At 70.0% G+C, this 57671-nt stretch carries 47 protein-coding genes, 1 tRNA gene and 2 pseudogenes (2 of these 50 cut by a window edge); 40 read left to right on the plus strand and 10 right to left on the minus strand.

Annotation, left to right across the window (positions count from 1 at the left end):
- A protein-coding gene (locus J8M50_RS32415) for a pPIWI_RE module domain-containing protein (RefSeq protein ID WP_075662304.1) crosses the window boundary here: on the plus strand, positions 1 to 982 show its 3' end. Its footprint begins 1733 nt before the window's first position; only the last 982 of its 2715 coding nucleotides appear in the window; its start codon lies beyond the left edge, outside the window; it ends in the stop codon at positions 980 to 982.
- Positions 983 to 1093: 111 nt separating this feature from the next.
- Here J8M50_RS32415 and J8M50_RS32420 read toward each other — a convergent pair.
- Positions 1094 to 1165 (minus strand) — tRNA-Arg (locus J8M50_RS32420).
- Positions 1166 to 1268: 103 nt separating this feature from the next.
- Between J8M50_RS32420 and J8M50_RS32425 the strand changes: the two are divergent.
- The 25 genes and pseudogenes from J8M50_RS32425 to J8M50_RS32550 form a co-directional block, all read left to right on the plus strand.
- Positions 1269 to 1688 (plus strand): annotated as a pseudogene (locus J8M50_RS32425) (response regulator); the annotation flags it as partial.
- A gap of 615 nt (positions 1689 to 2303) precedes the next feature.
- Positions 2304 to 3611 carry an ArgS-related anticodon-binding protein NrtL gene (nrtL, locus tag J8M50_RS32435; RefSeq protein WP_010358201.1) on the plus strand — a complete coding sequence of 436 codons (1308 nt, stop codon included), beginning with the start codon at positions 2304 to 2306 and terminating at the stop codon, positions 3609 to 3611.
- 30 nt (positions 3612 to 3641) lie between these two features.
- Positions 3642 to 5033: a diaminopimelate decarboxylase gene (gene lysA / locus J8M50_RS32440; protein ID WP_010358199.1), complete on the plus strand. Its 1392-nt coding sequence runs from the start codon at positions 3642 to 3644 to the stop codon at positions 5031 to 5033.
- Between the two features lie 137 nt (positions 5034 to 5170).
- Positions 5171 to 6469: a homoserine dehydrogenase gene (locus tag J8M50_RS32445; protein WP_010358197.1), complete on the plus strand. Its 1299-nt coding sequence runs from the start codon at positions 5171 to 5173 to the stop codon at positions 6467 to 6469.
- Positions 6470 to 6475: 6 nt separating this feature from the next.
- Positions 6476 to 7534 carry a threonine synthase gene (gene thrC / locus J8M50_RS32450; RefSeq protein ID WP_010358196.1) on the plus strand — a complete coding sequence of 353 codons (1059 nt, stop codon included), beginning with the start codon at positions 6476 to 6478 and terminating at the stop codon, positions 7532 to 7534.
- A 254-nt stretch (positions 7535 to 7788) separates the two neighbouring features.
- On the plus strand, positions 7789 to 8724 hold the full coding sequence (gene thrB / locus J8M50_RS32455) for a homoserine kinase (RefSeq protein ID WP_010358195.1): 936 nt from the start codon (positions 7789 to 7791) through the stop codon (positions 8722 to 8724).
- Between the two features lie 428 nt (positions 8725 to 9152).
- Entirely contained in the window at positions 9153 to 11225 is a 2073-nt protein-coding gene (gene rho / locus J8M50_RS32460) for a transcription termination factor Rho (protein ID WP_223786363.1), read from the plus strand.
- A 166-nt stretch (positions 11226 to 11391) separates the two neighbouring features.
- On the plus strand, positions 11392 to 12483 hold the full coding sequence (locus J8M50_RS32465; protein ID WP_010357464.1) for an LCP family protein: 1092 nt from the start codon (positions 11392 to 11394) through the stop codon (positions 12481 to 12483).
- 304 nt (positions 12484 to 12787) lie between these two features.
- Positions 12788 to 13012: a 50S ribosomal protein L31 gene (rpmE, locus tag J8M50_RS32470; protein WP_010357465.1), complete on the plus strand. Its 225-nt coding sequence runs from the start codon at positions 12788 to 12790 to the stop codon at positions 13010 to 13012.
- Between the two features lie 110 nt (positions 13013 to 13122).
- Positions 13123 to 14199, plus strand: coding sequence for a peptide chain release factor 1 (gene prfA, locus J8M50_RS32475; RefSeq protein WP_010357467.1), 1077 nt, complete (start codon positions 13123 to 13125; stop codon positions 14197 to 14199).
- 26 nt (positions 14200 to 14225) lie between these two features.
- Entirely contained in the window at positions 14226 to 15071 is an 846-nt protein-coding gene (prmC, locus tag J8M50_RS32480) for a peptide chain release factor N(5)-glutamine methyltransferase (RefSeq protein WP_010357469.1), read from the plus strand.
- A gap of 76 nt (positions 15072 to 15147) precedes the next feature.
- A complete protein-coding gene (locus J8M50_RS32485) occupies positions 15148 to 15795 on the plus strand; it encodes an L-threonylcarbamoyladenylate synthase (protein ID WP_010357470.1) in 648 nt (215 codons plus the stop codon).
- A gap of 46 nt (positions 15796 to 15841) precedes the next feature.
- Entirely contained in the window at positions 15842 to 16501 is a 660-nt protein-coding gene (locus J8M50_RS32490) for an arsenate reductase/protein-tyrosine-phosphatase family protein (protein ID WP_010357471.1), read from the plus strand.
- Between the two features lie 123 nt (positions 16502 to 16624).
- Entirely contained in the window at positions 16625 to 17866 is a 1242-nt protein-coding gene (gene glyA, locus J8M50_RS32495) for a serine hydroxymethyltransferase (protein WP_010357472.1), read from the plus strand.
- A gap of 139 nt (positions 17867 to 18005) precedes the next feature.
- Complete coding sequence (locus J8M50_RS32500) at positions 18006 to 19307, plus strand: MraY family glycosyltransferase (protein WP_010357473.1); 1302 nt, start codon at positions 18006 to 18008, stop codon at positions 19305 to 19307.
- 335 nt (positions 19308 to 19642) lie between these two features.
- Entirely contained in the window at positions 19643 to 20056 is a 414-nt protein-coding gene (locus tag J8M50_RS32505; RefSeq protein WP_010357475.1) for a Cg1360 family ATP-synthase-associated protein, read from the plus strand.
- 225 nt (positions 20057 to 20281) lie between these two features.
- Complete coding sequence (atpB, locus tag J8M50_RS32510) at positions 20282 to 21109, plus strand: F0F1 ATP synthase subunit A (RefSeq protein WP_010357476.1); 828 nt, start codon at positions 20282 to 20284, stop codon at positions 21107 to 21109.
- A gap of 79 nt (positions 21110 to 21188) precedes the next feature.
- The gene (locus J8M50_RS32515) at positions 21189 to 21437 is read left to right on the plus strand and encodes an ATP synthase subunit C-like protein (protein ID WP_010357477.1); all 249 of its coding nucleotides are present in this window, start codon (positions 21189 to 21191) and stop codon (positions 21435 to 21437) included.
- Between the two features lie 41 nt (positions 21438 to 21478).
- Positions 21479 to 22024: a F0F1 ATP synthase subunit B gene (locus tag J8M50_RS32520; protein WP_029184339.1), complete on the plus strand. Its 546-nt coding sequence runs from the start codon at positions 21479 to 21481 to the stop codon at positions 22022 to 22024.
- Complete coding sequence (locus J8M50_RS32525) at positions 22021 to 22836, plus strand: F0F1 ATP synthase subunit delta (protein ID WP_010357479.1); 816 nt, start codon at positions 22021 to 22023, stop codon at positions 22834 to 22836. The genes J8M50_RS32520 and J8M50_RS32525 overlap by 4 nt, the downstream gene beginning before the upstream one ends.
- A 133-nt stretch (positions 22837 to 22969) precedes the next feature.
- Positions 22970 to 24553 (plus strand): F0F1 ATP synthase subunit alpha, encoded by a 1584-nt coding sequence (gene atpA, locus J8M50_RS32530; RefSeq protein ID WP_010357480.1) that lies wholly within the window; start codon positions 22970 to 22972, stop codon positions 24551 to 24553.
- 21 nt (positions 24554 to 24574) lie between these two features.
- On the plus strand, positions 24575 to 25492 hold the full coding sequence (locus J8M50_RS32535) for a F0F1 ATP synthase subunit gamma (protein WP_010357481.1): 918 nt from the start codon (positions 24575 to 24577) through the stop codon (positions 25490 to 25492).
- A complete protein-coding gene (gene atpD / locus J8M50_RS32540; RefSeq protein WP_010357482.1) occupies positions 25492 to 26928 on the plus strand; it encodes a F0F1 ATP synthase subunit beta in 1437 nt (478 codons plus the stop codon). The genes J8M50_RS32535 and atpD overlap by 1 nt, the downstream gene beginning before the upstream one ends.
- Before the next feature lie 134 nt (positions 26929 to 27062).
- Positions 27063 to 27437, plus strand: a complete 375-nt coding sequence (locus J8M50_RS32545; RefSeq protein WP_010357483.1) for a F0F1 ATP synthase subunit epsilon — start codon at positions 27063 to 27065, stop codon at positions 27435 to 27437.
- Positions 27438 to 27591: 154 nt separating this feature from the next.
- Entirely contained in the window at positions 27592 to 28038 is a 447-nt protein-coding gene (locus tag J8M50_RS32550) for a DUF2550 domain-containing protein (RefSeq protein WP_029184340.1), read from the plus strand.
- A 9-nt stretch (positions 28039 to 28047) separates the two neighbouring features.
- On the opposite strand, the gene J8M50_RS32555 is transcribed toward J8M50_RS32550, so the two are convergent.
- The 4 genes and pseudogenes from J8M50_RS32555 to J8M50_RS32570 form a co-directional block, all read right to left on the minus strand.
- On the minus strand, positions 28048 to 28236 hold the full coding sequence (locus tag J8M50_RS32555; RefSeq protein WP_010357486.1) for a hypothetical protein: 189 nt from the start codon (positions 28234 to 28236) through the stop codon (positions 28048 to 28050).
- A gap of 117 nt (positions 28237 to 28353) precedes the next feature.
- Positions 28354 to 29463 (minus strand): annotated as a pseudogene (locus J8M50_RS32560) (glycoside hydrolase family 18 protein); the annotation flags it as partial.
- Between the two features lie 245 nt (positions 29464 to 29708).
- Entirely contained in the window at positions 29709 to 30350 is a 642-nt protein-coding gene (locus J8M50_RS32565) for a response regulator (protein WP_010357488.1), read from the minus strand.
- Positions 30347 to 31519 carry a sensor histidine kinase gene (locus J8M50_RS32570; RefSeq protein ID WP_029184341.1) on the minus strand — a complete coding sequence of 391 codons (1173 nt, stop codon included), beginning with the start codon at positions 31517 to 31519 and terminating at the stop codon, positions 30347 to 30349. Before J8M50_RS32570 ends, J8M50_RS32565 begins: the two co-directional genes overlap by 4 nt.
- Before the next feature lie 152 nt (positions 31520 to 31671).
- On the opposite strand from J8M50_RS32570, the gene J8M50_RS32575 reads away from it, so the two are divergent.
- Positions 31672 to 32247, plus strand: coding sequence for a hypothetical protein (locus J8M50_RS32575; RefSeq protein WP_010357490.1), 576 nt, complete (start codon positions 31672 to 31674; stop codon positions 32245 to 32247).
- 7 nt (positions 32248 to 32254) lie between these two features.
- Here the strand turns inward: J8M50_RS32575 and J8M50_RS32580 are convergent, their stop codons facing one another.
- Positions 32255 to 32827, minus strand: a complete 573-nt coding sequence (locus tag J8M50_RS32580; RefSeq protein ID WP_010357491.1) for a cob(I)yrinic acid a,c-diamide adenosyltransferase — start codon at positions 32825 to 32827, stop codon at positions 32255 to 32257.
- Between the two features lie 342 nt (positions 32828 to 33169).
- Between J8M50_RS32580 and J8M50_RS32585 the strand changes: the two genes are divergently transcribed.
- The 6 genes from J8M50_RS32585 (at position 33170) to J8M50_RS32610 (ending at position 41107) form a co-directional block, all read left to right on the plus strand.
- Positions 33170 to 33493: an STAS domain-containing protein gene (locus J8M50_RS32585; RefSeq protein ID WP_010357492.1), complete on the plus strand. Its 324-nt coding sequence runs from the start codon at positions 33170 to 33172 to the stop codon at positions 33491 to 33493.
- Between the two features lie 210 nt (positions 33494 to 33703).
- Positions 33704 to 36190 carry an ATP-binding protein gene (locus J8M50_RS32590; protein ID WP_010357493.1) on the plus strand — a complete coding sequence of 829 codons (2487 nt, stop codon included), beginning with the start codon at positions 33704 to 33706 and terminating at the stop codon, positions 36188 to 36190.
- A gap of 922 nt (positions 36191 to 37112) precedes the next feature.
- Positions 37113 to 38063 carry an ABC transporter ATP-binding protein gene (locus J8M50_RS32595; RefSeq protein WP_029184548.1) on the plus strand — a complete coding sequence of 317 codons (951 nt, stop codon included), beginning with the start codon at positions 37113 to 37115 and terminating at the stop codon, positions 38061 to 38063.
- Between the two features lies 1 nt (position 38064).
- Positions 38065 to 38844 carry an ABC transporter permease gene (locus J8M50_RS32600; RefSeq protein WP_010359433.1) on the plus strand — a complete coding sequence of 260 codons (780 nt, stop codon included), beginning with the start codon at positions 38065 to 38067 and terminating at the stop codon, positions 38842 to 38844.
- Between the two features lie 104 nt (positions 38845 to 38948).
- Positions 38949 to 40265 (plus strand): ABC transporter ATP-binding protein, encoded by a 1317-nt coding sequence (locus tag J8M50_RS32605; protein ID WP_010359436.1) that lies wholly within the window; start codon positions 38949 to 38951, stop codon positions 40263 to 40265.
- Positions 40262 to 41107, plus strand: a complete 846-nt coding sequence (locus tag J8M50_RS32610) for an ABC transporter permease (RefSeq protein WP_050987394.1) — start codon at positions 40262 to 40264, stop codon at positions 41105 to 41107. The genes J8M50_RS32605 and J8M50_RS32610 overlap by 4 nt, the downstream gene beginning before the upstream one ends.
- Before the next feature lie 7 nt (positions 41108 to 41114).
- Here the strand turns inward: J8M50_RS32610 and J8M50_RS32615 are convergent, their stop codons facing one another.
- Positions 41115 to 41447 (minus strand): Rv1322 family protein, encoded by a 333-nt coding sequence (locus J8M50_RS32615; protein WP_010359438.1) that lies wholly within the window; start codon positions 41445 to 41447, stop codon positions 41115 to 41117.
- Positions 41448 to 41691: 244 nt separating this feature from the next.
- Between J8M50_RS32615 and J8M50_RS32620 the strand changes: the two genes are divergently transcribed.
- A complete protein-coding gene (locus J8M50_RS32620) occupies positions 41692 to 42720 on the plus strand; it encodes an LLM class flavin-dependent oxidoreductase (RefSeq protein WP_010359439.1) in 1029 nt (342 codons plus the stop codon).
- A 471-nt stretch (positions 42721 to 43191) separates the two neighbouring features.
- Here J8M50_RS32620 and J8M50_RS32625 read toward each other — a convergent pair whose 3' ends face one another.
- The gene (locus tag J8M50_RS32625; protein ID WP_010359440.1) at positions 43192 to 43584 is read right to left on the minus strand and encodes an SCO5389 family protein; all 393 of its coding nucleotides are present in this window, start codon (positions 43582 to 43584) and stop codon (positions 43192 to 43194) included.
- Between the two features lie 346 nt (positions 43585 to 43930).
- On the opposite strand from J8M50_RS32625, the gene nucS reads away from it, so the two are divergent.
- Positions 43931 to 44602, plus strand: a complete 672-nt coding sequence (gene nucS / locus J8M50_RS32630) for an endonuclease NucS (RefSeq protein WP_010359441.1) — start codon at positions 43931 to 43933, stop codon at positions 44600 to 44602.
- 690 nt (positions 44603 to 45292) lie between these two features.
- On the opposite strand, the gene J8M50_RS32635 is transcribed toward nucS, so the two are convergent.
- Positions 45293 to 46675 (minus strand): COG1470 family protein, encoded by a 1383-nt coding sequence (locus J8M50_RS32635; protein ID WP_223786364.1) that lies wholly within the window; start codon positions 46673 to 46675, stop codon positions 45293 to 45295.
- A 222-nt stretch (positions 46676 to 46897) separates the two neighbouring features.
- On the opposite strand from J8M50_RS32635, the gene J8M50_RS32640 reads away from it, so the two are divergent.
- The 4 genes from J8M50_RS32640 (at position 46898) to J8M50_RS32655 (ending at position 53776) form a co-directional block, all read left to right on the plus strand.
- A complete protein-coding gene (locus J8M50_RS32640; protein ID WP_050371069.1) occupies positions 46898 to 47563 on the plus strand; it encodes a helix-turn-helix transcriptional regulator in 666 nt (221 codons plus the stop codon).
- Between the two features lie 164 nt (positions 47564 to 47727).
- Positions 47728 to 50883: a DUF11 domain-containing protein gene (locus J8M50_RS32645; RefSeq protein ID WP_040838349.1), complete on the plus strand. Its 3156-nt coding sequence runs from the start codon at positions 47728 to 47730 to the stop codon at positions 50881 to 50883.
- A complete protein-coding gene (locus J8M50_RS32650; RefSeq protein WP_010359445.1) occupies positions 50880 to 51584 on the plus strand; it encodes a Pvc16 family protein in 705 nt (234 codons plus the stop codon). Before J8M50_RS32645 ends, J8M50_RS32650 begins: the two co-directional genes overlap by 4 nt.
- Positions 51581 to 53776, plus strand: a complete 2196-nt coding sequence (locus tag J8M50_RS32655; protein ID WP_050987395.1) for an ATP-binding protein — start codon at positions 51581 to 51583, stop codon at positions 53774 to 53776. The genes J8M50_RS32650 and J8M50_RS32655 overlap by 4 nt, the downstream gene beginning before the upstream one ends.
- Before the next feature lie 2 nt (positions 53777 to 53778).
- On the opposite strand, the gene J8M50_RS49815 is transcribed toward J8M50_RS32655, so the two are convergent.
- Positions 53779 to 55941 carry an eCIS core domain-containing protein gene (locus J8M50_RS49815; RefSeq protein ID WP_308010573.1) on the minus strand — a complete coding sequence of 721 codons (2163 nt, stop codon included), beginning with the start codon at positions 55939 to 55941 and terminating at the stop codon, positions 53779 to 53781.
- A gap of 244 nt (positions 55942 to 56185) precedes the next feature.
- On the opposite strand from J8M50_RS49815, the gene J8M50_RS32665 reads away from it, so the two are divergent.
- Positions 56186 to 57671, plus strand: the 5' portion of a protein-coding gene (locus tag J8M50_RS32665; RefSeq protein ID WP_010353297.1) for a phage tail sheath family protein. 56 nt of this gene lie beyond the right edge of the window; 1486 of the gene's 1542 nt are visible here — the first part of the coding sequence; the start codon lies at positions 56186 to 56188; the stop codon falls past the right edge of the window.

A 57671-nucleotide genomic window follows, 5' to 3' on the forward strand; every position in this document is an offset into this window, starting at 1 on the left:
CGACGGGATACGCCAACTCGGTGCTGTCGTCCCACCAGAGCATCAACTGGACGGCGAACTCGCGGACGATCTCCAGTATCTGGCGCTCTGGCATGTCCGCCGACAGGCCAACGGATCGACCCGGCGGGCCGCACAGCACCTCGTTGCTCTGCGGATCCGGCCGGATGATCCGGTGCACCCTGTACGAGGCTGGGACGATGCCCGGAAGGAGTGGGTGCCCTACCCCCAACTGCTGCTCACTCTCGCTGCGGAAGGCGCGGATACCGAAACTTTGCCGCACCGAGCCGCCCAGACCCCTGATGGGCGGCGGCACGAGGTCGAGCGCCAGATCCGGTCGCTGCTCTATCAGGTACGTGACCGGCCGACCCTGCTTCTGGCCAACAGCGGCAACCTCCGTGAGTCGTGGCCCGGATTGAGCAATGGCGAGCTCATCAAGGACATGGTCGTCTTCCAGGGCGAGCCTCCCATTCCGCTGGCACTTCACGGGAGGGACCTCGGGATGGTGCTGCTCCGAGATGCCAACAGCCGAGGTGAGACCCCGCAGTGGTACGCACCCGCCACAAGCGACGACGAGCCGCCCGGCTTTTCGGCGGGGCTATGGACGGCACCTGGTGCGGACGCGGACAACCGGGTATTCCTGAGCACTGTCGGGAAACCGGTGAGTGCCAGCAAGGTACGACGTGACCTGCGCAAGCTGGTGCCTGACAAGGACTGGCCGCATGCTCCTGCGGCTACGGCATGGAATCCAAGGGCGCTGGAATTCACCGTTCTGGGTTGTCTGCCGGAGACGGCTACCGGCCGCACCGACACACCTGCGGATCGGCCGGCTGCCATAGCGGCAGCTGTACACCAACTGCGCTTTCACGACGAGTACGACCCACTCTCCCGGCCACTCCCCCTGCACCTCGCGAAGCTGGCGGAAGAGTACGTCCTCCCGCTCGCGCCGCCTCCCGCCCCAGCTGCGGAGAAAAGCTCCGAATAGCTGCCTGGTCGACGCAGGTCCATAGGCGAGAGCCGACCGATATGAAGAGGGCGGGAGTCAGTTTTACTGACTCCCGCCCTCTTCATATCGGCATCCGCTGCAATCAGCGAGTGCCCCCGGCAGGATTCGAACCTGCGCACACGGCTCCGGAGGCCGTTGCTCTATCCCCTGAGCTACGGGGGCTTTGTCGGCGGAGTGTTGCTCGCGGCGACGGACAGAACACTACCAGCCCGGGTGGGGTGATCCCGAACGGGTTTGGGGAGGGGGTCGCGCGTAGGGGGCGGAAGTGGGGAAAAGCCGGACGCGGTGGCCGGTGCGGACCTACTCTCAAGGGGTGCCAGGCGCGTCGGGGCGGGTGCTTGTTGTGGACGACAACAAGGTCATCCGGCAGCTGATCAGGGTCAATCTCGAGCTGGAGGGGTTCGAGGTCGTGACCGCGTGCGACGGTGCCGAGTGTCTGGAAGTCGTGCACGAGGTACGGCCCGACGCGGTCACCCTCGACGTCGTCATGCCTCGGCTGGACGGGCTGCGTACGGCCGCGCAGCTCCGTGCGGATCCCCGTACCCGTGATCTTCCGCTGGCTATCGTGAGCGCGTGCACCCCCGACGAGGTCTATGCCGGGCTCGATGCCGGGGTCGACGTGTTCCTGCCGAAACCGTTCGAGCCGGCCGACCTCGTCGACATCGTCCGGAAGCTCGTACGGCAGGGGCAGGACCGGGAGTACGACGGTCCCGAGGCGGCCCCCGTTCCCGCCGGGCCGGACACATCCGGGCAGACCACAGGTACGGCGGACTCCGGCGAACCCGACGACACCCACGACCACGACACGGCCACCCCCGACGAACCGGCCGCCCTCAACGCCCCCGGCAAGCAGGGCGCCCACAACACCCCCGGCCGACCGACGGCTCTCAACAACTCCGGCGAGCAGACCGCCCCCGACAGCCCCGGCGAGTTGGGGATCCACAGCGACCCCGTTGACCTGGCGACGCCCCACACGGCCGCCACCCCTGGCGACTCAGCCACCGCCCACGAGCTGGCCAACCCCCACCACGGCGACGAAAAACGCCCCGCCCAGAGCGGCAGCTGACCCTCGTTCCCGCTGAACCCGGCGACGAAATCCACGCCGCCCACCGCAGCCTCCGCCCCCCGACCGAACCCCGCGACGACAATCCCGCCGCCCACTCCAGACACCGCCCCCACCCCCGCACAAACCCGCCGACGAATCTCCCCCCACCCCCGAACCCCCACCCCCCTGTCCACATCCCGAAACCCCACCGAACCGACTCGCCTCCCCACCCCCCTCCTCGCCTACGCTTGCCCCGTGACCCCCCTGGAGCTCTCCCACACCGTCCTGCGTGCCGTCCGGCGCGCGGTGGATGCCGGGGAGTTGTGGGTCGAGATTCCCGTGCGGGCCCCCGTGACACCCCCGGGCCCCGGCGGCTGTGGCGACTACGCGACGCCCATCGCCCTGAAGCTGGCCCGCCCCGCCGGCCACCCCCCGCTGAAGGTCGCCGAGATCCTCCGCCCCCACCTCGCGCACGAAGCGGGCATCAGGGACGTGGTCATCACACCCCCCGGCTTCCTGAACATCACCCTCCAGGAAACCTCCCTGATCCAGGAGATCCTGGCGAGGGGCACGAGGTACGGACACGCGGACACCCCCACCGCCCTCCTCACCCACCTCCACGCCCCCAACGAGGCCCGAGCCCTGGTCGTCATGGACACCCTGGCCCGAGTACTCCGCTCCCAGGGCACCCCCGTCCACACCTCGTGCGACACCCGCCCCACCCCGGAACTGACCTCGACCCTGGGCATCGAGATCGACACGTACGGCACCCCGGCGGCGGCGCACGCGCTGACCATCCGCCCGGTCCCCGCCCCCCTCCCCGACACCCCGCCCTTCTTCCCCCTGGGCAGAGACGCCACCCGCTGGGCCCTCCTCCACCCGGCACCGCACGACCACCCCCACCTCACCGGCGCCCACCTGACCCAACGCGAAACGAACCCCCTGTTCCGAGTCCGCTACGCGTACGCCCGCACCCGAGCCCTCACACGCAACGCGGCGGCACTGGGCTTCACATCGATGGCACCGACACTCGCACCGGAACCCGGCGTGAGGGCAAGGCCCACCGACACCGCAGCGCCCTCCGGCACCGGCGACACCCCCCGCACCCCAACAGTCGCCCCCGCGACCGCCGCCTCTCCCCCCGCGCGCCCCACCGCCCACGGAGAACCCACCGCGACCGCCCCCGCCGCTGCCCACCAGGCAGCCGCGACCGGCCCGGCCGCTGCCCACCAGGCACCCACGACCGACCCCGCCGCTCCCCACCAGGCACCCACCCCCACCGCCGCCCACCCCACAGCCCCCCCCACCCCCCTCCACCTCCTCCTAGCAGACCACCCCCGCATCCTCACCACCACAGCCACCCACCACACCCCCCACCGCCTGACCCACCACCTCGTGGCAATCGCCGACACCCTCCTCCCCCTCCTCCCCGAGGTCCTCCCCCAAGGCGACGAGAAACCCGAGGCCGCCCACCGCACCCGGCTCGCGCTCGCCGAAGCCGCCGGGACGGTGCTGGCCGGTGGCCTGTCCCTGCTCGGCATCGAAGCTCCAGAGCATCTGTAGAACGCCCCGATAAGAAAGCCCAGAACGAAGATGAGCCGTTCCGCACACCCCGCCGGCCCCCGCCACGCAGATGTCCTGCCGGAGGGCCACTACAGCGCCCCGCCCGCCGACCTGAACACGCTGGACAAGAAGGTGTGGGCGCAGACGGTGGAGAGGGACGAGGACGGAGTCCTCACCGTCGGCGGCATCCCCGCGACGCGCCTCGCCGAGGAGTTCGGCACCCCGGCATACATCCTGGACGAGGCGGACTTCCGCGCCAGGGCGAGGGCCTGGCGCACCGCGTTCGGCCCGGACGCGGACGTCTTCTACGCCGGCAAGGCGTTCCTGTCGAGGGCGATCGTGCGCTGGCTGCACGAGGAGGGCCTGAACCTCGACGTCTGTTCGGGCGGCGAACTGGCGACGGCCCTGTCCGCCGGGATGCCCGCGGAGCGCATCGCGCTGCACGGCAACAACAAGTCGACGACGGAGATCCGCAGGGCGATCGAGGCCGGCGTAGGACGGATCGTGCTGGACTCCTTCCAGGAGATCGTCCGCGTAGCGCACATCGCGAGGGACCTCGGCAAGCGCCAGCAGGTCCAGATCAGGATCACGGTCGGCGTCGAGGCGCACACGCACGAGTTCATCGCGACCGCCCACGAGGACCAGAAGTTCGGCATCCCGCTGGCCGGCGGCCAGGCCGCGGAAGCCGTACGCCGCGCGCTCCAGCTCGACAGCCTGGAGCTGATCGGCGTACACAGCCACATCGGCTCGCAGATCTTCGACATGTCCGGCTTCGAGGTCGCGGCGCGCCGGGTCGTCGGTCTCCTGAAGGAGATCCGCGACGAACACGGCGTACAGCTCCCGGAGATCGACCTCGGCGGCGGCCTCGGCATCGCGTACACCAGCGACGACGACCCCCGCGAGCCGCACGAGATCGCGAAGGCGCTGCACGAGATCGTCACCCGCGAGTGCGAGGCGGCGGCGCTCAGCACCCCCCGTATCTCGGTCGAGCCGGGCCGGGCGATCGTCGGCCCGACGGCGTTCACGCTGTACGAGGTCGGCACGCTGAAGCCGCTGGACGGCCTGCGGACGTACGTCTCCGTCGACGGCGGCATGTCGGACAACATCCGCACCGCGCTGTACGACGCCGAGTACAGCGTCGCCCTCGTCTCGCGGACCAGCGACGCCGAGCCCATGCTGTCCCGCGTCGTCGGCAAGCACTGCGAGAGCGGGGACATCGTCGTCAAGGACGCGTTCCTGCCGGCCGACCTGGCACCGGGTGACCTCATCGCCGTACCAGCGACGGGCGCGTACTGCCGGTCGATGGCGAGCAACTACAACCACGTACCGAGGCCCCCGGTGGTGGCCGTCCGGGACGGACAGGCGAGGGTGATCGTGCGGCGGGAGACCGAGGACGATCTGCTGCGGCTCGACGTCGGCTGAGCCGCACGGGAGAATCTCCTGTCGGAACCGCTCGGGGAAATGAAATAGACGTCTCACGATCCGGACCCGGGGCAGAAACCGCGGTCCGGTGGGTGAGACTGGTCGAATCAGACCGTATGAGGAAACGAGGTCGCATGATGCGTACGCGTCCGCTGAAGGTGGCGCTGCTGGGCTGTGGAGTCGTCGGCTCAGAGGTGGCCCGCATCATGACGACGCACGCCGACGACCTCGCCGCGAGGATCGGCGCCCCCGTGGAACTCGCGGGCGTGGCGGTCCGCCGCCCGTCCCGGGTCCGTGACGGCATCGACCCGGCCCTCGTCACGACGGACGCGACCGCGCTGGTCAAACGCGGGGACATCGACGTCGTCGTCGAGGTCATCGGCGGCATCGAACCGGCCCGCACCCTCATCACGACCGCCTTCGAGCACGGCGCCTCGGTCGTCTCGGCGAACAAGGCGCTCCTCGCGCAGGACGGCGCGGCGCTGCACGCGGCGGCGCAGGAGCACGGCCGGGACCTGTACTACGAGGCGGCCGTCGCCGGCGCGATCCCCCTGATCCGCCCGCTGCGCGAGTCGCTGGCCGGCGACAAGGTCAACCGCGTCCTCGGCATCGTCAACGGCACGACGAACTTCATCCTCGACAAGATGGACTCGACCGGCGCCGGCTACCAGGAAGCGCTCGACGAGGCCACCGCCCTCGGGTACGCGGAAGCCGACCCGACCGCCGACGTCGAGGGCTTCGACGCCGCCGCCAAGGCCGCGATCCTCGCCGGGATCGCCTTCCACACCCGCGTGCGCCTCGACGACGTCTACCGCGAGGGCATGTCCGAGGTGACCGCCGCGGACTTCGCCTCGGCGCGGAACATGAACTGCACCATCAAGCTGCTGGCGATCTGCGAGCGCGCCGCCGACGGCGGCTCGGTCACCGCGCGCGTCCACCCCGCGATGATCCCGCTCTCCCACCCGCTCGCCTCCGTGCGCGGCGCCTACAACGCCGTCTTCGTCGAGTCCGACGCGGCCGGCCAGCTCATGTTCTACGGCCCCGGCGCGGGCGGCGCGCCCACCGCCTCGGCCGTGCTCGGCGACCTCGTCGCCGTGTGCCGCAACCGGCTCAGCGGGGCGACGGGGCCCGGCGAGTCGGCGTACGCGGCCCTGCCGGTGTCGCCCATGGGCGACGTCGTGACGCGGTACCACATCAGCCTCGACGTCGCGGACAAACCGGGTGTACTGGCCCAGGTCGCGACCGTGTTCGCCGAGCACGGGGTGTCGATCGATACCGTGCGTCAGCAGGGGCGACAAGACAGCGCCGGCGAGGCCTCCCTCGTCGTCGTCACCCACCGCGCATCCGACGCCGCACTCAGCGGGACCGTCGAGGCGCTGCGCAAGCTCGACACCGTCCGCGGTGTCGCCAGCATCATGCGGGTTGAAGGAGAGTAACCAGCAATGACCCACCAGTGGCGCGGAATCATCGAGGAGTACCGGGACCGGCTGCCCGTCTCCGCCAGCACGCCGGTCGTGACGCTCCGCGAGGGCGGTACGCCGCTCGTGCCCGCGCAGGTGCTCTCCGAGCGCACCGGCTGCGAGGTCCACCTCAAGGTCGAGGGCGCGAACCCGACGGGGTCCTTCAAGGACCGCGGCATGACCATGGCCATCTCCAAGGCCAAGGAGGAGGGCGCGCAGGCCGTCATCTGCGCCTCCACCGGCAACACGTCGGCCTCCGCCGCCGCGTACGGCGTCCGCGCGGGCATGGTCTCCGCCGTGCTCGTGCCGCGCGGCAAGATCGCGCTCGGCAAGATGGGCCAGGCCCTCGTGCACGGCGCGAAGATCCTCCAGGTCGACGGCAACTTCGACGACTGCCTCGACCTCGCCCGCGCCCTGAGCGACAACTACCCTGTCGCGCTGGTCAATTCGGTCAACCCGGTGCGCATCGAGGGCCAGAAGACGGCCGCCTTCGAGATCGTCGACATGCTCGGCGACGCCCCCGACATCCACGTCCTCCCGGTCGGCAACGCGGGCAACATCACCGCGTACTGGAAGGGCTACAAGGAGTACGCCGTCGACGGCATCGCCGCGAAGACGCCCCGCATGTGGGGCTTCCAGGCGTCCGGCTCCGCGCCGATCGTGCGCGGCGAGATCGTCAAGGACCCCTCGACGATCGCGACGGCGATCCGCATCGGCAACCCGGCCTCCTGGGAGTACGCGATCGCCGCCCGCGACGAGTCCGGCGGGCTCATCGACGAGGTGACCGACCGCGAGATCCTGCGCGCCTACCGCCTGCTGGCCGCACAGGAGGGCGTCTTCGTCGAGCCCGCCTCCGCCGCCTCCGTCGCCGGCCTCCTCAAGGCCGCCGAACAGGGCAAGGTCGACCCCGGCCAGCGCATCGTCTGCACGGTCACCGGCAACGGCCTCAAGGACCCCGACTGGGCGGTCGCGGGCGCCCCGCAGCCGGTCACGGTCCCGGTCGACGCCGCCGCCGCCGCGCAGAACCTCGGTCTCGTCTAGGGGTTCCCCCGTCAGGGGTGCACAGGGGGCTTACGACACGCATCGTGCGCCTCCTGTGCGCCCTATGTCGCCACAGAACCTTCCTTCGATAGGCTGTAGCGAACCCGCCCGCTGCATATGCACCGTGGATGCCGGGCTGCCGCGATGTCGCCGCAGCCCCCGGCGGGTCTCACCGCACGTCAGTCACCGAACGTCGACGTCGCCGCACGACAATGACAATCGACAGTTCCGCAGCTCAAGGAGTTCATCGAGCGATGGCCGGTCCAGCCTTCCGCGCCGCCGCCGTCCGGGTGCGCGTCCCCGCCACCAGCGCCAACCTCGGACCCGGCTTCGACGCCTTCGGCCTCGCGCTGGGGCTCTACGACGATGTCGTCGTCCGGGTGGCCGACTCCGGGCTGCACATCGACATCGCCGGAGAGGGCGGTGAAACCCTCCCGCGCGACGAGAGCCACCTCCTCGTACGGTCCATGCGCACCGCCTTCGACGCCCTCGGCGGACAGCCGCGCGGCCTCGAGATCGTCTGCGCCAACCGCATCCCGCACGGCCGCGGCCTCGGCTCCTCGTCCGCCGCGATCTGCGCCGGCATCGTCGCCGCGCGCGCCGTGACCATAGGCGGCGAATCGCGGCTCGACAACGCCGCGCTCCTCGAACTCGCCACCGAGATCGAGGGCCACCCCGACAACGTCGCGGCCTGCCTGCTCGGCGGGTTCACCATTTCCTGGATGGACGGCGGCGCCGCCCGCGCGATCCGCACCGAGCCCGCCGGTTCCATCGTTCCGGTGGTTTTCGTGCCCGGGAAACCGCTCCTCACCGAGACCGCGCGCGGACTGCTCCCGCGCTCCGTCCCGCACGTCGACGCCGCCGCCAACGCGGGCCGTGCCGCCCTGCTCGTCGAGGCCCTCACCCGGCGCCCCGAGCTGCTGCTGCCCGCCACCGAGGACCGACTCCACCAGGAGTACCGCGCCCCCGCGATGCCGGAGAGCGCGGCGCTCGTGGAGCGGCTGCGCGCCGACGGGATCCCCGCGGTGATCTCCGGCGCGGGACCCACCGTGATGGCGCTGGCCGACGCGGAATCGGCCGACAAGGTCGAGGCGTCGGCGGGCTCGGACTGGGCCGCCAACCGGCTGGACCTGGACCTTAGGGGTGCGAGCGTGCTGCCGCTCGCACCTCCCGGCGACCTTCAGGCATAGGCATCGCGTGAATCGTCGCCGGATTTCGAGAGGGGGAATGTTTGTTGGATCCGGTAGTGTTAACCTCAAGTCTGCACCCGACCCCACCATGGCGAGGTGCTTCACGTCCCCGTCCGGGACAGACATTCTTCCGGGAGCTCCCCAAGCCGCACCGCGTTCCGTATCGCGTACCTGGGCAGTGCGCTGTACATCGACGCTGAGTGGCCCACAGGGCACGCTCCGGAACAGGTGCGACCCCGCCACGTGACACTGACACCGGGTGCCACGGATCGACTGATCTGTCGGGAGAGCGCCATCACCAGAAACCTCATCCGCCGCTCCGGCGGATTACCGCCCCGGCTCCGTCCATACCAAAAGGACGAGAACCGGACAGCACAACCGGTCGCCGAGCCAGACAGGCCGACGTCCGCTCCAGGGAAGGACCCTTCGTGAGCGACACCACCGATCTGATGGGCGCACGTGTCGAGGAGACCGCTGCCGCGCCCGCCACGGACGCCTCCGCGCCTGCCACCGGTGCCGGCTCCCGGCGGCGCCGCGGTACCGGCCTCGAAGGCATGGTGCTGGCAGAGCTTCAGCAGGTCGCATCCGGCCTCGGTATCAAGGGCACCGCGCGGATGCGCAAGAGCCAGCTGATCGACGTCATCAAGGAGGCGCAGGGCGGGGGCGGCGCCGCCGCTCCGCAGGCCGAGGCGCCCGCCGAGAAGCCCAAGCGCCGCGCCACCTCCCGCGCCCGTACGGCCGACGAGACACCTCAGGCCGAGGCGCCCGCCGCCGAGCCGTCCGCGGCCCAGCAGCAGATCGACATCCCCGGCCAGCCGGCCGGTGACGCGCCCGTCGAGCGCCGTGGCCGCCGCCGCGCCACCTCCGAGGCCGGCGCCCCCGTGGCCGCCGCGCCCGTCGAGACGGTCGTCGTCGAGGCGAAGGCGGAGCCCAGGGCCGAGACGCCCGTCGCCGCGCAGCCGCAGGCCGACGCGGGTGACGGCGAGGGCCGCCGCCAGGGCCGCCGCGAGCGCGGTCGCGACCGCGGTGAGCGGGGCGAGCGCGGGGACCGTACCGAGCGCGCCGACCGCAGCGAGCGGGGCGACCGCACCGACCGCGGTGACCGGGGCGACCGTCGTGGCAAGAGCGACGACCAGCAGGGCCAGGGCCGTCAGGAGCGCCAGCCGCGTCAGGACCGGCAGGACCGGCAGGAGCAGGGTGGCCGCCAGGACCGCCAGCAGCGCGACAACGGTCCGCGTCTCGACGAGGACGACGAGTTCGGCGACGGCCGCCGTGGCCGCCGCGGCCGTTACCGGGACCGCCGTGGCCGCCGTGGCCGCGACGAACTCGGCGCCCCCGAGCCGCAGTTGGCCGACGACGACGTCCTGATCCCGGTCGCGGGCATCCTCGACATCCTCGACAACTACGCCTTCATCCGGACCTCGGGCTACCTGCCGGGCCCCAACGACGTGTACGTCTCGCTCGCCCAGGTCCGCAAGAACGGCCTGCGCAAGGGCGACCATGTCACCGGCGCGGTCCGCCAGCCCAAGGACGGCGAGCGGCGCGAGAAGTTCAACGCGCTCGTGCGGCTCGACTCCACCAACGGCATGGCGCCCGAACACGGCCGTGGCCGCCCGGAGTTCAACAAGCTGACGCCGCTGTACCCGCAGGACCGGCTCCGCCTGGAGACCGACCCGGGTGTGCTGACCACGCGGATCATCGACCTCGTGTCGCCGATCGGCAAGGGCCAGCGCGGTCTGATCGTGGCCCCGCCGAAGACCGGCAAGACCATGATCATGCAGGCCATCGCCAACGCGATCACGCACAACAACCCCGAGTGCCACCTGATGGTCGTCCTCGTCGACGAACGTCCGGAAGAGGTCACCGACATGCAGCGGTCGGTGAAGGGCGAGGTCATCTCCTCGACCTTCGACCGGCCCGCCGAGGACCACACGACCGTCGCCGAGCTCGCCATCGAGCGCGCCAAGCGGCTGGTCGAGCTGGGCCACGACGTCGTCGTCCTGCTCGACTCCATCACGCGTCTGGGCCGTGCCTACAACCTCGCGGCGCCGGCCTCCGGGCGCATCCTGTCCGGTGGTGTCGACTCGACCGCCCTCTACCCCCCGAAGCGCTTCTTCGGCGCCGCGCGCAACATCGAGGACGGCGGCTCGCTGACCATCCTCGCGACCGCGCTCGTCGACACCGGGTCCCGCATGGACGAGGTGATCTTCGAGGAGTTCAAGGGCACCGGCAACATGGAGCTCAAGCTCGACCGGAAGCTCGCCGACAAGCGGATCTTCCCGGCCGTCGACGTCGACGCGTCCGGTACCCGTAAGGAAGAGATCCTGCTCGGCGCCGACGAGCTGGGCATCGTCTGGAAGCTGCGCCGGGTGCTGCACGCGCTCGACCAGCAGCAGGCGATCGAGCTGCTCCTCGACAAGATGAAGCAGACGAAGTCCAACGCCGAGTTCCTGATGCAGATCCAGAAGACGACGCCGACGTCCGGCGGCAACGGCGACTGACCTCAGGTCTGAGCGGTTCCTGGAAACGGTCATCCCCTGTTCACGGGGGGTGACCGTTTTTCTGTGTTTTTGATCGGGTCTGGCGACTTGTGCAACCCTGTCCGGAGTTTCCCCGTCTGGTCTGGCGGAGTGATGATGAGACGAGGCAGAAGAGAGCCGAGGAGACATGTCCGCCGAGAGCACGCCTGACATACCGGGGAACAGCCACCGCAAGCCGAAGAGGCGGCGGGGGCTGGTGGTCGCGGCGTGGGTCGCCGGGGGGATCCTCGTCCTCGGGGGGACCGGGGCGGGATACCTCTACGTCAAGCTCAACGGCAACATCAAGAGCGTCGACATCGACCAGGCACTCGGTACGGACCGGCCCGCCAAGGTCGACAACGGGTCCGAGAACATCCTCGTGCTCGGGTCCGACTCGCGGTCCGGGGCCAACAAGAAGCTCGGCGGGGGGACCGACGACGGCAGTGCCCGCTCGGACACGGCGATGATCGTCCACGTCTACCAGGGGCACAAGAAGGCCAGCGTCGTCTCCATACCCCGCGACACGCTCGTCGACCGGCCCGCCTGTACGGATGCCGGCGGGGTCACGCACGACGCCGCGGGCGGGGTGATGTTCAACACCGCGTACACCACCGGTGGGGCGGCCTGTGCGGTCAAGACCGTCGAGGCGATCACGAATCTGCGGATGGACCACTACCTCGAAGTCGACTTCTCCGGGTTCCAGAAGCTGATCGACGAGCTGGGCGGGGTGCGGGTCACGACCACCAAGGCGATCAGCGACAAGGACAGCCACCTGCACCTGGCGGCGGGCACGCACACGCTGAACGGGCAGCAGGCGCTGGGCCTGGTCCGTACGCGCCACGGCGTCGGCGACGGCTCCGACCTCGGCCGCATCCAGCTCCAGCAGGCGTTCATCAAGGCCCTGGTCAACCAGGTCAAGTCGATCGGCCTCTTCACGAGCCCCACGAAGCTGTACGACCTCGCGGACACGGCGACGAAGGCGGTCACGACAGACTCCGACCTGGGCTCGGTGAACTCCCTGATGTCCTTCGCGAACGGCCTCAAGAGCATCAGCTCCTCCAACATGACGATGGTCACGATGCCGGTCCAGTACGACCCGGCGAACCCGAACCGGGTGGTCGTGTCGGAGACGAAGGCGGCGCAGGTGTGGACGGCACTGCAAGCGGACCAGCCGATCCCGAGGACGGCAACGGAGGGGACGGCGACGGGGGAGGCGAACGGGGTGGTGACTTCCTCGTGAGTGGCGACTGCGGGCCGGATGTGGTTGCTCGCGCAGTTCCCCGCGCCCCTGAAAAGCCGGCGCAAGCGCCGAGCTTTTCAGGGGCGTGAGCAACCACGACGAATCCGCAGCCGTCGTTTTTTAGGGGCGCGGGGAACTGCGCGAACGGCCACGACGCACCCGCACCCGCCCCCCGGGAATAGAACCCCCCACCCCCCGGTTTGGGCGTATGGCTCCAGTCCTGGCAGACTGGTACGTCGGCCCCGGTTCACGCCCCGCGCCGCGGAAGCGACCCGGTGCCCTCCCGTAAATCTAGGAGAATCCCTTGAAGCGCGACATCCACCCCACGTACGTCGAGACGCAGGTCAGCTGCACCTGCGGCGCGTCGTTCACGACTCGCAGCACCATCGAGTCCGGCGCCATCCGCGCCGACGTGTGCTCCGAGTGCCACCCGTTCTACACGGGCAAGCAGAAGATCCTCGACACCGGTGGCCGCGTGGCCCGCTTCGAGGCCCGCTTCGGCAAGGCCGCCGCAGGCTCCAAGAAGTAGCGAGCCCCTCTTCGCCGGTCCACGGCAGCGCTCCCGCGAGGGGGTGCTCCCGGGACCGGCGTTTTTGGTCGCCGCCCACTTCACCGCCGTAGGAACCACAGGAGCCCAAGATGTTCGAGGCCGTCGAGGAACTGGTCACGGAACACGCCGCGCTGGAGACGACGCTCGCCGACCCGGCGGTCTTCGCCGACCAGGCGAACGCGCGCAAGCTGAACAAGCGCTACGCCGAGCTGACCCCGATCGTCGCGACGTACCGCTCCTGGAAGCAGACCGGCGACGACATCGTGACGGCGAAGGAGTTCGCCGCCGACGACCCGGACTTCGCGGCCGAGGTCAAGGAGCTGGAGAAGCAGCGCGAGGAGCTGACGGAGAAGCTGCGCCTGCTGCTCGTCCCGAGGGACCCGTCGGACGACAAGGACGTCATCCTGGAGATCAAGGCGGGCGCGGGCGGCGACGAGTCGGCCCTGTTCGCCGGCGACCTGCTGCGGATGTACCTGCGGTACGCGGAGCGCGTCGGCTGGAAGACTGAGATCATCGACGCCACCGAGTCGGAGCTGGGCGGCTACAAGGACGTCCAGGTCGCCGTGAAGACCAAGGGCGGCAACGGCGCCACCGAGCCCGGCCAGGGCGTCTGGGCGCGGCTGAAGTACGAGGGCGGCGTGCACCGCGTACAGCGCGTGCCGGCCACCGAGTCGCAGGGCCGGATCCACACCTCCGCCGCCGGTGTCCTCGTGACGCCCGAGGCCGAGGAGGTCGAGGTCGAGATCAACCCGAACGACCTGCGCATCGACGTCTACCGCTCGTCGGGCCCCGGCGGCCAGTCCGTCAACACCACCGACTCCGCCGTACGCATCACGCACCTGCCCACCGGCGTCGTAGCCTCCTGTCAGAACGAGAAGAGCCAGTTGCAGAACAAGGAGCAGGCGATGCGTATCCTGCGCTCCAGGCTGCTCGCCGCCGCTCAGGAGGAGGCGGAGCGGGAGGCCGCGGACGCCCGGCGCAGCCAGGTGCGGACCGTCGACCGCTCCGAGAAGATCCGTACGTACAACTTCCCGGAGAACCGCATCTCCGACCACCGCGTCGGCTTCAAGTCGTACAACCTGGACCAGGTCCTGGACGGCGACCTCGACGCGGTCATCCAGGCCTGCGTCGACGCGGACTCGGCGGCGAAGCTCGCAGCCGCGTAAGCCACTTACGAAACCGGAGGACTCGCGTGAACCTGCTGCTCGCCGAGGTGGCCCAGGCCACTCAGCGGCTGGCCGACGCCGGTGTGCCCTCGCCGCGCACCGACGCGGAGGAGCTGGCCGCGTTCGTGCACGCGGTGAAGCGCGGCGAACTGCACTCCGTGAAGGACTCCGACTTCGACGCGCGCTACTGGGAGGCCATCGCCCGGCGTGAGCAGCGCGAGCCGCTCCAGCACATCACCGGGCGCGCCTACTTCCGGTACCTGGAACTCCAGGTCGGGCCCGGGGTGTTCGTGCCCCGGCCCGAGACCGAGTCCGTCGTCGGCTGGGCCATAGACGCGGTGCGCGCGATGGACGTCGTCGAGCCGACCATCGTCGACCTGTGCACCGGCTCCGGCGCGATCGCCCTCGCCCTCGCGCAGGAGGTGCCGCGCTCCAAGGTGCACGCCGTGGAGCTGTCCGAGGACGCGCTCGTGTGGACCCGCAAGAACATGGCCGGCTCCCGCGTCGACCTGCGCCAGGGCAACGCGCTCGACGCGTTCCCCGACCTCGACGGCCACGTCGACCTCGTCATCACCAACCCGCCGTACATCCCGCTCACCGAGTGGGAGTACGTCGCCCCCGAGGCCCGCGACTACGACCCCGAGCTGGCCCTCTTCTCCGGCGAGGACGGCCTCACGCTGATCCGGGGCCTGGAGCGCACCGCGCACCGGCTGCTGCGGCCCGGTGGCGTCGTCGTCGTCGAGCACGCGGACACGCAGGGCGGGCAGGTGCCGTGGATCTTCACCGAGGAACGGGGCTGGGCCGACGCGGCCGACCACCCCGACCTCAACAACCGGCCCCGCTTCGCGACGGCTCGCAGGGCGATGCCGTGATGACTGTTTCCGCCGCGACGGCTATTTCTCACGTGACGGCTGTTTCTTACGTATTCGAGCAGGAGGGCCGCTAGACATGGCACGGCGATACGACACCAACGACGCGACCGACCGTACGACCGGTCTGCGCGAGGCCGCGTCCGCCGTCCGCCGGGGCGAGCTGGTCGTGCTGCCCACCGACACGGTGTACGGCATCGGCGCCGACGCGTTCTCCTCCGAGGCCGTGGCGGAACTCCTCGACGCGAAGGGGCGGGGCCGCAACATGCCCACGCCCGTTCTCATCGGCTCGCCCAACACCCTGCACGGGCTCGTCACCGACTTCTCCGAGCTCGCCTGGGAACTCGTCGACGCGTTCTGGCCCGGTGCGCTGACGCTCGTCGCCCGTCATCAGCCGTCCCTCCAGTGGGACCTCGGCGATACGCGCGGGACCGTCGCCGTGCGTATGCCGCTGCACCCCGTCGCCATCGAGCTGCTCACCGAGGTCGGGCCCATGGCCGTGTCCTCCGCCAACCTCACCGGGCATCCCGCGCCGGAGAACTGCGACGAGGCCCAGGGCATGCTCGGCGACTCCGTCTCCGTCTACCTCGACGGCGGGCCCACGCCCGGGAACGTGCCCTCCTCCATCGTCGACGTCACCCGTGAGGTGCCCGTCCTGCTGCGGGAGGGTGCGATCACCGTTGAGGAGCTGCGGAAGGTCGTACCCGATCTTGAGGTGGCGAATTGACGGGGCCCGTGCGCGCCGTCCTCCCGGCCGGGCGGGGGGTCACCCCATGCCGGGCATAGGCGGTGGGGAGTCGGCCGCCGAGATCACGACGACGTTCGGGTTTCCCCGGGACAGTTTCCGGATTCTGCATGTCAGTACGGGGAACGTGTGCCGGTCGCCCATCACCGAGCGGCTGACCCGGCACTTCGTCGCCGAGCGGCTCGGGATCCTCGGGGGCGGGCTCATCATCGAGAGCGCCGGGACGTGGGGGCACGAGGGTGCTCCCATGGAGGCCAACGCCGAGGCCGTTCTCGCCGAGTTCGGGGCGGATTCCTCCGGGTTCACCGGGCGGGAGCTGCTCGATGAGCATGTGATCCGGGCCGACCTCGTGTTGACCGCTACGCGCGATCATCGGGCTCAGGTCATCTCCATGGGGCATTCCGCCGGGCTTCGTACCTTCACGCTGAAGGAGTTCACTCGGCTGGTGCGGGCCATAGACCCCGCTACCTTGCCCTCCCTGGACGAAGGCGTCGTCATGCGTGCTCGTGCGCTGGTGCGGGCCGCTGCCGCCCTTCGGGGGTGGCTTCTCGCGCCTACCGCCGAGGCGGATGAGGTGCATGATCCGTACGGGGCTCCGTTGCCGTTCTTTCGGTCCGTGGGGGGCGAGATACATCAGGCGTTGGATCCTGTTGTGACCGCTCTTACCGGGGTGCCGGCGCGCATGTAGGTGCGTGGTGGGTCGGGGGTGCCGGGGCTGCGCCGCACCCCCGGCACCCCGCTCCCCGCCGTGTGGGTTGTTGTGGTTCGGCCTACATTGGGGGTACGTCCGCTTCGAGGCTCGGAGCCTGTCATGGTCGTTTCTCTGTCAGGGCCGGAGGTCGGGGTTCTGTTGCGGCAGGATCCTGAGGTTGCCGAGGTTCTGATGGGGGAGTGGCGGCGGCAGGCCTCCGGGCTGCAACTTGTCGCCGCTGAGAATTTCTGTTCGCCTGCCGTGTTGGCCGCGCTGGGGTCCGTGCTCGCCAATAAGTACGCCGAGGGGTATCCCGGGGCTCGGCATCATGGTGGGTGCGAGATGGTGGATGTTGTTGAGCGGGTTGCTGTGGAGCGGGCCAAAGGGTTGTTCGGGGCCGGGCATGCGAATGTGCAGCCTCATTCGGGGTCCTCGGCTGTGCTGGCCGCGTATGCCGCCTTGTTGCGGCCCGGGGACACCGTGCTTGCTCTGGGGTTGCGGGACGGGGGGCATCTGACTCATGGGTCGCCCGTCAACTTCTCCGGGCGGTGGTTCTCTTTCGTGTCGTACGGGGTGGATGCGGAGACCGGGTTCGTCGACTACGACGCCGTGCGGGAGCTTGCTCGGGTGCATCGGCCCAAGGCGATCGTGTGTGGGTCCATCGCCTATCCCCGGCATCTTGACTATGCGTTCTTCCGGGAGGTCGCCGATGAGGTGGGGGCCTATCTGATCGCCGACGCCGCACATCCCATCGGGCTTGTCGCCGGAGGCGTTGCGCCCAGTCCCGTGCCGTATGCCGATGTGGTGTGTGCGACCACCCACAAGGTGTTGCGTGGGCCCCGGGGCGGGATGGTGTTGTGCGGGGAGGAGCTGGCGGAACGGGTTGACCGGGCTGTTTTTCCGTTCACTCAGGGTGGGGCTCAGATGCATGCGGTGGCTGCCAAGGCTGTGGCGTTCGGGGAGGCTGCTGCTCCTGGGTTCGCGCTGTATGCGCGGCAGGTTGTCGCCAATGCCCGGGTGGTCGCGGCGGGGCTCGCGGCCGAGGGGATGCGGGTTGTCACCGGGGGGACCGATACGCATCTTGTCGTCGTCGATCCGTCGCCTTTGGGCGTTGACGCGAAGGTTGCGCGGGGGCGGCTGGCGGCTGTTGGGGTGGTTCTGGACTGTTGTGTTCTGCCGGGGGGTGGGGGGCGTGGGCTGCGGTTGGGGACCGCTGCCGTGACCACCCAGGGGATGGGGGAGGCCGAGATGGCTCGCGTTGCCGCGCTGCTCGCAGGGGTCGTACGAGGTGAGGTGGCCTCGCGGAGAGGGCGTGAGGAAGTGGAGGAGCTGGTTCGGGAATGGCCGCCGTATCCGGACTGAACGGACGGTCCGGGGCACACGTACAAGGGACCGCACAGCCGGACGTGCAACCATCGTGGCTACCCGGATGTCCTTACCCGTATGCGCTCGTCGCTAGGGTGTGGGGCTGAGATGGCCAGCGAGACCTGTGGGGAAGCCCGTGCGTGAATACCTGCTGACGCTCTGCATCACGGCCGCGGTGACGTATCTGCTGACCGGGCCGGTGCGGAAGTTCGCGATCGTGGCCGGGGCGATGCCGGAGATCCGGGCGCGTGACGTGCACCGGGAACCGACTCCGCGCCTCGGTGGGATCGCGATGTTCTTCGGGCTGTGCGCGGGGTTGTTGGTCGCGGACCACCTGACCAACCTCAACGAGGTGTTCGAGAAGTCGAACGAGCCCCGGGCCTTGCTGTCGGGGGCCGCGCTGATCTGGCTGATCGGGGTGCTCGACGACAAGTTCGAGATCGACGCGCTGATCAAGCTCGGTGCGCAGATGATCGCCGCGGGCGTCATGGTCGTACAGGGCCTGACGATCCTCTGGCTGCCGATCCCGTTCGTGGGGACCGTCGCGCTGACGCAGTGGCAGGGGACCCTGCTGACGGTCGCGCTGGTCGTCATCACGATCAACGCCGTGAACTTCGTGGACGGCCTCGACGGCCTCGCGGCCGGCATGGTGTGCATCGCCGCCGCCGCGTTCTTCATGTACGCCTACCGGATCTGGTACTCGTACGGCATCGAGGCCGCCGCCCCGGCGACGCTGTTCTCGGCGATCCTGATGGGGATGTGCCTGGGCTTCCTGCCGCACAACATGCACCCGGCGCGGATCTTCATGGGTGACTCGGGGTCGATGCTGATCGGGCTGATCCTGGCGGCGGGCGCGATCTCGATCACCGGTCAGGTGGACCCGGACGCGATGAAGCTGTACAGCGGGTCCGAGCGTGACGCCGTCCACCAGATGGTGCCGGTGTACATCCCCCTGCTGATGCCGCTGACCATCATCGCGATCCCCGCGGCCGACCTGATCCTCGCGATCGTCCGGCGCACCTGGAAGGGACAGTCGCCGTTCGCCGCGGACCGGGGTCACCTGCACCACCGGCTCCTGGAGGTCGGCCACTCGCACAGCCGGGCCGTGCTGATCATGTACTTCTGGTCGGCGCTGATCGCGTTCGGGGCGCTGGCCTACTCCGTCAACTCGGCGTCGATGTGGATCGTCCTCGGCGTCGCGGCGCTGAGCGCGTTCGGCCTGGTCCTGTTGCTGCTGCCCCGCTTCACGCCGCGCGCCCCGCGGTGGGCCCAGACGTTCCTCCCGCCGCGCTACCGGCGCCGCAGGGCCGTACCGGCGCCCCTCCCGGTGGCGGCGGAGGAGGAAGCCGAGGAGCGCACTCCGGTGGGCGCGGGAGCGGCGGGCGGCGTCAACGGGGCTACCGCTGTGGGGGGTCGGACCCGGTTCCCCCGAAGGTGAGAACGTTTTGAGCGAGGTCGCGCTCAAAGTAAGAATCTGACTAGAGCATTGCCAAGTCGTGGGGGAAGCTAGAGGGTGCGAAGGGGGCAATACCAGACAAGCCCCCCCGGGTTTCGCTCAGATGCGCGCTTTCACTCTCAGGTGTGAAGGTCTGCACCCCTTCGAGGTAAAGACCTCATCAAATAGTTTGTGATACGGTTCACGAGAACCCCGGACAGAGCCGAAGGACCGCAATGCGACGGTCCGTTGGTCTGAGGTCTCACCCCCTCGAACCGGGACTACGCTCGTCCATGACGACACCCCTTCCCCACTTTTTTGAACGCGGAGTTGCCGCCATGCCGTCCAACGACGTCCGGATTTTGGCCCAGGCCGCTGTGCCCACAGCCGCCGCCGGCGCGATCGCCGCCGTGGTGAGCGGCGTGGTCGCGGGCGGCAAGGGTGCCATCGGGGCGGTCGTCGCGACGGTCGTGGTGATCCTGTTCATGGGGATCGGGCTGTACGTGCTCCAGCGCACGGCCAAAACGCTTCCGCATCTGTTCCAGTCCATGGGACTGATGCTCTACGCGGCGCAGCTCCTGCTGCTCTTCGTCTTCATGGCCATGTTCAAGAACACCACCCTGTTCAACCCCCGGGCCTTCGCCATCACGCTCGTCGTCGCCACCCTCGCGTGGATCGCGGCTCAGACGCGTGCTCACATGAAAGCCAAGATCCTCTACGTCGAACCCGAAAAATCGGGGCACTCGTCGTGAGAGGTAGGGGTGGGATAAAGACGTACGAGAGATCCTGCTATCGTCCGGTGCCAACTGCGGCATCGCGGGCGCGGGCATTCGAGCTGACGCCTGTTCCATCGCGAGGCGAGATGCCCCTGAGTCGCCCCCACATCCGTAACACCAGTCCCGTGCCGAAACGCGGCCTCGCGCCGCGCCGACACAACGAGGTTGCCGTACCTATGCGCCACGACGAAGGAGCCCGCGGTGAGTGCTGACCCGACGCAGACGCTCGCTTTCGACACGAGCTGTCACCTGTTCGACGGGTGCGGTTTCGACACGGTCGCCCCGGGCCTTCACTCGTTCCTGTTCAAGCCGCTCTTCGGCGACGCGGACAGCAACCTGTACTTCAACAAGACGATGCTGCTGGCGCTCCTCGGCTCGATCATCATCGTCGGCTTCTTCTGGGCCGCCTTCGCCAGGCCGAAGGTCGTCCCGGGCAAGCTGCAGATGGTCGCCGAAGCCGGTTACGACTTCATCCGGCGCGGTGTCGTCTACGAGACGATCGGCAAGAAGGAGGGCGAGAAGTACGTACCTCTCATCGTCTCCCTCTTCTTCTTCATCTGGGTGATGAACCTCTGGTCGATCATTCCGCTCGCCCAGTTCCCGGTCACCTCGATCATCGCCTACCCGGCGGGCCTCGCGGGTCTGGTGTACATCCTGTGGGTGTCCCTGACCTTCAAGCGGCACGGATTCGTCGGCGCCTTCAAGAACTTCAGCGGCTACGACAAGTCCCTCGGTGCGGTCCTGCCGATGGTCATGACCCTCGAACTGCTCTCGAACCTGATCGTGCGCCCCTTCACGCACGCGGTCCGGCTCTTCGCGAACATGTTCGCCGGTCACACGCTGCTGCTGCTCTTCACGATCGCCAGCTGGTACATGCTCAACGGCATCGGTATCGCCTACTCCGGCGTGTCGTTCGTGATGGTCATCGTGATGACGGCCTTCGAGCTCTTCATCCAGGCGGTCCAGGCGTACGTGTTCGTCCTGCTGACCTGCACCTTCATCCAGGGCGCGCTCGCCGAGCACCACTGAGCACAGCCCGCTTCGAACCCCCCCTAAGCACCCGGTGGCCAACCCCCACCGGACCTTGAAAGAGAAGGAAGAACCGGACATGTCCGCTCTCCAGACCCTTGCCGCCGGCGTCGAGATCAAGGGCAACCTCGGCTCCATCGGTTACGGCCTCGCCGCCATCGGCCCGGGCGTCGGCGTCGGCATCATCTTCGGTAACGGCACCCAGGCGCTTGCCCGTCAGCCCGAAGCTGCCGGCCTGATCCGCGCCAACCAGATCCTCGGCTTCGCCTTCTGTGAGGCGCTCGCGCTGATCGGTCTGGTCATGCCGTTCGTTTACCCGAGCGCCTGACCTGATCCGTCGGACCGCCCCTTTCGACGAAAGGCATTGATATGAGCCCTCTGGTTCTTTTGGCGGCTGAGGAGGCGGAAAACCCCCTCATCCCGCCGATCCCCGAGCTCGTCATCGGCCTCATCGCCTTCGTCATCGTCTTCGGCTTCCTCGCCAAGAAGCTCCTCCCGAACATCAACAAGGTTCTGGAAGAGCGTCGCGAGGCCATCGAGGGCGGTATCGAAGACGCGCAGGCCATGCAGCAGGAGGCCCAGAGCGTCCTGGAGCAGTACAAGGCCCAGCTCGCCGAGGCCCGTCACGAGGCCGCCCGGCTGCGCCAAGAGGCGCAGGAGCAGGGCGCCACGCTGATCGCCGAGATGCGCGCCGAAGGCCAGCGCCAGCGCGAGGAGATCGTCGCCGCCGGCCACGCGCAGATCGCGGCCGACCGCAAGGCGGCCTCCTCCGCGCTGCGCCAGGACGTCGGCAAGCTCGCCACCGACCTGGCCGGCAAGCTCGTCGGCGAGTCCCTTGAGGACCACGCCCGGCAGAGCCGCGTCATCGACCGCTTCCTCGATGATCTTGAGGAGAAGGCCGAGGCGTCGCGATGAACGGAGCCAGCCGCGAGGCCCTGGCCGCCGCACGGGAGCGCCTCGACGCGCTGACCGACGCCACGTCGGTCGACGCGAGCGCGCTCGCCGGTGAGCTGGCGTCCGTGACCGCACTGCTCGACCGCGAGGTCAGCTTGCGTCGGGTCCTCACCGACCCGGCGCAGTCCGGCGAGGCCAAGGCCGCGCTCGCCGCGCGCCTGCTCGGTGACCGGATCAGCGGCCCCGCCGCCGACCTGGTGGCCGGACTGGTCCGCGCCCGCTGGTCGCAGTCCCGCGACCTGGTGGACGCGCTGGAGGAACTGGCGGACATCGCCGACCTGACCGCCGCGCAGCGGACGGGCAGGCTCGACAGTGTCGAGGACGAACTGTTCCGCTTCGGACGGATCGTCTCCTCCTCCACCGAGCTGCGCGCCGCGCTGACCGATCGGAAGGCCACCGCCGCGGCCAAGAGCGAGCTGCTCGGCAGCCTGCTGGCGCGCCGTGCGGACGCGGCCACCGAACGGCTGGTGACGCGCCTGGTGACCGCGCCGCGTGGACGTAGCCTGGAATCGGGCCTGGAGGCCCTCTCCAAGCTCGCCGCCGAGCGCCGGGACCGGATCGTCGCCGTGGTCACCTCGGCGGTCCCGCTGAGCGACGGCCAGAAGCAGCGCCTCGGCGCCGCCCTCGCCAAGCTCTACGGCCGCTCGATGCACCTCAACCTCGACGTCGACCCCGAGGTCGTCGGCGGGATCCGGGTGCAGGTCGGTGACGAGGTCATCAACGGCTCGGTCGCGGACCGCATCGAGGACGCCGCCCGCCGTATGGCGAGCTAGCAGTAACAAGACGTTGAAATACGGCCCGCGTTGGGCCGTGCAAGAGGATTCACCTCGTTCAGGGGGGAGTCCGAAGTCGAGACATCCCCCCAAAGTGAAACTTCGGGCCCAACAAGGAGAGCAGGGAACCCAGATGTCGGAGCTCACGATCCGGCCGGAGGAGATCCGGGACGCGCTGGAGACCTTCGTCCAGTCGTACCAGCCGGACGCGGCCTCGCGCGAGGAGGTCGGTACGGTCACCCTTGCCGGCGACGGCATCGCGAAGGTCGAAGGCCTCCCCTCGGCCATGGCCAACGAACTGCTGAAGTTCGAGGACGGCACCCTCGGCCTCGCGCTGAACCTGGAAGAGCGCGAGATCGGCGCCATCGTCCTCGGCGAGTTCAGCGGCATCGAGGAGGGCCAGCCGGTGCACCGCACCGGAGAGGTTCTCTCCGTCGCGGTCGGCGAGGGCTACCTCGGCCGCGTCGTCGACCCGCTCGGCAACCCGATCGACGGCCTCGGCGAGATCGAGACGTCCGGCCGCCGCGCCCTGGAGCTCCAGGCTCCCGGCGTCATGGCCCGTAAGTCGGTGCACGAGCCGATGGAGACCGGCTACAAGGCCGTCGACGCCATGACCCCGATCGGCCGCGGCCAGCGCCAGCTGATCATCGGCGACCGCCAGACCGGCAAGACCGCCCTGGCCGTCGACACGATCATCAACCAGCGCGACAACTGGCGCTCCGGCGACCCGAAGAAGCAGGTCCGCTGCGTCTACGTCGCCATCGGCCAGAAGGGCTCGACCATCGCCTCCGTGCGTGGCGCCCTCGAAGAGGCCGGCGCGCTGGAGTACACGACCATCGTCGCGGCCCCCGCGTCCGACCCGGCCGGCTTCAAGTACCTGGCGCCGTACACCGGTTCCGCCATCGGCCAGCAGTGGATGTACGAGGGCAAGCACGTCCTCATCATCTTCGACGACCTGTCGAAGCAGGCCGACGCCTACCGCGCCGTCTCCCTGCTGCTGCGCCGCCCGCCGGGCCGCGAGGCCTACCCGGGTGACGTCTTCTACCTGCACTCCCGTCTCCTGGAGCGCTGCGCGAAGCTCTCCGACGACCTGGGCGCCGGCTCGATGACCGGTCTGCCGATCGTCGAGACCAAGGCGAACGACGTCTCGGCGTTCATCCCGACCAACGTCATCTCCATCACCGACGGCCAGTGCTTCCTGGAGTCGGACCTGTTCAACGCCGGTCAGCGCCCCGCGCTGAACGTCGGTATCTCCGTCTCCCGAGTCGGTGGTTCCGCGCAGCACAAGGCGATGCGCCAGGTCTCCGGCCGACTGCGCCTCGACCTCGCCCAGTACCGCGAGCTGGAGGCGTTCGCCGCCTTCGGTTCCGACCTGGACGCCGCGTCGAAGGCCCAGCTGGAGCGTGGTTCGCGACTGGTCGAGCTGCTCAAGCAGGCTCAGTACCAGCCGATGGCCACCGAGGACCAGGTCGTCTCCATCTGGGCCGGTACCAACGGCAAGATGGACGAGGTTCCGGTCGTCGACATCCGCCGCTTCGAGAAGGAGCTGCTTGAGTACCTGCACCGCAAGGAGCAGGGCCTCATGACCTCCATCAAGGAGGGCGCGAAGATGTCGAACGACACCATCCAGGCGATCGACGACGCCGTCGCGGAGTTCAAGAAGCAGTTCGAGACCGCGGACGGCAAGCTGCTCGGCGAAGACTCCGCCGCCAAGTGACGTAAGGAAGGGACCTGACTCATGGGAGCCCAGCTCCGGGTCTACAAGCGTCGCATCCGATCCGTCACCGCGACCAAGAAGATCACCAAGGCGATGGAGATGATCGCCGCCTCGCGCGTCGTCAAGGCGCAGCGCAAGGTGGCGGCCTCCGCGCCGTACGCGACCGAGCTCACGCGCGCGGTCACGGCGGTCGGGACCGGTTCGAACACGAAGCACCCGCTGACCACGCAGGCCGAGACCGTCGTACGGTCCGCGGTCCTGCTGCTGACCAGCGACCGCGGTCTGGCCGGCGCCTTCAACTCCAACGCCATCAAGGCGGCGGAGCAGCTCACGGCCCGACTTGAGGCCGAGGGCAAGGAGGTCGACACGTACATCGTCGGCCGCCGTGGCGTCGCGCACTACAACTTCCGTGAGCGCAAGATCACGGACTCGTGGTCGGGCTTCACGGATGAACCGACGTACGCGGACGCCAAGAACGTCGCGGCGCCGCTGATCGAGGCGATCGAGAAGGACACGGCGGACGGCGGGGTGGACGAGATCCACATCGTGTTCACCGAGTTCGTCTCGATGATGACGCAGTCGGCGCTCGACGACCGCCTGCTGCCGCTCAGCCTCGACGAGACGGCCGGCTCCGAGTCCAAGCAGGGCGAGATCCTTCCCCTGTACGACTTCGAGCCCTCGGCGGAGGACGTCCTCGACGCCCTGCTGCCGCGCTATGTGGAGAGCCGCGTCTACAACGCGCTGCTCCAGTCGGCGGCTTCGAAGCACGCGGCGACGCGGCGTGCGATGAAGTCGGCCACCGACAACGCGGGTGAGCTGATCGAGACGCTCTCCCGCCTTGCCAACGCGGCCCGCCAGGCCGAAATCACCCAGGAAATCAGCGAGATCGTCGGTGGCACCGCAGCCCTCGCCGACGCGACCGCGGGGAGTGACCGCTAATGACCACCACTGTTGAGACCGCGACGGCCACGGGCCGCGTCGCCCGGGTCATCGGCCCGGTCGTCGACGTGGAGTTCCCCGTCGACGCCATGCCGGAGATCTACAACGCGCTGCACGTCGAGGTGGCCGACCCGGCCCTGGACGGCGCGCAGAAGACGCTGACCCTGGAGGTCGCCCAGCACCTGGGTGACGGCCTGGTCCGCACCATCTCGATGCAGCCCACCGACGGCCTGGTCCGCCAGGCCCCGGTGACCGACACGGGCACGGGCATCACCGTCCCCGTCGGTGACTTCACCAAGGGCAAGGTGTTCAACACCCTCGGCGAGGTCCTGAACACCGACGAGGTGTACGAGGGCGAGCGCTGGTCCATCCACCGCAAGGCCCCGCGCTTCGACGAGCTCGAGTCGAAGACCGAGATGTTCGAGACCGGCGTCAAGGTCATCGACCTGCTGACCCCGTACGTCAAGGGCGGCAAGATCGGCCTGTTCGGCGGTGCCGGCGTCGGCAAGACGGTGCTCATCCAGGAGATGATCTACCGCGTCGCCAACAACCACGACGGTGTCTCCGTGTTCGCCGGTGTCGGCGAGCGCACCCGTGAGGGCAACGACCTCATCGAGGAGATGGCCGACTCGGGCGTCATCGACAAGACGGCCCTCGTCTTCGGCCAGATGGACGAGCCCCCGGGCACCCGTCTGCGCGTGGCCCTCGCGGGTCTGACCATGGCGGAGTACTTCCGCGATGTGCAGAAGCAGGACGTGCTGTTCTTCATCGACAACATCTTCCGCTTCACGCAGGCCGGTTCCGAGGTGTCGACCCTTCTCGGTCGTATGCCCTCGGCCGTGGGTTACCAGCCGAACCTCGCCGACGAGATGGGTCTCCTCCAGGAGCGCATCACCTCGACGCGTGGTCACTCGATCACCTCGATGCAGGCGATCTACGTCCCCGCGGACGACCTGACCGACCCGGCCCCGGCCACCACCTTCGCCCACCTCGACGCGACGACGGTTCTCTCCCGTCCGATCTCCGAGAAGGGCATCTACCCGGCCGTGGACCCGCTGGACTCCACGTCCCGGATCCTGGACCCCCGCTACATCGCGGCGGACCACTACAACACCGCGATGCGCGTCAAGACGGTCCTCCAGAAGTACAAGGACCTCCAGGACATCATCGCGATCCTCGGCATCGACGAGCTGGGCGAGGAGGACAAGCTCACCGTCCACCGCGCCCGTCGCGTGGAGCGCTTCCTGTCCCAGAACACCCACGTCGCCAAGCAGTTCACCGGCGTCGACGGGTCGGACGTACCGCTGGACGAGTCGATCGTCGCGTTCAACGCGATCATCGACGGCGACTACGACCACTTCCCGGAGCAGGCGTTCTTCCTCTGCGGCGGTATCGAGGACCTGAAGGCCAACGCCAAGGAGCTGGGCGTCTCCTGACGCTTCCGACGCTCGGTAGGTGAGCGTCAGAGCTCGTGAAGAGGGGCGGGTGCGTCCCGCCCCTCTTCTCACTCCCCTTAGACTTGTAACCAACACCCGGCAGGACCGCCGGGTGGTGACCCGAGGAGCCAACCTTGGCTGCTGAGCTGCACGTCGCGCTGGTCGCGGCCGACCGAGAGGTCTGGTCGGGCGACGCGACTCTCGTCGTCGCGCGCACCACGTCCGGCGACATCGGCGTCATGCCCGGTCACCAGCCGCTGCTCGGTGTGCTGGAGTCGGGCCCGGTGACCATCCGTACGAGTGACGGCGGAACCGTCGTCGCCGCTGTGCACGGTGGATTCGTCTCGTTCGCCGACAACAAGCTGTCGCTGCTGGCGGAGGTCGCCGAGCTGTCGGACGAGATCGACGTCCAGCGCGTCGAGCGGGAGCTGGAGCGCGCGAAGACCGAGGGGGACGCCGCCGCCGAGCGGCGCGCCGAGGTCCGACTGCGCGCGGCGGCCACGCATTGATCGCAGCGCCCATGTGATGCCAGTCATGCAGCCGCGGCCGGCCCGGAGCGATCCGGTGCCGGTCGCGGCTGTGGCAGATCTGGATGTTTTTTCCGTTCCGTTACCAATCGCCGAACCGCATTTCGGTACGTAGGAGACGAGGAGGTCGGTGTCGATGGTCCTCGCTCTGACTGTGTGCGGAGTTGTCGTGGCCCTCGTGGTGCTGGGCCTGTTCGTCTTCGGCCTGCGCCGCAGACTGATCCAGCGCTCGGGCGGCACGTTCGACTGTTCGCTGCGCTGGGACGTGCCCGAGAAACCCGACCCGAGCGGGAAGGGCTGGTCGTACGGCGTCGCCCGCTACAGCGGGGACAGCGTCGAGTGGTACCGCGTCTTCTCCTACGCCTACCGGCCGCGCCGGGCCCTGGAGCGCTCGGCGATCGAGGTCTCCGGCCGCCGACTCCCCGACGGCGAGGAGGAGTTGGCGCTCCTGTCCGACGCGGTGGTCCTCGCCTGCACGCACCGGGGGACCCGGCTCGAACTCGCGATGAGCGAGGACGCGCTGACCGGTTTCCTCGCCTGGCTGGAGGCGGCTCCGCCCGGACAGCGCGTCAACGTCGCCTGAACCTCGGACCTACAGCGGGCACACCGGCCGTACCGGCTGTTCCACTATGGCCGCCTGGTGCTGCCCCTGTGAGAGGGTCACCGTCACGCTGACCTGGGAGAGTACGGCCAGCAGGGCCGCCGAGGTGGCCGAGCCGAGGGCGGCGAGCTGGGCCGCCGAGGGTGTGAGACTGCGCTTGTCACTGGGCCGGCGCTTCATGGGTCCCCCCGAGCTTTTCGTTCCGCTTGCTGTGCAGAGACCCACTTTCTTCCCCGCGTCCCCCGCTTCTCACGGGCCGTTCGGTCCACCGGGGTGGGCCGAACGGCCCGCTTTGCCTTACGCGAGCCCGCTGCTGATGGCCGTCACCAGTTCGCCGTTCGCTGTGTCGCCGCTGAACTCCCAGAAGAACGCGCCCTTCAGGCCCTGGGACTTGGTCCACGCCATCTTTCCGGCGATCGTCCGGGGGGTGTCGTACGACCACCAGTCGGTGCCGCAGTACGCGTACGCCGTGCCGCCGACCAGGCCGGTCGGCGGGCACGTCGTCTTCAGGACCTTGTAGTCCTCCACACCCGCTTCGTACGTTCCCGGCGCGGCGCCCGTCGCGGTGCCGCCCGGCGCGGAGCGGGTGACTCCGGTCCAGCCCCGGCCGTAGAAGCCGATGCCTACCAGGAGCTTGTTCGCGGGGACGCCCTTCGCCCGGTACTTGGCGATCGCGTCGGCCGTGGTGAAGCCCTGCTGGGGGATGCCGGGGTAGGCGGTGAGGGGGGAGTGGGGGGCCGTGGGGCCCTGGGCGGCGAAGGCGCCGAAGAAGTCGTACGTCATGACGTTGTACCAGTCGACGTACTGCGCGGCGCCCGCGTAGTCGGTCGCGTCGATCTTGCCGCCGCTGGAGGCGTCGGCCGTCGTCGCGGCGGTGACCAGGTAGTGCGCGCCGAACTTGGCGCGCAGGGCCGCCATCAGGTTCTTGAACGCGGCCGGGCCCGAGGTGTCGCAGGAGTTGCCGCAGGCGTTCGGGTACTCCCAGTCGATGTCGACGCCGTCGAAGACGTCCGCCCAGCGGGGGTCCTCGATGAGGTCGTAGCAGGACTGGGCGAACGCGGCCGGGTTGCGGGCTGCCTCGCCGAAGCCGCCGGACCAGGTCCAGCCGCCGAACGACCAGAGGACCTTGATGTGCGGGTACTTGGCCTTCAGCTGGCGGAGCTGGTTGAAGTTGCCGCGCAGGGGCTGGTCCCAGGTGTCGGCGGCGCCGCTGACGGACTGGTCGGCGGTGAACGCCTTGTCGTAGTCGGCGTAGGAGTCGCCGATCGCGCACTTGCCGTTCGTGACGTTGCCGAAGGCGTAGTTGATGTGGGTGATCTTCGCGGCGGAGCCGGAGGTGACGAGGTTCTTGACGTTGTAGTTGCGGCCGTAGATGCCCCACTCGGTGAAGTAGCCGAGTTTTACCGGGGATTCGGCGCGAGCGGGGGCGTTCGCTGTGGCCGGGGTCGTGAGGGCGGCCAGGGGGAGCAGGGTGGCTGCGGCGATGATGGCTGCCAGTCTGCGGAAGGGGTGTCTGCCGAGTGCGAAGCGCATGGGGACGCCTCCTCGTCGTGGGGGATCGTGGTTGACGTGCCGTGGCGGAGCGTAGGAGTGGTCTGGACCACGCGTCAATAGGTCTGTACCAATAGGGGCTTGATCGCTCCAGGGCCAGCCTAGATCCCCAACTCCTGTGCCAGTACTGCCGCTTGGACTCTGCTGCGGAGTTCCAGCTTCGCCAGGAGGCGGCTGACGTGGGTTTTCACGGTGGCCTCGGCCATGTCCAGGCGCTTCGCGATGTCCGCGTTGGAGAGGCCGTCGCCGAGGCAGGTCAGGACCTCGCGTTCACGCCGGGTGAGGGTGTTCAGGACCGTGGGGTCCGTCGTGGGGTGGCGGGCGGTGGCCGTCGCGAACTCGGTGATCAGGCGGCGGGTGACGGCCGGGGCGATCAGGCCCTCGCCGCGCGCCACTGTCCTTACGGCGTCCAGGAGTTGGGAGGCTTCGGCGTTCTTCAGGAGGAAGCCGGACGCGCCCGCTCGCAGGGCCCCGAAGACGTACTCGTCCAGGTCGAAGGTCGTGAGGATCAGGACGTCCGCCAGGGATTCCGCGGTGATCTGTTTCGTCGCCGATACGCCGTCCAGGCGCGGCATCTGAACGTCCATCAGGACCAGGTCGGGGCTCAACTCCCGGGCCAGGGACACCGCTTGCTCGCCGTCCGCCGCCTCGCCGATCACCTCGATGTCCGGGGCGCTGCCCAGGATCAGGACCAGGCCCGAGCGGACGGCCGACTGGTCCTCGGCGACCAGGACGCGGATCATGCGGGATCTCCTTCGGGGAGGGGGAGGTGGGCGCTGACCGTCCAACGGTCGTTCTGCGGGCCCGCGTTGAACGTTCCGCCGATCAGGGTGGCCCGTTCGCGCATGCCGATCAGGCCGGCGCCGGAGCCTGGTGCGCGGGGGGTTTCGGGGGTGGCGTACGGGCTCGTGACCGTGACCTTCAGGTGGGTGGCGTCGCTGTGGAGAGTGACCGTCACCTTGCCGGGGGACGCGTGTTTCAGGGCGTTCGTCAGGGATTCCTGGACGATGCGGTACGCCGCCAGGGCAACAGGGGCCGGGGCGTCCGTCGGTGGGGGCGTGAGCAGGGTGACGTCCAGGCCGTTCGCCCGCGCGCCGTCGATCAGGGTGGGGAGGGCGTCGAGGGTGGGGGCCGGTTCGACCGTGTCGTCGGGGTGTCTCAGGATGCCGATCAGGCGGCGCATCTCCGCGAGGCCCTCGACGCTGTTCTCGCGGATCACCGTGAGGGCCTTCTTCGAGGTGTCCGGGTCGTCGATCGAGAGGGCTGCCGTCGAGTGGATCGCGATCGCCGAGAGGTGGTTGGCGACCAGGTCGTGCAACTCCCTTGCCATCCGGGCGCGTTCGGCGGTCACGGCTTGTGTTCTGTCCAACTCCGCCAGCAGCGCGGTCTGTTCGGCCCTCAGGCCGGCCGCCTCCGCCGCTGATCTGTGGTCGCGGACCAGGACGCCCGTCATCGCCGGGGTCAGGGTGACCAGGCCGACCGCGAAGCCGATCAGCAAGGTTTCCGGGGTGCGCCAGAGCGCGAACGGGACGGTCGCGCCGAGCAGGGTCAGCAGCGCCGAGATCCTGGGGATCTGGCGGGCTGTCGCCGGGGTGCCGTACAGGACCGCCGCGTAGACCAGGTCCGTGTACATCAGGACCGTGACCACGCTGCCGCGCGTCACCGTGTCCAGGACCAGGGTCGCCGTGCCGATCAGGGTGGCCGTGTTCGGGTGGGTTCGGCGGAGCAGCTCGCAGGCCGCCATCACCGCGAGCGGGAGCAGGGGTGGCCAGTCGCCGTCCCACAGCACGATGCCGTTGTCGCCGCCCGGGCGGGCGAACAGGCCGAGCGCCCACAGGAGCACGCCGCCGGCCAAGCCTGCGGCGGCGATGCGGAGGTCGTCGCGGTGGGGTCGTGCGGCCATGGCTCCCATCCAACACGGGTCGCGGGCTCGGCGCCTGCTGCCCTGGGCGGGTCCTGGACTGCATCTTTCGATGTACCGGGATCTCGTCACGGGCGACGAGGTGAGGGGGGTCACCCTGCCGGGAGGCTGGAGGTGTTGAGTCCCGGAAGGAGTGATGTCGCGTGATCGTCGGACTGATCGTCGCCTGTGAGGTGGCGTTCTGGGTACTGCTGGCGCTGGGGCTGGCGTTCCGGTACGCCCTGAAGATGCCGCGCACCGGCCTCGCGCTGCTCCTGTGCGAGCCGCTCCTCGAAGTCGCGCTCCTCGTCATCACGGCGATGGACCTCCGGAACGGGGCGGAACCGAGCTGGCACCACGGCGTCGCCGCGGTCTACATCGGCTTCACGGTCGGCCTCGGCCACTCCACGATCAAGTGGGCCGACGCGCAGGTCTCCCACCGCTTCTTCGACGGCCCCCCGCCGCCGAAGCCCCCCAAGTACGGCATGGCCCGCGCGATCCACGAGTGGAAGGTAGCCGCCCGCTGGATCCTCGCGGCGATCGTCGCCGCGGGCCTCCTCCAGGCGGCGATCTGGTACGTCGGCGACTCCGGCGAGACGGGTTCACTGCGGGAGTGGCAGACCCGGATGCTGTACGTGATCGGCATCAACGTGATCATCGCGGGGGTGTACACGGTGTTCCCGAAGCGGGGGTCGGAGCTTCCTGAGGAGCAGCGCGAGAAGGCGGGACGGCGGTACTGACCCGTCCTCACCTCTCCCCGCCCGGCACCCACAGCACGTCCCCCGTCTCCTTGTTCGCCGTCCGCGCCAGGATGAACAGCAGGTCCGACAGGCGGTTCAGGTATGTCGCCGTCAGGGGGTTCATCGTGTCGCCGTGGGACTCCAGGGCCGCCCATGTCGAGCGTTCCGCGCGGCGGACCACCGTGCAGGCGAGGTGGAGGAGGGAGGCGCCCGGGGTGCCGCCGGGGAGGATGAAGGAGCGGAGTTTTTCCAGGGTGGCGTTGTAGTGGTCGCAGTCCTGCTCCAGGCGGTCGATGTAGAACTGCTCGACCCGTAGGGGGGGGAATTCCGGGGTTTCCACCACCGGGGCCGACAGGTCCGCGCCTACGTCGAACAGGTCGTTCTGGATTCGGGTCAGGACCTTGACCACGTCCTCCGGGAGCGCGCCCAGGGCGATCGCCGTGCCCAGTGCCGCGTTCGCCTCGTTCGTGTCCGCGTACGCCGCGATGCGCAGGTCCGTCTTGGGGACGCGGCTCAGGTCGCCGAGGTTGGTGGTGCCCTGGTCGCCGGTGCGGGTGTAGATGCGCGTCAGATTGACCATGGCATCAGGGTAGTTGTGGGGGCCGGGTGTGATGTCCGTCCGAGGGGACGTGACTCGCGTTACTAAGGCGTCACAGAGCGGCTCCGGGCCGCTAAGGTCCGGGCCAAGGGTGGCGTACCGGCGCGGAAATCGGTGCGCCGGCGCGGTCGCGTGCTGCCTCGGGGCGGCTCACTGGCGTACACGAACCGCACAGACCCCATGAGCCTCACCCCTACGAGTGAATTCGGTATCGGTTCGCTCACAGACGGCAACCTCGGGCCGTCCGGGGCAGTCAGACGATGCGATACCGGACGAGTACACACAGCACAGCGGAGCACGGCACGCGACGCCAGGGGAGCGCATATGCACATCAGGGGCGACCACGCCGAGGTGGTCGTCGGGGGTCGGCTGGACGTGCACAGCGCGGCGGACGCCCGTACGGTCCTGCACGCGGCGGTCGACGCGGGGGTCGGCGACCTCCTGCTCGACCTGTCCGAGCTGGACTTCTGGGACGCGACCGGACTCGGCGTGATCATGGGCGTGCACCGCAGGGCGGGCCGCGCGGGCCGACGGCTCGTCCTGCGCGGCGTACCCCCGCAGCTGCAACGCCTGTTGGTCGCCACCCGCCTGCACCGCATCCTCGCCTTCGAGGGCGGCCTCGCGGCCGAATCCCTGCCTCGGGTGTGACTCAGCAGGTCACCCGTGCAATCCTCACCGGACCGTGACGTCTCGGGCGGCGCGGTACCCCGGGCTGTCGGAGATACTGTGCGAAGGTTTACGGTTCGTCTGCCCGCCGTCCTCAGCCCTCTGGCGGGCACCGGACCAGAAGCGACAGCGCAGTGTGCACCGCGGCCGGGAAGGGCCACCACCACACGACGCTTTTGGGGGGCTTGACCTATGGACCCGAACACCCGGGAGCCCGAGGAGAGCGGCCAGGACGGCCGCGCGCAGCGCCCGCGTTCCTCCAGGGACCCCCTCGCACCGGGCCAGCACGCGCCGGCCCCGGCCCGCACGGTCGACATCGTCGCCGGCGAGCACCTCCTCACCGTCAACCCGGTCGACGGCAGCGAGATCGAGCTGTGCCCGCCGACCGAGCGCCCCGACACCCCCGTACGCCGCACCGCCGAGGCCCGCGCCGAGGCGGAGCGCGCGGCGCGGCCCCCGGTCCCCGCCGGGCACGTACCGGCTCCGCCGCCGCTGCTCGGCCGCCAGGAGGAGCGCGAGCAGCTCGTCCGGCTCGTCGCGCGCGGGCGTTCCGTACGGCTCACCGGGCCCGCCGGGTCCGGCCGCACCCGGCTCCTCGACCTCGTCGCCGAGGACTGCGCGGACCTCGCCCCCGACGGCGTCGTCCGCCTCAGCGGGTACGGCCGTGGCGCCGAGGAGCTGCTCCACGAGCTGTTCCACCTCGTGTACGACGCGCCCCGGCACCGTCCGCTGCACGGCGAACTCCTCGTCCTCGTCCGTGAGATCGGCGCGGTCGTCGTCGTGGACGACCTGGAGTTCGGCGGCGCCGAGCTGGACGGGCTGCTCGCGGCGACGCCCGAGTGCGCGTTCGTGTTCGGCGCGACCGGGGAGACGCCGTTGCCCTCCGCCGGGTCCGCCGTCGAGGAGGTCACGCTCGGTGGGCTCGACCGGGCCGGTGGCATCGACCTCATCGAGCGTGCGGTCGGGCGGGTTCTCACGGAGGAGGAGGCCAACTGGGCCGGGGATCTGTGGTTCGAGTCCGAGGGGCTGCCGCTGCGGTTCGTGCAGGCCGGGGCGTTGCTTCAGCAGCGGGATCAGGTGCGGGCGAGCGCCGACGCGGTCGACGAGTACGGGGTTTTCGAGGACGCTCGGCCCGTTGTGGCTCAGGACGGGGAGCCGGAGGAGGAGATACCTCTGCCGTCGCTCGGGGAGGCGGCTGGGCCTGCGCCGTTGCTTGCTGCGCGGCTGAGTTCTTCGGCTCGGGCGACTCTGCGGTTCGCTATCGCGCTCGGTGGGGAGGTGCCTCATCAGGCGCATCTGCCTGCGCTGGTCGGTGACACGCACGCGGATGCGGCCCTCGGGGAGCTGGTGTCCTGTGGGTTGGTGACGCCGGTCGGGTCTCGGTATCGGCTTGCTGCGGGGATCAAGGTGCAGTTGGAGGCTGCGGGGTACGGGGGTGAGTCCGGGGCTCTTGCGCAGGGGGCTGCCGCGCATTACGCCTGGTGGGCCGGGCATCCGTCCGTTACGCCGGAGCGGGTGTGTGCTGAGGGCGATGCGATTTTGGCCGCGTTGAGTGTTGCCTCGCCGTTGGCTGTGCCGCCTGGTGAGGGGGAGCAGTCGGTTGCCGTTCAGTTGGCTCGTACTGCTGTGCCTGCGTTTGCTGCGGGGCTGGCGTTCGATGCGTGGGAGCGGGCCTTGCGGGGTGGGGCCGAGGCTGCTCGGTTGTCCGGGGAAGTTGCCGATCAGGCGTATTTCCATCATGAGCTGGGGGTGTACGCGATTCTTGCCGGGCAGCTCGATCGGGCTCGGTCGGAGTTGGAGACGTCCATTGGGTTGAGGGGGGCGTTGGCGGACAAGCGGGGGACGTTGGCGGGGCGGCGGGCGTTGGCGCTTGTCGCTGATCGGGCGGGGGAGGTTCCGGGGTTGCCGGGGGTTGTGGCTTCCGCTTCTGCCGGGGCCGTGGTGTCCGCCGGGGGCGTCGGGGAGGCTGTGTCGCGTTCTCCCGAGGTGGGGGTGACTCAGAAGCAGCGGGTTGTTGTGCCGCCTGCGGCGCCGGTGGGGGCGCAGCATCGTCGTAGTCTGCGGGGGATTGCTCGGCGGAACCTTGTTGCTGCTGGGGCCGGGGCGCTGCTTGTTGCTGTGCTGGGGACTGTTGTGGGGCTTGGGGCTACCTCTGACAAGGGGGCGGACGGTCCCTCGCGGGAGGTTGGGCCCTCTGCGAGTACGGGGCTTGATGGTGGGGAGTCGGGGGTGGGGGCGCCCGGGGGTTCCGGTGGGTCGTCCAGCGGGTCCGGTGGGTCGGGGGGCGGTACGGGGGGTGTGAGTGACCCTACGAGTCGGCCCAGTCCTACGGATCCGGGGCCGGACGGGAAGATGGGGACGCCGGATGATCCGACGCCTTCGGAGTCCGCCGATGGGAGTACGGGCGGTACGGCTGGGGGGAGTACGGGTGGGGGTACGGGGAGTACGTCGCCTACGCCTACGCCGCCCCCTACGCATTCGTCGCCCAGTCCGACGCCGAGGCCCTCGGACTCGCCGAGCCCGACAGTCCCGGCTTCGCCGAGCCCCACGGCGCCTTCGAGTAGCCCGACGGCTCCGGAGAGCACGCCGTCCACGTCTACCTCGGCGAGTGGGCCTGCGGCCAGCAGTCCGGCGGTGTCGCCGAGCACGGCTGGTTCTGCTTCGGCGGCGGTGATCTGAGGGAGGGCCCTCTGTAGTGCCGGGTCGGGTTGTCTGGCGGGTGCTGCGCCGTCGTGGCTGGTCGCGCAGTTCCCCGCGCCCCTAAAGGACATCGACTGGTCCGGCGCTTCGAGGCTCCCGCACGGACTGTCCCCAGCTTGGGCACTGCTACGCGTGCCCGAGAGGTTGTCTGGTGGGTGCGGCGCCGTTGTGGCTGGTCGCGCCCGTGCGGCGGTAGCCGCAAATCAGGTACAGCCCCGCGCCCCTAAAGGACGACAGCTGATCCGGCGCTTCGAGGGGCCCTGGGCCCCGCCCCCGAAGGGCGTCGCATGCACCGGCACTGCAATGCGCTCCGGAGGAGGGGCCTGCCCCGGGAGCCGCAACGCGCGCCCGAGGGGTTGTCTGGTGGGTGCGGCGCCGTTGTGGCTGGTCGCGCCCGCGCGGCGGTAGCCGCAAATCAGATATAGCCCCGCGCCCCTAAAGGACACCGACTGGCCCGGCGCTTCGAGGCGTCCCCTCAGACGAGCCTCCCGACGCCTAAGGACGTTGCCTGCACCGGCACCGCAACGCGCTCCTGAGGGGGTGCCCGGCCCGGCATCGCAACGCGGCTTCTGGGGGGCGCCTGGGCCGGAGCCGCAACGCGCGCCCGAGGGGTTGGCTGGTGGGCGCGGCGACGTTGGGGCTGGTCGTGGCCGCGCGGTGGTAGCCGCAAATCAGGTACAGTCCCGCGCCCCTAAAAAGACGACGGCTGGTCCGGCGCTTCGAGGCGTCCCCTCAGACAGGCCCCCGCAACGCGTGCCTAAGGACGTCGACTGTCCCCGCACCGCAACGCGCCCCCGAAGAGCGTCGTCTGCCCCAGCCTTCCGAAACGTGCGCCAAATCCTTCCCCCAACGTTCTCCTTCTCCGGTGGCATCGCCCTCCCCAACCCCCTAGCGTGGCCGCATGATCGAGCTTGAGGGGTTGACCAAGCGGTACGGCGAGAAAGTGGCGGTGAATAATCTTAGTTTTGCTGTTCGGCCGGGGATTGTTACCGGGTTTTTGGGGCCTAACGGGGCCGGGAAGTCCACCACTATGCGGATGATGTTGGGGCTGGATCGGCCTACCGCGGGTGATGTGCGCATTGATGGGCAGCACTACGACGCGCTCAAGGAGCCGTTGAAGTACATCGGGGCGCTGCTCGATGCAAAGGCCATGCATGGGGGGCGTAGTGCCTTCAACCATCTGTTGTGCCTCGCGCAGAGCAATGGGATTCCTCGGAGCCGGGTTGATGAAGTGCTCGATACCGTTGGGTTGACCGCCGTGGCCCGGAAGAAGGCCAAGGGGTTCTCGCTCGGGATGGGGCAGCGGCTTGGGATCGCTGCCGCGTTGCTCGGGGATCCTCGGATCCTGATGTTCGATGAGCCCGTCAACGGGCTCGATCCCGAGGGCATCCACTGGATCCGGAACCTCATGAAGTCCCTCGCCGCGCAGGGGCGGACCGTCTTCGTGTCGTCGCACCTGATGAGCGAGATGGCGCTGACGGCGGACCACCTGGTCGTGATCGGGCAGGGGAGGCTCCTCGCGGACACCTCCATGGCCGAGTTCATCGCGCACAACTCGCGTTCGTACGTCCGTATCCGCACCCCGCAGCGCGAGCGGATGCTCGACGTGCTGCACCAGGCGGGGGTGACCGTCGTGGAGACGGGCAGCGGGGTCCTTGAGGTGGACGGCGAGAAGGCCGAGCAGCTCGGGGAGCTGGCGGCCCAGCACCACCTCGTCCTGCACGAACTGTCGCCGCAACAGGCCTCGTTGGAAGAGGCGTTCATGCAGTTGACCGCCGAGTCGGTCGAGTACCACGCACACACGGACGAGGCCCCGCCGCAGGAGTGGGGCGACGGCTGGAGGAAGGACTGAGATGGCCGTCACCCAGGTTTCACAGGTCGTGCGGTCGGAGTGGACGAAGGTCCGGTCGGTCGCGTCGACGGTGTGGACGCTGTCCCTCGCGGCGGTCGTCAGCATCGGGATCGGGATGCTGCTCTCGGCGCTGTCCAAGAGCCAGTTCGACGATCTCAGCCGCAACGACAAGCTTTCCTTCGATCCGACGTTCATCAGCTTCGCCGGGATGACCCTCGGCCAGCTCGCGATGATCGTGTTCGGCGTGCTGGTCGTCTCGAACGAGTACAGCACCGGCATGATCCGTACGTCGCTGGCGGCCGTACCCCAGCGCGGCACCTTCTACTTCAGCAAGATCGCCGTCGCCGCCGGACTCGCCCTGGCCGTCGGGATGGTCACCAGCTTCGCGTCCTTCTTCCTCGGACAGGCCATGCTCGGCTCGCTGCGCGCGCACATCGGGGACACCGGGGTGCTGCGGGCCGTCATCGGGGGCGGGCTGTACATGATGCTGATCGCCCTGTTCTCGATGGGCGTCGCGACCATGCTGCGCTCACCGATGCTCTCCCTCGGCATCCTGATGCCGTTCTTCTTCCTCGTCTCCAACATCCTGGGGAACGTCTCCGCGACGAAGAAGGTCGGGCGCTATCTGCCGGACCAGGCGGGCAGCAAGATCATGCAGGTGGTGACGCCGGTCGACAACGACACCCCGTACGGACCCTGGGGCGGGCTCGCGATCATGGTCGCGTGGGTGGTGGCCGCGCTGCTCGGCGGATATCTCCTGCTGAAGGAGCGGGACGCCTGAGGCTTTGCCTCCTCTTGGCCGCAACCGTCAGCACCCCGATAAGCTCCTAACACTTACGGGGGGCGTGCGCCCCGCTGTCCTGAACCTGGTGGTGGGTGCGGAGCATGATCGAGGCAGTCGGCCTGACCAAGCGCTACGGCGACAAGACCGCTGTGCACAATCTGTCCTTCCGGGTGCGGCCGGGGGCCGTCACCGGGTTCCTCGGGCCGAACGGGTCGGGCAAGTCCACGACGATGCGGATGATCCTGGGGCTGGACAACCCGACCGCAGGGTCCGTCACGATCAGCGGGTATCCGTACCGGCAGCTCCCGAACGCGGCGCGGCACGTGGGGGCGCTGCTCGACGCGAAGGCCGTGCACGGGGGGCGGCACGCGCGCAACCATCTGCTCTGCCTCGCGCAGCTCTCCGGGATTCCGGCACGGCGCGTCGACGAGGTGCTCGGCGTCGTCGGGCTCCAGGCGGTCGCCCGTAAGCGGTCCAAGGGGTTCTCGCTCGGCATGGGCCAGCGGCTCGGGATCGCCGCCGCGCTCCTCGGCGACCCCCAGGTCCTCCTCTTCGACGAGCCGGTCAACGGGCTCGACCCCGAGGGCATCCTGTGGGTGCGGAACCTGATGAAGGCGCTGGCCGCCGAGGGCCGTACGGTGTTCGTCTCCTCCCACCTGATGAGCGAGATGGCGCTCACCGCCGACCACCTCGTCGTCATCGGACGCGGACAGCTCCTCGCGGACATGAGCGTGCGCGACTTCATCGAGGCGAACTCGGCGGGGTTCGCGCGCATCCGTACGCCGGACACGGAACCGCACCTGCGCGAGAAGCTGACGTCCGCGCTGACCGAGGCGGGCGGGCACGTCCTCCCCGAATCCGACGGGGCGCTGCGGGTGACGGGGCTGCCGCTGCCTCGTATCAGCGACATCGCGCACGACACGGACGTACGCCTCTGGGAGCTCTCGCCGCATCAGGCGTCCCTGGAGGAGGCGTACATGCGGATGACGCAGTCGGCCGTCGACTACCGCTCCACCACGGACCAGAAGTCGGGCCTCCAACAGCCGCTGCCGCCGGGGGCGTTGCCGCCGATGGCGGTGGCGGGGCAGGGGCAGCCGGGGTGGTACGCGCCTCCGCCGCCGCAAGGGGCTCCGCCGAACCCGTACGCGCAGCCGCCGGTGCCGGGGGGTGGCTTCGGGGCGGCGAGCGGCCAGGCGCAGGTGCCGGCGCCGGGTGGTGGGTTCGGGCCCGCGCCCGTCGTTCCGGCGGCCGAGCCTGCTGCTGTCGGCGAGAAGGAGCCCGGGACGCTGGTGATCTCGCCGGTCAAGGCCGAGGGCGCGGGTGCCGAGGGTGCTCCGGCCGAGAAGGAGGCGGGGGCCGAGGCTGTCGTAGCCGCTGCCGCCGAGACGAAGACCCACGATTCCGAGGACGCGCGATGAGCCAGCAGACCCCTTCGCCTCAGGTGTGGCAGCAGGGCGGTGTCGGGTACACGTCGCCCATTCCCGTCGTGCGGACGCATCTGGGGCATGCCATCGCCTCGGAGTGGACCAAGATCCGGTCCGTGCGGTCGACCATGTGGACGCTCGGGGTGTTCGTGGTGATGGTCGTCGGGGTTGGGCTGCTGACGGCCCTGCTGATCGCCGCCAATGCCGGGCCGGACGATCTCCAGGGCGACAACCCCTTGTCCTACGGCGTGTTCGGGCTGCTGCTCGGGAGCATGTGCGTGATCACGCTGGGCGTGCTGACGACCGCGTCCGAGTACGGGACCGGGATGATCCGTACGACGATGGTGGCGTGCCCCTCGCGGGGGCGGGTGCTCGCGGCCAAGGGGATCGTGTTCTTCGGCGTCGCGTTCGCGTTCACGTTCGTGTCGACGCTGGTCGTGGCGCTCGCGGACGTCGCGCTGCTGGACGGGGCGCGGACGCCGTCCACGGGGGAGTGGGTGAAGGGGACCTTCGGGGTCTCCCTGTTCATCGCGCTGCTCGGGCTGCTGTCGCTGGCCGTCGGGTCGGTCGTACGGCACTCCGCCGGGGCCATCACGATCATGATCGGGCTGGTGCTGGCGCCGCTCGTGCTGGCGCTGTTCATGTTCGCGGAGTCGCTGTCGGGGCTGCGGGACTTCCTCTTCGAGTACTCGATCCCGAATCTGCTGAGCACGTTCTACGCGGAGACGCTCACCGAGTCGGGGCCGTCCGCGGGGGACTCGCTGCTGATCGCCCTGGTCGTGACCGGCGCCGTGTTCGGTGCCGGGTTCGCGTTGCTGGAGAAGCGGGACGTGTGACCGTCGCTCAGAAGCGCGGTGCGTTGCGGGACCGTCGTACCCCTGGGGTGCGGCGGTCCCGTGCGTTCCAGCAGGCCTTGTGCCAGTGGCGGCGGTCGTCTACGCCCGCGTGCTGCGGCCATGCGACGACGTGCGGGACGCCGTCGGGGATCAGCTGGTCGCAGCCGGGGCAGCGGTACGACTTGCCCTGGCTGCTCGCGCCCGCGACATGCCGCACGCTCCACTCCTCGCCGGCCCAGTCCGTCGAGGACTGCCAGCCGCCGTAGCGGCCCGCGCGGTCGTCCTCGGTGCTGTTGCCTGACAGGTCGGTGCCCTTGGGGCGGTTGCGGCGCGGGGACACGGGACACCTCACGGACTTTTACAGGGAGCGTGGTTCCGCTCCAGCCTACGCGGCGGGATGCGGGGTAGGCGAAGAACGGCCAATCCCCACAAGTCCCCCCGGCGTGAGGGGGTTGAGTGGCTCCCGGGAGCCGTTCTCCAGACAATCCGGAAATCTCTTCGCCAGGCCGTGTCCTCGGCACGTGTCAGGCGGTTATGCCGGTGTGGGGGAGCTCCGTGTCGGAGCCAAGGAAGCAGGAAAGTCCATGCGCGTTGGAAGTTTCGTGTTGGCGGCCCAGTTCCCCGGACAGGGGCAGGGAGAGGCGCTGCACCGGGCGGTGCGGTCCGCCGAGGTCGCCGAGGAGTCCGGCCTCGACTCCGTGTGGCTGGCCGAGCATCACTTCGTGCCGTACGGCACGTGTCCCTCGGCCGTCACGCTTGCGGCGCTGCTGCTCGGGCGTACGCGGCGGATCCGGGTCGGTACGGCGGTGAGTGTGCTGCCGAACGTCCATCCCGTCGCGCTCGGGGAGCAGGCGGCGCTGCTGCACCTCACCAGTGGGGGGCGGTTCTCCCTCGGGGTCGGGCGGGGTGGGCCCTGGGTGGACCTTGAGGTGTTCGGGGGCGGGATCGGGGCGTACGAGTCCGGGTTCCCGGAGGAACTCGATCTGTTGCTGCGGTGGTTGCGGGAACCCTCGGTGGGGGCGGTGGGGGAGCGGTACCGGTTCCGGGACGTCGCCGTCGTGCCGCGTCCGTCCGAGTCCCTCACGGATGCGGACGGGCCTGAGGTCGTCGTCGCCTGTACCTCTCCCGCGAGTGTGCGGCTCGCCGCTGAGCGGGGGCTCGCGATGCTCCTCGGGATGCATATCGGGGACGAGGAGAAGGCGGAGATGGTCGCGTTGTGGCGGCGGCATGCGCGGGATTCCGGGCGGCCTCGGGAGGAGATCGCGACTGCTGGGCATGTGTCTGCGGGGGTGTGTCAGATCGCCGATCGGCGCAGCGACGCGGTGGAGACGTTGGTCAAGTCCATGCCGGGGTGGTTTCGGCAGGGGCTGGGGGCGCATGTCACCGTCGACGGGCGGGAGCGGGCTATGCGGGATCCTGTCGCGTATACGGAGCTGCTGTGTGCGCTCCATCCTGTCGGTACGCCGAGGTTGTGCGCGGATCGGTTGGCGGCGACGTCGGAACGGACCGGGATTACTCGGTTCGCGTTGCTGGTCGAGGGGTCGGGGGATCTGGCGGCTACTGAGGAGAACGTGCGGCGGCTGGGGGTGGAGGTGGTAGGGGGGTTGCGGTGAGGGGGTGGGGGCGTTGGTGCTTGCCCGCGCCGGCGGGGGTTGGCTCGGGGTCCTGCCTGTCGCCCTGCGGGCGCGCCGGGTGTGTGTGGGTGGGTCGGGGGTGCCGGGGTGCGGCGAGCCCGTCGCGGGTGGTGTTGGGCGGTGGGGTGGACCGAGCCGTGCGCTGCTGTCTTCGTAAGCGACGGGCTGCGCCGCACCCCGGCACCCCGCTCCCCGCCGTACGCGGCCCACCCGCCGTTGTGGCTGGTCGCGCCCGCGCGGTGGTAGCCGCAAAATCAGATACAGCCCCGCGCCCCTAAAAGACGTGGTGCGGCGCGGCTTGGCCGTAGGTGTGGCGCGCTGGGTGGGCTGGTGCGGGGGCGCTGTGGTGCGGCGTGGCGCTGTGGCTGCTGTGTAGGCCCGGTCGCCTGCCGGTCCGGGTGTTGTTTGGGGCTCCCGCATCCCGGAGCGGCAGGCGAACGGGGTGGTGCGTCAGCAGTCCCTGAGTTCTGGGGACTGGTTCAGGAGTTGGCCTCGGATCGAGGTGAAGCGGGCCAGGCGGTCGTCTGACGACGGGGCTAGGGGGAAGACCGCGACCCTGTGACAGTTCTGGAAGGCCAGGCGTACCCCGAAGTGCCGTTGCAGCGCGCCGCGTATCGCGTCACTGGCGAGCGCGCGGAGCAGCTGTCCGCGGGCCTGCTCGGTCGGCGGCGGCGTCTGGTTGTCGGCGAACTCTCCGCCGTCCACCTTCAGCTGGGCCACCAGCGAGCTGATCATCTCCCACGCGTAAGGCAGGGAGGTCCGGACGCAGTCGACGAATTCGGCTTCGTCGACCTCGCCTCGCTCGGCCTGTTCCAACAGTGCCGGTGAGACGTCGAGCGACATGGGTTCTCCTCTCGCACCCCCGTTTTCCGCAGGGGTTGCCGGACAGAAAAAGGGGGAGCCCGCCGTGCTCGTCCTCCCGCAACACTCTGAGTGCACGCACGGCGACCTCCCCGTCACTACGGTAGGCACCCGGTGGGGGCCGCACCAGGAGAATGGCCACTTAGGGGGCTACGGACAGGGAGACAATCAGCCAGCGCGCGAATGACCGGAATCCCGTGGGATTCGGGAGGAACCGGCGGTGTCTGATCGCTCCTGATGCCGCGTACGACCGGACGTGGTCGTGTTCCGGCGGGCTTGTGACGGGCGATTCACACCGCCGCCCCTGTGTCGAGTAGCGTTGCTGCCCATGCGTCTCGTCATCGCCCGCTGCTCCGTCGACTACGCGGGCCGCCTCACCGCCCACCTGCCCTCCGCGCCCCGTCTGATCCTGGTCAAGGCCGACGGCAGCGTGTCCATCCACGCGGACGACCGGGCGTACAAGCCGCTCAACTGGATGTCCCCGCCTTGTACGTTGAAAGAGGGGTCCGGGGACGACTCCGGTGTCTGGACCGTCGTCAACAAAGCGGGCGAGAAGCTCATCATCACGATGGAGGAGGTCCTCCATGACTCGTCCCATGAGCTCGGGGTCGATCCCGGGCTGATCAAGGACGGCGTGGAAGCGCATCTCCAGGAGCTGCTCGCGGATCGGATCGAGACGTTGGGGGAGGGGTACACGCTGATCCGGCGGGAGTACATGACCGCCATCGGGCCCGTCGACATTCTGTGCCGGGACGGGGAGGGGCAGACTGTCGCGATCGAGATCAAGCGGCGGGGGGAGATCGACGGGGTTGAGCAGTTGACCCGGTATCTCGAACTGCTCAACCGGGATCCTCACTTGGCGCCTGTGCGGGGGGTTTTCGCTGCGCAGGAGATCAAGCCTCAGGCTCGGGTGCTGGCCACTGATCGGGGGATCGGGTGTCAGGTGCTGGACTATGACGCGCTGCGGGGGATCCAGGACGACAAGTTGCGGTTGTTCTGAGGGAGTTGGGGGCGCCGGCGGGGGTTTGCTCGGCGCCTCTTCCGCCCTGCGGGCGCGCCGGATGTGTGTGGGTGGGTCGGGGGTGCCGGGGGTGCGGCGAGCCCGTCGCGGGTGGTGTTGGCCGGTGGGGTAGACCGAGCCGTGGTCTGTGGTCTTCGTAAGCGACGGGCTGCGCCGCACCCCCGGCACCCCGCTCCCCGCCGTACGCGGCCCACCCGCCGTCGTGGCTGTGGTGTCTGCTGCTTCCCGTTGTTCTGGGAAACGTCTTGATCACGTCGGGCCCCCTGGGGGCGGCTCTGTGATGGTGGCTGTGGGGAGCGTCTCTGATCGACTTAGTGATCCCTGGTGTTGCTCAGGGATGTGAGCCGATCGTCTTCGTGCCCTGGTGCTGGACGGCGGAACCGTCAGCCCTCGTGGCACGTCCCTCCGGACGCTGATCGGTGAGGTCTCACGACCTCGCCGAGGAGGGTGCCCGACGTCGCCTGGGCGCCGGGCGTGCGAGTGGCACCCTGCCACAGGATCACTACGATTCGCTAATCCAACTGATAAGCCTTGCTGGTGCCACAGCCGTATCAGTGGGCGTCAGGAGTCTCTTTTCGGACCGGAGTTGTTGATTTTTGGACTTAAAGGGTGCGTAGGGTTTTGTGTTTGGTCTGTACCGATCGAGAATGAACCGAGGTGTGGCTCCGGTTACGGCGTTGTACGGGTGAGCACACCGCTGACGTTGAGGACTTCGTTGCAGCCTGCCGCGCGTCGGCCGGTGGCCGGGGTGCCTGGCTTGGCGCAGGTCACCTCTACGGTCACGGTGTCGTTCGCGGGGATCTCGATGGGGGTGACCCAGTGGTAGTCCTGGTTGCGGAAGGTCTCCAGCGCGATGGTGGTGATCTTGCGGTCGCCGAAGGAGAAGGTCAACACCCCTTCGTCGCCCTGGAAGTTGGCGAGCACGACGTCCGTGACGCGGAAGACGGTGTTCGCGGGGACCGTGTAGATGCCGGGGACGGTCTGCCCGGCGTTCGACTTGACCTCGATGGTCTGGGAGGTCTGTTCGCCGACGCCGGTTCCGCCGCCCGTGCCCGTGCCGGTGCCCGTACCTGTTCCGGTGCCCGTGCCGGCCTGGCCGTTTCCGTTGCCCTGGCCGGGAGTTGCTCCCTGGCCGCCGCCCGGTGCCGCGCCGGCGCCCTGGCCCGCGGTCGCTCCGGAGGTCGGGGCCGGGCGGGGCTGGACCGCCTCCTTGGCCGCGTCCTTCGCCGCGCTGCGCACGGCCGGGCGTACGAGGGTGAACCAGAGCAGGACCAGGGCGATGAGCAGCGCCAGCAGGGCCAGCAGCCACTTGGGGAAGATCGGGATCTGGACGAACTCGGCGTCCAGGGGCGCGCGGGGGACGGTGTCGTCCTCCGTACGCGGCAGTTCCTGCGTACCCGGCTCGGTCGCGTCGGCCGGGGCCGGGGCGACCTCCGTCGTCGTCAGGGTGAACGGCCAGACGACCGGCGAGCCGAACCACACGGGCTTGCCGGTGCGGACCTTCAGACCGATCTCGGCCGACTCGCCGGGCTCCAGCTTCGGGCGCTCGGGGGTGAAGGCGAAGCCCAGGTCCTCGCCGGCCTGGCCGGGCGTGAACTCCACCTGCACCGGCGTGTTGCCCTGGTTGCGGACGGCGAGCCGGTAGCGCCCGCGCAGCCAGCCCCGCCGGCGCCTCGGCACCAGCTCGGTCTCCAGCTCGTGGAACTCCTCGATCCGGACGATCCCCTCGGGGACGCGTACCGCCTCGGGGTGCTCGGCGGGCAACACCCGTACCGCGAACGGGCGTTCACCGGCCCGGATCTCCGGGGAGCGCGGCGGCGACAGCGTGATCGTCACCGTCTCGGAGGTCCCCGGGTACAGGGAGACCCGTGCGGGCTCGACGGCGCTCCACGCGGCGCAGTCCCCGACGACCTCCAGGCTGTACGCCTCGACGATGTCGCTGTCGTTGCGGACGGTCAGGGTGGTCGTGGCGACGGAGCCGGGCGCGACCGTCACCACCGGGATGTCGAGGCCGGGCGCACCGGGACCGGAAGAGGCTGGAGAAGGGGTCACCCGACCACGCTAGGGACGCGTACACGCGAGCCGCGAGGGGCGCGAGGGCAGTGTCCGGGCAGTCGCGGTGCCCGCGCGGTGACCGCAGAGGGGAGCCGTCGATGTCTCCCCACTTATTAGACGCCACGCCTTCCGCGACCGCGATGCCCTTGTCACCCTTCCCCCACGAACCAGTGACCACGCACCTCCCACACGCCGCGCGCAGAGGAGAACAGCCCTGCCATGTCTTCCGCCCTTGAGTACCCGGACCGGAGAACCGGCCCCCGTCGGCCGGTGACGGTCGCCGTGTACGCCGCCGACCCGGTCCTGCGCGTCGGTGTCGTCCAGCAGTTACGCCAACGGCCCGAGGTCGCCTTCGTCGACGACGCGGACGCCGACACGGCGCACATCTCGCTGGTGGTCGTCGACTCCGTCGACGACGACGTCGCCGCCCTCCTCCAGCGGCTGCGCCACAACACCGCCACCCGTACCGGCCTGGTCGTCGGCACCCTCGGCTCGGGCGCGCTGCAACGCGTCGTCGAGTGCGGGGTGACGGCGGTCCTGCGCCGCACCGAGGCCGATCAGGACCGGCTCGTCCACCTCGTCACGGCCCTGGCCAACGGCGAGGGCGTCCTGCCGGGCGACCTGCTGGGTGAACTCCTCACCCACGTAGGGAGTTTGCAGCGGGCGGCGCTCGATCCCCGGGGCGTCTCGCTGTCCACGCTCACCACGCGTGAGGCGGACATGCTGCGCCTGGTCTCCGAGGGGCTCGACACCGCCGAGATCGCGCGCAAGACGTCGTACTCCGAACGCACCGTCAAGAACGTCCTGCACGAGATAACCACCCGGCTCCAACTGCGCAACCGGGCCCACGCGGTGGGCTACGCGCTGCGCAACGGGCTGATCTGACCGCACGCGTGACGGGCCGGTCCGGCGGCCCGGTACGCGTGCGGTGCCCGAAAGCGCAGGGGGAGTTTCCCCCGGGTACGGCTGCCAGGCCCTGGTGCGGCCGAGGGCGGTGGGAGCAGGCTGGCGGCGGGAGAGCCGCGTCGTACCGAACTGTGAGGTGGACCTTGACGAGCACCGCCGGCCCGGGAGGGCGCTGGCGCCCGGGGAGGATCGGAGCGGCGTTGCTGCTGCTGATCCCGCTGCTCACACTGACGGCCGCCTCGGGGCAGGGCAGTGCCGAACCCGGCGTGGGCGTGACCGCCGCCGGGGACACCCGGGTCGCGTACGCGGGCACCCGGCACCGCAGCCTCGGCGACGTGCAGGCACCCACCTCCAGCACCCCGGTGTTCGGCGGGGGCGCCGTCCACTACGACACCCAACCCTCCGCGCTGGGCGACCAGTTGGTGTTCACGAGCCTGCGCGACGAGAAGACCCCGCAGGTCTACCTGCGCGCGGCGGACGGCACCGTACGCAAGCTCACCACCGGCATGGACGCGGCACATCCGCAGTTGACGCCGGACGGCCGGTCCGTGGTGTTCGACGCGGGGACGACGCAGCGGGATCTGTGGCTCGTGCGGACGGACGGCAGCGGGCTGACGCGACTGACCGACGCCCCCGCGAACGAGACGGACCCGACGGTCTCCCCGGACGGCAACCGCATCGCGTACGTCAGTGATACCGCGCTGGGTGGTACGCAGATCTACGTCCGTCCCCTGAGCGGCGGTTACGCGAACCAGATCACCTTCGCGGCGAACGGCACGGCGTCCGAACCCGCCTGGAACCCCGTGAACGACGACGCGAACCGGGACTGGATCGCGTACACCGCGACCACCGACGGCGTGGGACGGCTGCGGGTCGTCAACGCGAACGGCGGCGGCGACGAGACGCTCTTTGCGGGCAACTACGCGCAGTGGCGCGGCCATTCGGTGGCCTGGAAGCCCAACGGGGACGGGGTGGTCTTCCTCAGCCCCGAGATCACCTGCGACTGCGAGGGCAACCGCGACCACCTGTTCACCACCGACGCGCACTCCGACCAGGAACCCGACGTGCTGAACCAGGAGGACCGCGAGCTGCGGACCCCGACCTGGTACGGGCCCCTGGACGGCGGTCACGTGATCGTCGAGCACACGACGGCCGCGACCCCGAACACCGTGACCCTCCAGGACGTCCGCGCCGACGGCGTCGACCCGCGCGACCTCAACCTGGTGATCCTCAAGGAGGATCCGGCCGCCGACACCAACACCGACCCCACCAAGGACCCGCTGTTCCAGCCGGGTCCGGGCTTCGACCCGTGGACGGAACGGCAGAACTACACGCCCGACGGCCGCCGCATCGTCGTCACCCGCTTCGAGGGGACCGCTGACAACCGCGTCGAACGGATCTGGATCGCCGACGCGGACGGCACGAACGAGCAGGCCATGCCGCTCGCCGAGCGCGAACCCAGTGACTGGGACACCGACCCGACGTTCTCCCCCGACGGCAAGTTCCTTGCCTTCACCCGGACTTCGCCCGGTGGCCTCGGGCAGCCCAGCCGCATCCTCATCGCCGACGCGACGACCGGTGCGATCACCGGGCGGATCACGCCGCCCGAGGGCGAGCAGACCGGCCGCGACGCGCAGCCCACCTGGTCCTCCGACGGGACGACCCTCGCGTTCACCCGCAGCGAGGTCATCGAGGGGGGTGGCGGCAACAAGCACATCTGGACCGTGCCGGTGAACAACCTTTCCCAGCAACGGGACTTGAGTGAGACCGCCTGCCCCGGCAACTGCCAAGTCATCGACGACAGCCCGGCGTTCTCGCCGGACGGGCTCAGCATCGCGTTCAACCGGAAGAACGGCGGCGGGGCCGTCGACGAGCGCAACGGGCTGCTGCTGACGTCCCTTTCGGGCACCGGATGCCGGGTGCTGCTGCCCGCCGGGGCACCGGGGTGCGCCGCCCAGCTGCCGGACACGACCCTCACCGGGCCGTTCCAGCCGCGCGATGCAGCGTGGACCGCCGACGGGAAGTCGCTGGTGTTCTCCTCGCGGGAGGCCGTCGCCGGCAACAGCCCCGAGAAGCTGCGGACGTTGGACATCGCCAGCGGTGAAGTGACCGCGCTGACCTCGCAGTTGGACGGGCGGCAGAAGGAGCCCAGCGTCCAGCAGTCCGTGGACCTCGCCGTCAAGGCGCCCGGGACCGTGCCGACGGTCATCGTCGGGACGTCCACGACCATCGGGGTCGACCTGGTCAACAACGGGCCCGCCGCATCGCCGGGTACGACACTGACAGTCGCTCCGCCCGCCGGGGTGCAGATCACCGGGCTGACCTATCCCGGGGGGAGTTGTGTCGCCGCGTCGCTCCAGTGCAACGTCGGGGTGGTGCCGCCCGGGGAGACCGTGCGGGTGACGGTCACCGTCACCGGGGTCACCGTCGGGGACGCGCCCATCGACTGGACGGTCACCGGGACGGTGCTTGATCCGCAGCCAACTGACAATACGGGGCGGACCGTTGTGCCGGTGGGGGAGGAGCCCTCTTCGCCGTCTCCCACTCCGACTCCGACTCCCACGCCTACGCCTACGCCGTCTCCTACGCCTCCTGCGTCGCCGACTCCCCGGCCCACCCCGCCGCCTACCACGCCTCCGGCTCCTGAGCCCCAGGCCGGGCCCGGGTTGAGCCTCACCGCTCAGCCCAACCCCGGGTACGTCGGGGGGCGGGTCGTCGTGAGCTACACCGTGCGCAACGGTCGCAACGCCCTTGCCACCGGGCTGCGGTTGAAGATCGGGCTTCCGGCGAACATCCCCAACAACGGGCCGCCCGCCGGGTGCGACGCCAACTGGAGTTGTGCGCTGCCCGACTTGGCGCAGGGCGCCAGCACCGTCGTACGGGTGGTGCTGAGCCCGAACAAGGCGCTCACCGCTCAGCTCACCGGGACGTTGACGACCACCGGGACCGACGCCGATCGCGGGGACAACACGGCTCGGGAGCGGTTGCGGATCTTGCAGCCCCGGATCGTCGCCGTGCCGGAGATCGGGAAGCCTGGGTTCGTGACTTCCGTGCGGGGGAAGGACTTTCCGCCCGGGGTGCCGGTGAAGTTCACCTGGAAGCCCGGGATCACGGCCGCTGCGGCGCCGACTGTTCCGCTCGCCAACGGGACGTTCATCGGGCAGCTCCTGATTCTCGCCAAGGATCAGACCGGGCCTCGGATCATCACCGCCAGCGGGCCCGGGTTCTCGCCGGTGACCACCGACTTCCTGGTGGTCCTCGGGACCGTTCAGCCGCCGGACGAGGTGACCCGCCGGTGATCCACGAGGTCGATGAGGGGCTGCGGCGGCTGCTCGGGGAGTCCGGGCTCGAAGCGTCCGGGGTGGACGTGGTGTTCGACGCGCCCACCCGGGACTGGGCCGCCCGGCGCAGTGCGCCCACTGTCTGCGTGTTCCTGTACGACATCCGCGAGGACGCGACCCGGCGGGGGAGCGGGGCGGGGGAGGTGTACGACGACGAGGGGCAGCTTGTCGCCCGGCGGTCGCCTCCCCGGTGGTTCGATCTCACGTACCTCGTGACCGCCTGGGCCAATCGGCCTCAGGACGAACACCGGCTGCTGTCGCAGGTGTTGACGACGCTGGTCGCCAACGATGTGCTGCCCGCGCGGATGTTGAGCGGGTCGCTCGCCGAACTCGGGCTGACCGTCGCGCTGGACACGGCCGGGACCGGGCTCGACGGGCCCGCCGCGTCCGATGTGTGGTCGGCGCTCGGTGGGGAGCTGAAGGCGTCGTTGGGGCTGCGGGTCCGGGCTCCGTTGGCCGGGGCGACCCGGGCTTCCGCGCCGCCTGTCACCGAGGGGCTTGTGGTGCGGTCCGCCGCGCTGAGCGGGGACGGTGAGGTGCAGGCCGGACGCCGGTTGCGGTATCGGGAAGTCAGTGATCCGGGGGCCGACGGGTTCTCCGGGCCCAGGGAACGAGGGGCGGCGCCGGCTCGGCGTCGGCGGGGGGATCGGCAGCCTTGACGTATGCGGTGGAGGGGCGTTCGGGGGGCTTCGGCGGCGCCGGAGGGGAGCAGGAGTTGTGGGATCGGCTGCTGCTCGTCGAGGAGCGGGTGCGGGGGGCTGTCGCGGCGCGGCGGGCCGGGGATCCTGATCCCGACGATCCGTATCGGGGGCAGTACCTCACGCCGGACGCCGTGGAGCGGATCCTCGGCGGGGTGGGTGGGCTCGATGTGCCTCCGTACGAGGCTTGGAAGCCGGGTGCCTCGTCCGTACTCGGGGTGCTGGCACGGCGGTTCGGGCTGTCGTCGCTCGATCTGGATCTGTTGCTGGTGGCTGTCGCGCCTGATCTCGATGCGCGGTTCGAGCGGTTGTACGGGTACCTGAACGACGATCTCACTCGACGCCGGCCCACTGTGGGACTGGCGTTGGAGTTGTGCGGGGTCGCGGGGGCTTCGGCTGTGCGGTTCCGGCTCGGGGCGGGGGCGCCGCTGGTCGAGGGCGGGTTGATCGAGGTCGCCGAGGGGGAACGGCCGCCTCTGTCACGGGTGTTGGTCGTGCCGGATCGGGTCACCGGGTATCTGCTGGGGAGCGGGGCCGTTGATGTGCGGCTCGGTGGGGTGGTGGGGGAGGGGCGGGAGGATCCGACCGCCGATGTCGAGGAAGTGCGGGTGGCCGCGGAGGCGGTGGGGACGGGGTTCGTTCAACTGCGCAGTCGGGGCGGGGATGTTGAGGGGCTGGCGGTCGCGGCGTTGCGGGAGGCGGGGGTCGGGGCGCTGGTGCTGGACGCGGGGGTGTTCGGGCGGCGGGATGTGCCGGTGCTTGCCAAGGTCGTCGCTCGGGAAGCCCGGTTGAGCGGGGCGGGGGTTGTGCTGGGGCCGTTGGAGGCGTTGCCCGATGAACCCGGTGAACGGGGGCGGGTGCTGCGGGAGTTGTGCGGAGCGTTGCGGGGGGTGCCGCTCTTCGTGCATGGCCGGGGCGGGTGGGATCCGGGGTGGGCGGCGCGGACTCCGGTGGTGTTGACGGTGGGCGCGGCTTCGGTGGAGCGGCAGGTGGAGAGGTGGCGGTACGCGTTGGAGGGGGCGGCGCGTGGGGGTCTTGGGGTGGGCGCGGGAGGTGAGGCCGGCGGGCTCGATGCGGGTGCGGGACGTGCGGTCGGGGGGGTCGGCTCGGCTTCGGGCGTTGCCCAACCCGCCCACGACACCCCCGACTTCGGCACCCCCGACTTCGACGCCCTCGCCCGTGCCGTCGCCGCTCACCGGCTCGACTCCGGGCAGATGCGCCGCGCCGCCGACGTCGCCGTGCGGTCCGCCGCCCTCGCCGGGCACCCCGTCGGGCCCGACGATCTCCGTGTCGCCGTACGGGCCCAGAACGGTGCCGGGCTGGAGCGGCTCGCGCGGCGGGTGGAGCCCGGTGTCGGGTGGGACGACCTGGTGTTGCCGCCGGGGACGTACCGTCGGCTGCATGAGCTCGCCGTACGGGCGCGGCACCGGGATCAGGTGCTCGGGCAGTGGGGGATGCGGCCCGGTGGGGGCCGGGGGCGTGGGGTGATCGCCCTGTTCGCCGGGGAGTCGGGGACCGGGAAGACCATGTCCGCCGAGGTCGTCGCCGCTGATCTCGGCATGGATCTGTACGTCGTCGATCTCTCCACCGTCGTCGACAAGTACATCGGCGAGACCGAGAAGAACCTGGAGCGCATCTTCACCGAGGCGTCCGCCGTCAACGCCGTGCTCCTCTTCGACGAGGCCGACGCGATCTTCGGCAAGCGGTCCGAGGTGAAGGACGCGCACGACCGGCACGCCAACATCGAGTCCGCGTACCTCCTCCAGCGGATGGAGTCGTTCGACGGCATCGCGATCCTGACGACCAACCTCCGCGCCAACCTGGACGAGGCGTTCACCCGCCGCCTGGACGTCGTCGCCGACTTCCCCGTCCCGGACGCGGTACACCGCCTCGACCTCTGGGACCGCTGCCTCGGCAAGCGCCTCCCCCGGGCCGACGACCTCGATCTCCCGTTCTGCGCCGACCGGTTCGAGCTGGCCGGGGGTTCCATCCGGGCCTGCGCGGTGACGGCGGCGTACCTCGCGGCGGAGTCCGAAGGGCCGCTCACCATGCGGCAGTTGGTGACGGCGATCGCCCAGGAGTACCGCAAGCTGGGCCGGTTGGTGCTGGAGAGCGAGTTCGGGCCGTATCTGGCGGAGGCGTTGGGGGCCTGAGGTCACCTCTCCTGGAGTTCCCGGAGGAACCTCTGCTTGTCGGCCGGGTTGGTGGCGGGGTTGTTCAGCAAGTGGCCCGCCGAGCGTTCCTCCACCACGAAGTGAGGGGTGCGGGCGTCGCCCTCCTCGGTGATCGGCAGCCGGTTGCTGGCCCTCGGGTGGAAGTGCCGCAGCTCCCCGGCGGGTTGGTTCGTCGAGTCGAACGTCTGGGAGGAGTGGTCGTTCGTGGCGCCCTTGGGCCGTACCTCCAGCTGCTGCTTGGCCGTGTCCCGCCGCTTGCGCAGGGCGGTCTTCAGGTCCTCGACGTTCACTGTGACGTTCTGGCGGGCTCCCCCGCGCTCGGCCGCCGCCGCGGTGGCACCCGCGTTCAGTTTCTGCGCCGCCTCGGTGCTGGTCGCCGCCGCTTCGAGCCAGTCGAGGAGGTCCAGCGCCTCCTGGTCGGTGAGGACAGCCATCACGACGTCCTGAGGGCTCGTCTTCATCATCACGTGGAAGTGCTGCTTGGCCACGTCGCTCGCCGTGTCTCTCGTGAGGCGGTGCACGGCGTACATCGCCTCTTGGAACATGACCTGCGTGAGGAGCGAGACGAGGTGGGGCCGGCCGCCGATCCGGGCATCGGTGACGGTGTTGGCCGCCGCGCGGGCGGCCTCGAACATCCTGCGCTGGCTGCCTTCGAACAGGTCGGCGAAATCGCGGCCCGCAGGCGGCCCTTGACCGGCGCCACCCCGGGCCAGGCCACCCCGGGTCGCGCCGCCCCGCCCGCCGCCCGCGCCCCGGCCGCCCCGACCGGCCGGACCTCCCCGCCCCCGACCGCCCCCGGCGGCGGAGGACGACGCCGCCTCCGGTGGCGGGGGAGCGGCGCCGACCTTGGCGTAGGGGACGGAGATATTGGTCTGCATGTTCTCGTTGACCGCTCGCGTCCGCAGAGTCGTCATCCTTCTGCCCAGGGTGCTCAGCGTCAGCCGGTAGCGCGTCGCACCACCGGTGAGCGACCTGTTGTAGGCAGTGATGACCTGGCTGAACGGCACCGACTGCCCGGCCACCGTGCGGAACTGCGCCACCAGACCCTGGCGGGCCCGCACGAAGTCCTGGGACGCGTACTCGGCGCGCGGCAAGGGGCCGTAGATCACCTCCATGGACGGTGTCCCGCCCGAGCGGTCCATGCCCTCGACCTCCAACTTGACCACGGGCAGCCCCAGTTCCCGCTCGCCCGACTGGGCCAGCAGAGCCCCGTTCCTGACGGTGGCGTTCTTGGCGGGTCTCGACGCCCCGCTCGCGGCGGCGGGGCCGGACGACGGACCGGCGGCCGAGGCCGGCTCCTCCAGATTGACGGTGATCTCGACCTCCAGCCCCACTCGCTTCGCGTTCTCCTCCTGGAGCGGCTGAGGAGGGCCGGGGGCCGGGGCGGGGGGTGCCGGGGCGGCCGTGCTGGTCGTGGCCGTCGCGGAGGTGGCGGCTGTCGCGGAGGTGGAGGCCGCCGAGGTCCCCGGATCCGGTGCGGCCTCCTCCTCGGAGACCATCCGCTGCACGCTCCCCGCCGGCCCGCCGCTCTCCCTCCGCGCGGACTCACCGGCCGGGTGGGCGGGTGCCGGACGGGACATGACCCGGTGCGCGTGCGCCTCCGCCTCGCGCTCGAAGCGGTCCGAAGGGTCGGACATGTGCAGCCCGTTGCCCTGGTCGGTGCCCGCCACGGGCCCGCTGCGCTGCTGGACGACGTGGGTCAGCTCGTGCGCCAGGGTGTGCCGGTCGCCGCCGCCCGCGCCGAGGACGACGTGGCTGCCCGAGGTGTAGGCGCGGGCCCCGATGGCGTCGGCCGAGCCGGCCGCGGCGGGGCCGGTGTGCAGCCGTACGTCGGAGAAGTCGGTGTCGAAACGGGCCTCCATGTCCTTGCGGACCGGCGCCGGGAGGGGCCTGCCCGTCGAGGCCAGGACCTTGTGGACGCCGGGGTCCTGCTGCTGGTCCGGCTGCTCCAGGTCGGCGGCCGGACGGGCGCGGCGGGCGATCATCGCGGCCACCGCCGCGTTGCCCGCGCCGCGTTGGGCCGCCCGGAGCATGTCGGCGGTCAGGGGCGGCGGTACGTCGGCTCCGGCGGAAGGTGCCTCCCGGCGGGCGGCGGACTGCGGCGGGGCCTCGCTCTGGTCGTCGTGCGCCTTGGACGTACGCATCCGCTGCCTCCTACCGGGGTGTCGGACGGTAGGCGATCAGGGTGGGCCGTGCGCGGGGGGCCGTCCAGGTCTCCGGGGGAGTCCGCGAGGGGCGTGCGGACGGTCCGGAAAGGCAGTGGGACTGCCCTCGGGTGTGGTCTCGTGCCCCTGCCGCCCCAGCCCTCCCGCCAGCACAATCGGCCTGGGCACAGGTGCCCGCGAGAACGTCCCGCACAGACCCCGCACGGAACGCGAAGGAGCCAGCATGCCGACGTACCTCACCCCGGGCGTGTACGTGGAGGAGGTGCAGTCCGGTGCCCGACCGATCGAAGGGGTCGGCACGGCCGTCGCCGCGTTCGTCGGGTTCGCCGGGCAGGGGCCCTTCCATACGCCGACGCTGGTGACCAGCTGGGACCAGTACACCCAGTTGTTCGGCGGGTTCGTCGAGGGGACGTACCTGTCCCTCGCCGTGTACGGGTACTTCTCCAACGGGGGCGGCGCCGCGTACATCGTGCGCATCGGCGGCGCCGCCGAGAGCGACGGCGGCGGGTCGACTCCCGCCCGGCCGAAGGCCGTTGAGCCGGTCGAGGTGGGCGGCTTCCTGGTCGCCGCCAAGCCCGGTGTGACCGGCGTGAGTGTCGAGGTCGCGGACGCGGACGGCGAGAACCCGCCCGAGGACCGCTTCAAGCTGCTCGTCCGCAGGAACGGCGACGTCGCGGAGACGTACGACGCGTCCTCGCGCAAGAACGTCAAGGGCTACCTCGTCACCCAGGCCCGCGCCTCCAAGCTGATCGACGTCACCGAGCAGCGCGGCGCCGCCCAGACCCGGCCCGCGAGCGCGACCCTCGCCGTACCGGACGCGCCGTCCGCGCCGTCCGCCAACGGCGCCGTCGCCCGCCTCGACCCCGCCGAGTACGTCGGCGACGCCGCCGCCCGCACCGGGTTCGGGGGGCTGGAGACCATCGACGAGATCACGATGGTCGCCGTGCCCGACCTGATGAGCGCCTACCAGCGCGGCGACATCGACGACGAGGGCGTACGGACCGTACAGCTCGCCGTCATCTCGCACTGCGAGCAGATGGGCGACCGGGTCGCCGTACTCGACACGCCCCCCGGGCTCAACGCGCAGCAGGTGCGCAACTGGCGTAACGACGAGGCGGGTTACGACTCGCGGTACGCCACCCTGTACTACCCGTGGGTGCGGGTCTTCGACCCGGCCGTCGGGCGCAACACCACCGTCCCGCCGAGCGGTCACGTCGCCGGTGTGTGGGCGCGCAGCGACGCCGAGCGCGGCGTGCACAAGGCGCCCGCCAACGAGGTGATCCGCGGCGCGGTCGACCTCGAACTGAAGCTCAGCAAGGGCGAACAGGACCTGCTGAACCCGATCGGCGTCAACTGCGTCCGCGCCTTCCCCGGCCGCGGCATCCGGATCTGGGGTGCGCGCACCCTGTCGTCCGACCCGGCCTGGCGCTACCTGAACGTGCGGCGGCTCTTCAACTACCTTGAAGAGTCCATCCTGTTGGGCACGCAGTGGGTCGTCTTCGAGCCCAACGACGACCGCCTCTGGTCCTCGATCCGGCGCAACGTCACCGCGTTCCTCACCGAGGAGTGGCGCCGGGGCGCGCTGTTCGGCCGCACGGCCGAGGAAGCCTTCTACGTGAAGTGCGACCGCGACAACAACCCCCAGGAGTCCATCGATCAGGGGCGCGTCGTCTGCGAGATCGGCGTATCGCCGGTCAAGCCCGCCGAGT

The organism is Streptomyces acidiscabies (assembly GCF_020010905.1).
GTDB classification, from domain to species: Bacteria; Actinomycetota; Actinomycetes; order Streptomycetales; family Streptomycetaceae; genus Streptomyces; species Streptomyces acidiscabies.

Bases quoted from the DNA above. Each gene is read 5' to 3' on its own strand.
- J8M50_RS32490 (WP_010357471.1), top strand. From the start codon at position 15,842: ATGCCGGGCATAGGCGGTGGGGAGTCGGCCGCCGAGATCACGACGACG.
- J8M50_RS32625 (WP_010359440.1), bottom strand. From the start codon at position 43,584: ATGTCGCTCGACGTCTCACCGGCACTGTTGGAACAGGCCGAGCGAGGC.
- atpA (WP_010357480.1), top strand. From the start codon at position 22,970: ATGTCGGAGCTCACGATCCGGCCGGAGGAGATCCGGGACGCGCTGGAG.
- J8M50_RS32600 (WP_010359433.1), top strand. From the start codon at position 38,065: ATGGCCGTCACCCAGGTTTCACAGGTCGTGCGGTCGGAGTGGACGAAG.
- J8M50_RS32445 (WP_010358197.1), top strand. From the start codon at position 5,171: ATGCGTACGCGTCCGCTGAAGGTGGCGCTGCTGGGCTGTGGAGTCGTC.
- J8M50_RS32550 (WP_029184340.1), top strand. From the start codon at position 27,592: ATGGTCCTCGCTCTGACTGTGTGCGGAGTTGTCGTGGCCCTCGTGGTG.
- thrB (WP_010358195.1), top strand. From the start codon at position 7,789: ATGGCCGGTCCAGCCTTCCGCGCCGCCGCCGTCCGGGTGCGCGTCCCC.
- J8M50_RS32620 (WP_010359439.1), top strand. From the start codon at position 41,692: ATGCGCGTTGGAAGTTTCGTGTTGGCGGCCCAGTTCCCCGGACAGGGG.
- J8M50_RS32525 (WP_010357479.1), top strand. From the start codon at position 22,021: ATGAACGGAGCCAGCCGCGAGGCCCTGGCCGCCGCACGGGAGCGCCTC.
- J8M50_RS32570 (WP_029184341.1), bottom strand. From the start codon at position 31,519: ATGGGAGCCATGGCCGCACGACCCCACCGCGACGACCTCCGCATCGCC.
- J8M50_RS32640 (WP_050371069.1), top strand. From the start codon at position 46,898: ATGTCTTCCGCCCTTGAGTACCCGGACCGGAGAACCGGCCCCCGTCGG.
- J8M50_RS32505 (WP_010357475.1), top strand. From the start codon at position 19,643: ATGCCGTCCAACGACGTCCGGATTTTGGCCCAGGCCGCTGTGCCCACA.
- J8M50_RS32465 (WP_010357464.1), top strand. From the start codon at position 11,392: ATGTCCGCCGAGAGCACGCCTGACATACCGGGGAACAGCCACCGCAAG.
- thrC (WP_010358196.1), top strand. From the start codon at position 6,476: ATGACCCACCAGTGGCGCGGAATCATCGAGGAGTACCGGGACCGGCTG.
- J8M50_RS32555 (WP_010357486.1), bottom strand. From the start codon at position 28,236: ATGAAGCGCCGGCCCAGTGACAAGCGCAGTCTCACACCCTCGGCGGCC.
- J8M50_RS32520 (WP_029184339.1), top strand. From the start codon at position 21,479: ATGAGCCCTCTGGTTCTTTTGGCGGCTGAGGAGGCGGAAAACCCCCTC.
- J8M50_RS32515 (WP_010357477.1), top strand. From the start codon at position 21,189: ATGTCCGCTCTCCAGACCCTTGCCGCCGGCGTCGAGATCAAGGGCAAC.
- nucS (WP_010359441.1), top strand. From the start codon at position 43,931: ATGCGTCTCGTCATCGCCCGCTGCTCCGTCGACTACGCGGGCCGCCTC.
- prfA (WP_010357467.1), top strand. From the start codon at position 13,123: ATGTTCGAGGCCGTCGAGGAACTGGTCACGGAACACGCCGCGCTGGAG.
- J8M50_RS32595 (WP_029184548.1), top strand. From the start codon at position 37,113: ATGATCGAGCTTGAGGGGTTGACCAAGCGGTACGGCGAGAAAGTGGCG.
- glyA (WP_010357472.1), top strand. From the start codon at position 16,625: ATGGTCGTTTCTCTGTCAGGGCCGGAGGTCGGGGTTCTGTTGCGGCAG.
- J8M50_RS32580 (WP_010357491.1), bottom strand. From the start codon at position 32,827: ATGGTCAATCTGACGCGCATCTACACCCGCACCGGCGACCAGGGCACC.
- J8M50_RS32590 (WP_010357493.1), top strand. From the start codon at position 33,704: ATGGACCCGAACACCCGGGAGCCCGAGGAGAGCGGCCAGGACGGCCGC.
- J8M50_RS32610 (WP_050987394.1), top strand. From the start codon at position 40,262: ATGAGCCAGCAGACCCCTTCGCCTCAGGTGTGGCAGCAGGGCGGTGTC.
- J8M50_RS32605 (WP_010359436.1), top strand. From the start codon at position 38,949: ATGATCGAGGCAGTCGGCCTGACCAAGCGCTACGGCGACAAGACCGCT.
- J8M50_RS49815 (WP_308010573.1), bottom strand. From the start codon at position 55,941: ATGCGTACGTCCAAGGCGCACGACGACCAGAGCGAGGCCCCGCCGCAG.
- atpD (WP_010357482.1), top strand. From the start codon at position 25,492: ATGACCACCACTGTTGAGACCGCGACGGCCACGGGCCGCGTCGCCCGG.
- J8M50_RS32565 (WP_010357488.1), bottom strand. From the start codon at position 30,350: ATGATCCGCGTCCTGGTCGCCGAGGACCAGTCGGCCGTCCGCTCGGGC.
- J8M50_RS32485 (WP_010357470.1), top strand. From the start codon at position 15,148: ATGGCACGGCGATACGACACCAACGACGCGACCGACCGTACGACCGGT.
- lysA (WP_010358199.1), top strand. From the start codon at position 3,642: ATGAGCCGTTCCGCACACCCCGCCGGCCCCCGCCACGCAGATGTCCTG.
- J8M50_RS32535 (WP_010357481.1), top strand. From the start codon at position 24,575: ATGGGAGCCCAGCTCCGGGTCTACAAGCGTCGCATCCGATCCGTCACC.
- J8M50_RS32585 (WP_010357492.1), top strand. From the start codon at position 33,170: ATGCACATCAGGGGCGACCACGCCGAGGTGGTCGTCGGGGGTCGGCTG.